Below are 56360 nucleotides of genomic sequence, written 5' to 3'. Positions count from 1 at the left end.
TTGTAACTTCAGCTCGTCCATCAAATGAATGGACGAGGTAAACAGCCCTTTTTTTTCATCCAGTGGGATAAGTTGACGCTGTTCAATCGCGACATCAATCGCTTCACGTACCTGGGCTATCATGCCCGCGCGGGCTTCTAGACCACCTAACGATTTAGCCAACACTTGGCTGTAAGTCATACTAAGCTGCTTATCACTGAGTAACGCGATCGCATCGGTGACGGCACGTGTAATATCGGGTTGGATCTCCCGTGACGTCGAACCTGCTTCCCCTTTGGCAAGGCGTTGCTCGGCTTCAGCGTAAAACGTTTTACGCGCTTCAGAACCAAAGCCATTTTTATCCAAGCGGTCAAACCAGTCGGTTAATAACTCACTTTTTTCAGGGGTTGTTTTGGCCTGACGGGTATCGAGGGCCGCGACATCACGGGATTTGAGTGAGGCTTCATGCCCCACCGCATCCATGATTTGGTAATGCCGCTGAGAAAAAGGCACAACAGGCACCCCTACGATTTCCCATAACCCATTTTTTCCCGTTTCATGGGTTTGCATGCCAAAGCTTTCGACTCGCTCACGTAGAGCATGGCGGTAGATTTGGCCAAGTGATACTTGTAATGCATAAACGGCTTCGCTGAAGCCACTTTTTTGTTGTGTATCACTGGATAAGGTACGCCACTCGCCATTGTGTTCGGTCATGTTCATCACAAGGGCATGCGTATGAACTAAGGGGTCGTGCTCGCGAGACGTATCATGGTTAAATGCGGCAATAACCAAATTTTGGGTCATTTCCAGCGAGGTTTTGCCGTCAACCATCACCCGCGTTGACGCGAGGCTCTCCACCTCTTTCAGGGCGACCTCGACGGCATGATTGTGCGCGTCAATCATGCGCTTATCACCCAGCACGAGTCCTAATACAGAAACACTTTTCGGTGCCGAAAACGTTAAGTCTTGCCCTTCACGGTGGACGTTTTTACCGTTTTCCATGCGCTCAAGACTTTGACCATTGGGTAAACGCCCCTCCAGGATCTCCCCCAGTTGGTCTTTCGTGACTTCGCCTTCTAATCCGAGCGATTTAGCGCCTTCACCCATCCAGCGCGCTTCAAGGTTACCGAGGAAATAATAATTATCTTCATGGGTATAATAATTTGCCGCATTATTCGCGATAGGTGCAACAGTCAGCATCACCACATCTCCGGTTCATCATGAGTATCATTACGGTTAGTCTGTTTCGAATGTGAAATATCGGAATGGCCTAAAATTTCCTTTTCTTCTTGCCGCATGCGTGTATAGCTGTCATACAGGTCTTGGGAGTTTTCCTCTGGTTCAATAACTGGTCCCAAAACTTCACCTGTTTCTGTATTCACCTTGACGTTATCAATGATGACCTCTTGCCCGCCTTGGGATTCCGGTGGATTGCCAGATGCTGCGGTTTCCGAAGTTATCGGAGTGGAGTTTTGTGTGACTGACTTCGGTGTGAGTTCAACGATAGACTGAGGTTGAGCAACGTCTGTAATGGTGTTGTTTTGTGTGGTCTCAACAGGCGTTTCAATCGGCTGACCGCTTATCAAGCTATCAATGACCTGATTGACGCCGTCAGGGAGTGTACCCATTTTTAATCGCTCGTTAATTTCAGCTTCAATCTCTTGGTCTAAGCTGTCATTAATCGCACGAGCGGTGAATTCGGCCGCAACAGGTTTGATTTTTTCATAGCGCATCGCATGTTTCACAACAGGATATTGACCCGGTAACGTGATATAACACGTTAAATCTGGTAACGATTGCACATCGGAGTAGTTAACTAAGTCACTGTCTTCTTGCTGCTTATTAAACGAAACCCCGTCACGTACCGTCTCTTTACCGTAACTGTATTGCTCACTGAAGCGTTTGATCCGCTCTTGCCCGAGTTGGTCACGTACCCACTTAGCGACACTTTCATCGGGTGACCGAAAGAATAAGCGCGTATTAAGCAAATCCATCAAACCATCAGCTTTATCACGACCATAAATGACATCTAATTGAGGTTTATTTTGAAAACCAAGCGCAAAACACCCACCAAATTTTCGGCCTTCTGATACCACTAACGGTAACTCGGGCAGTTGATGTAACTGAGCCATTTCATCGTAAACAAACCAAATACGTCGCTCGGGATTTTCCCCCATCTCTAATAAACAGTTAGCGGCTTGGGCTAACCACATGGAAATTAACGGTTTTAAGGATTCATGCTGGCGAGCATTACTTGTTACCCAGAGCCAACCATGTCGCTGTTTAGGCTCATTAACGGTTTTCATCCACTCACGTATGGAAAAAGGTTCCTTACCATTACGTTCTATACCTTGAAGATATCGCAAAGATTTAACATAGTTAGTCAGAACCCCTCGGATTGAAATGGCCGTTTTTTCCACTTTCTCTTCCATCAAGTTACTGGCTTCAGTACCTGCGACATAAGTTCGCAATGTTTTTAAATCAATCGCTAAAAGCGTCCGCAACAACTTGTTATAACTGCGTTTCGGGTCAGAACTGAGTTTATTGGCTACAGCCGTAAAGATGGTGCGCGCCGATCCTGTCCAAAAGGGATCTTCCGACGTACTTTGGGGAATAAGCGTATTCGCCATGCTGTCAAAATCGGGTGTCGTGAGACATTCCCGCCACAAATCCCAATTTTCACAACGTTCGTCTAATGGATTGAGCAATTTATCGATGTTTTCGTTGTAGTGCTTTTTGACCAGAGAACACCCCTTATCGAACACAATCACCATATCGCCCCGCTGACGTAATTGAATAAGCAGCTTATTGATTGCATTCGATTTCCCTGACCCAGGTGTGCCATGGAACAACATATTTTGAACTTCACTGTTGAGTTTCAATGGGAGCCCATCAAACGTGATCGGAGAGGCTTCACGGCGTGAATGGAGCATATTACGGACTAGCTTAATATCTTCCGTGAGTGTACGGCCACCAATGACATCGTCTTTGGCTTGACGCTGACCTAAACGGTGCAAAAAACGGTAAATAACAAAGGCGAGAATGCCGACAAACACGGAGGCCCACACAAATGAGAGCCAGAGTTCTTGCAGAAAGATGTCACCTGCATACATCATGTAGGGATCTTTTAAAATATTGGCCGACGTAAATCGAAAGAGTTGGCCATCAAAATGCACATCATAAAGCGGCGGAACTCGATATAAGGCTTTCTCGCCCGCAGACGTGAAATACAGCCACCAATACAGACCGCCATTTTTAATTTCTTGTAGAGGGACTTTTAAATAAAAAATTAAGGGTAATAAAATTAAATAAAAATTCACGAGCCAAAAAGAAATCCGTTTATTTACCTGCATGAACATGCCGAGCATATAGCTAAAGACTTGTCCACCCTGCGTAATATGCTTGGTTGAACTCATAATAAGATCACTCTGTCAAATAAAGAGAATATAGAGAGACGTACTCCCTACATATGAGATGAAAAATGAAAGGAATTATTTTTTAATGCTGAGTGATTTTTCTAACGCTTTGATTTTATCATGTGTCACAACAGCACAAAATGTAATCGCATATTCACGATCTCGACCATTCAGAAAAGCGGGTAAATTCAATTTCGGTAAAAACCGTTTTAATTTAATCAGTTCTTCAGCTATTTGGCGACTAGCTGATTCCGAGACTTGGTGGTAACTTAAATAAATGGGTAGATTTTGTTCGGTTGTATTATTGGGATATTTATCACCGACAATATAATCACTGCATTCTAAAATAAAATCAGTGTATTTGGGGATATATGTATCATCATTTTTTAATGTTGATGAGAAAGAAGTATGGGTAAATAAAAATAATAACAATGCGATCCCCACTTTATTCAGTGTTGATTTGTTCATGATAACCTCAAATTAGAATTCGATATAAAACGTAGGTAGGGTTAATTTAAAAACGTAATTATCTTAGGCGAGAACACTCTTGGCGCTCTATACAACTAACACAATGTTGCACACCGGTTAAGGCTATTCTGCGTGCAAGCGGAATACTCTCACCGCACTCGATACAAAATTTTGCACTTTGTCCGTGATACTGTGTACGTTGACTCAGCCTTAAAGACAGCAAAAACTCGCTCTCAGCTTGAGAGACATCAATTTCATCCGCCATTGGAAACCTCTTGAAACGAGAGGGACTATTCTCCTGAAAAATTTATTATTTAGGGGAATAGTCCGTTAACAAACGAAGTGCGTTAGGAATATTAGTTATTTACAAGGAAATTTTTCTTTTAATGCCAATAACGCTACAACAGCTATGGGTTCATCATCATTAACATTATTTATATTTAAATATTCATTTACATACTCTTGTAGTATATTCCGGTTGAATGAAAAATTAGGAGGTGGACAGTAAAAATTCTTTATTTTCTGAATGGTTACTTCCTTTTCATTATTAGCAATTTTTAATGCCCCCCCCGTAAAGAGAATTCCATCCAATAAACCATCAAAATATGCTGAAATTAATAACGATTCTTTTTCGTTATTTTCATATTTTTTAAGCTCAGTATAATTACCTACCGTCCAGGAACTACTCGAATAAGAGTTAAATGTTATAAATAAAAAAAATAAATAAATAATTTTTTTGTTAAACCATTTTATCATAATCATATGTACCATATACATTTCCATGTGAATCAAAAATATTATCTATCATTGGAAGTCCTGATGCAGGATTAACAAATGAGATATCATATTGAATCAATTGATTATTTGAAATATTAGAAGAATCATAGCCACTATAACTTTCAATCTGAAAATTTATATTTTCAAATAAGCTATCTCTTACTACAAAAAATTGATTATTAAAATTTAACCCTTCAAATTTGTCGCTCACACAGTTATTTTCTAAAACACTTTGACCATTCAAATTAGTGACCAAGCTTAATTTATCATAAAACCTGATTTTTTGTTTATTGCATTCACTCCATTTACGCCAAATAAAAACAAACCTAAAAACAAAAATATATTAGAAACCAAAATCAAATTTAAAATAATTTGCAACTCGTTCTCTCTCTCATTAATAATCACACTACATGCCACTAAGCCAATCAAAAACAATAAAGCCATTATATTTAAGTACCTAGTAATGCTTAAACCTTTAAATTTAAAACATTTATAGTACCTATATGTATACCCTAATGAAATAAATGTTAATAGCATAGTAATCAAGAAACATACTCCGCTATCAGCAATTACTATTTTTGTATGATTAGCAAAAACCACAATGCTAATAGAGAGTATTAAACAGTGAATAATAATTATTAATCTTCCAAGATTTATCATTTCACCTCCAATTTAATCACTATTCTTTTTATAATACTTTTCTGGACTCATAAAACCATTAGAGTCAGGTGTTTTTTCCACACGTCGAGTATCGGTAATTAGTCCTGCATCCATGTGTTTTTCCTTTTCTTTCTCCATTTTAACTTCATGCTCTTGTATTTTTTCTTGGTGGTTTAATTTGAGTTCATCATGACGTTGTTGAATTCCCACCGAACCTTGGTTTATTTCTCCTTTAACTGTACCAATTTCATCTTGATATTCCTTTTCTTTTTCGGTGACTTTTTGAGCAGTGTCATGTTTTATTCCTTCATTTTGACTGAGCCGATTAACATTTTGAACATGGCCATCATATTCAGCCATTAAACTCTCTCCTGAAGGGATATTTCCAGATGATGCCGTTTTATCCATGGCTACTACACTCGCCCGATTTTGAGCGTAATCATTTTTAACATTTGGAAGCAATCGATCATTAATAAAATCTTTTGCCAACGCTTCACGTTCTCTTGCAATCGACAAATCACTCGTATTACTTAAAATAGCATCAGCGCGACTTGGCACGGCTTGACGCACATAGTTGGCAAACTCTTGGTCTAAGTTACTGTCAATTTGTGCACTGTTATTCGTCACATAGCTGGCCATATCACTGTACTCTTGGCTCTCCGTCGTGCTGCGAGAATACTGCTCATATTGATTTTTAGCTGTATTCAGCGTTGCACTGAGCTGACTGATTTCCGAGCTGGCTTCATTATCGTGACGATTAGTCCCGTCGGACAATTTACTGCTATTGAGTAACTCGATCCCCTCATTAAAATCTCTTGTAGCCTGTGCACTCTGTTCATTTCGTGCATCTTGATGCCTTGCGTCTCGCTCTTGTGTGCTGGTTTGCCTGCTATCCGTATCCCTTGTATTACCATCAACATAGCCTCCCCCGCCAATACCTGCAATAGAAAAACCACCCTCAGCTTTCGCACCGAGTGTTTTAGACTTATCAAAACTGTTACTTAATAGCTTTGATAGAGCCTCTTCTTGTGAACTATTCTCCATTTTAGCAACTGAATTTACGGCATTCTGAATTTTTCTGTAACCTTCGCTCTGATTGCTGCTTATCCCCTTGTCCGTCATGGATGAAACAGTTGCGCTATTGCCGAAGTTTTTACTAAATTGAGCTAATTGATTGGTTGCCACATTGACCGAACTTTGGAATGCACTCATGGCTTGCGCAGCTGTTGTTTGTGCATTCCGCGCACTTTGCTGTAGCGAGCTCACCATCGCCTCACTGCCTTTAATGGAAACAGGTAAGCGTGACATTGCACCACTGGTATCCATGATTTCTTGGCCACCACTGGTCACCGTGTTCGTTGCACCGCTAGCGAGCTGGCGAGACATTTGTCCATCACGGAAACTCGAGTTGGTATCCCACTTATTGCCCGCTACATTATCCGTTTGCATATTATTAAACGCCCACGTTCCATCTGCAGCTTGTGATGAACTTGCCGAAGCCGAACTGTTAATGGCCGTACCAAGATAGTTCCCCGCTTGTGCAACAGCGGGCCCTAACCCTTTCACTATCGCCATGGCAATAAAGGGAATAGACAACGTTAGCCAACCCGCAATTAGCCCAATATCACTGTGAATTTGCTGAATATGCGCCTGGTTCGCTAGGTTGAAATCCAATCCATTGGTTTGCCCACGCAAATAAAAACTCGTTGCATGATTGAGTATGGCGAACATCGGTGCCCAGGATTGCAGATAAATAATGGACATGATGTAGTTAAATAACATGCGCGTCGTCAGCGCATGAACGGTCATCAGCAAGATAAAAATGGGAAATAACGCCACAATTAACGAAAACAGAATGGTATACAACAACGGCGTAAAATTGGTCGCCACCGTTGTTGATGTGGCCCATGAAAGCCGCATTTTGTTATACGATGATGTGGAGGCTAAATTCACTAAACTGGCCGTATCACCACTTTGTGCACTGTATCCAGCAATCCCTTGTTTAAGGGCATTCATTACCACGGAACTTCGCATTAACTGACTGGCAGTTTCACTGCCTGAGTAGTAATAACTGTAACTGTCCCCAAGCATGGCGGTAAACAACACATTCGCATCAGGACGACCACCAAAGATACGCTTGACGGTATATACCCACGTTTCCCCACCTGTTTCCGTATCGACACCAATCGCGGGCATTAGTACGCGTTTAGCTAAGTCTTCACATGTCCAAAACCCCGCGGGTTTAGCTTTTTTATTTCCCTCGGGAACCATGACTCCGCGTAAAGGACTCGGTTTCTGGAAAACCAGGAGGTAGGGGTCTCGGGTATTCATCAGTTCTTGAAAGGAATATTTGTGATTAATCAGAATATCCCCGATGACACAGTTTTTGGTGTACAAACTCATTAATTCAGCAATATCGCCATCCGTCGACATGATATCACTGAGATTCCCCACCAAATTTGCCCCAAATAACATGCCCGTTTTACTGTAACTCAATGAGTCTGGCATATGGAAAATCGACTCATACAGCTCCGTTAAACTCGTACCAATCGAACTAATCATATGCGCAGGGGCAGCTAACCCGAGGGGGACATTATCGACTAAATAGACACCGAGAGGGTCAGTTCGGTCAATGATTTGCACAGAACGCTTAGGCCCAAGGAGCACACTGGAAACCAAAATAATGTAAGCGGCAAACTTAATAACCTCCTTCGGGTCATGCCCTCGCAGATACACCACAAAAAAGGAGGCAGCGGAAATCAGCAACGCAATGCGGAACATGGATTCCCACGATGAAGAGCCCACAATCGCTGCTACGCCATTGAAGACCTGCATTAGGTATTCACCACCGCCTAAAACATACACCGTATCGATAGACGCCATCTTCATCACCCTCCCTGATTTGATTTTTGTTCTGGGGTAAACATATTGAAATGATAATTACGCTGGTAACGCTCTTGTAATTGACTGGACGTCTGCTGACGCAAATAACTCATCTGCCGCTCCATTTCCATCAACACATTGGCTTTCACTTCAACTTGACGTTGTAAGTCTTCCAATTGACGGCTGGCCTCGGCAACGTTTTTACGCAAAACATCCAACGGTTGTTCAGGAAAGTTACGGTTTCCCAAGGCAATTTTGGCTTGGTCAATCAACTCAAGTAGGTATTGGAGTAAAATGTCATACGCAATGTAATCTGACAGCGCGGGCAAGATGGACACATTGATATTGAGCTGCATTGGGTCAACCAAATACTTCAAAATAGGCACCGACGTACTTTGAATAAATCCTTTCTCACCCAGAGTTAAAGCAATGTCATCTTTCAATTTGCTTTGAATTTGCTGAATGATTTTTTTGACTAAAGAATTCAAGCCATTGTCTTTACTGATGGTGATGGTTTTCTTCTTCAGCTGGAGACAGCCATTAACGGATACACACCCTTCGATACTGATAGTGCCGCCGTACATTAATGCTTTAATTAACTCCTGACGGTTTACTTTAGGAACGGTCGTGGTCACATCGCCATTGTCTTTACCAAAAATTAATGTGCCAGTGAGGTTCATAATCAGCTCTTTGAGCTCGTTATCCCCATCCAACATTTTGTTGCTGTTAAGCACTTCCCACATGAGATTTTTATTTTGAATGATTTGGTCTTTCATGTTTTCAGGGGCACGGTTAAACGCATCATTCATTTTTCCCCCGACAGTACAACCCTGGCGAGATGCCGCCCAATCTGCAAACATATTGGTTTGCCCTGCAATATCTTGGCAGATTTTTTGCGACTGTACGGTGTTAGTTGGCCATAAGCCGCCCACAATACCTTGCGCAGCTTGGCAGGAAGAGATATTCATACTGTTAATACCGGAAATCATGTCTTGTAAGAAATCTTTGGCAGATTTCAGTTCGGGCACCGTGGTTTGCAACGCCAAGTCAAAGAAATAACCGGTGGAGTTTTGCATTAATTGTTTCACAAACTGCTGAAGCTGCTCACCGTTGATATAAGAGAATGACCCCAAATACGCATCAATCCCCCCACACCCTGCATTGATATTGGGCGGGGTAAATGAAGCGATTTGCAGTTGTTTAACTTGATTGCGAATAAATAAGTTGCCGCCCGTGGCATAGCCTGCGGCTTGCCCTTCCCATGCGCGGGCTTCAGTCGCATTCCCTTCAAAACCCAATTTATTGAAGAAGTTATTCATATCGCCATTCACATTGGCAACTGCCACCGTGTGGCTGAATAACGCCGAGCACATGGCAGCAATGAGTCCTTTACGCATTGGAGCCTCCGCATTGAATATCAACATGCCGACACATCACATAGGCAGGGTTTATCGCACTATTCTGGTAAGGAATAGGGTTAATTAAATCATTCATTGTGGTAAACCTTATTGAGTGCCATCACCCGCAAACTATTGCGTGTCGGCATTAAATTTAAACGTGAGATTAAAGGGATATAACGAACGAAATGGCTTTATTCGATTGAAGAATGAAAACCAAAACTAGATTAGTTGAATGTTTTCAATAACAGATCAATCAGCGGGTCAATGATGTGATAATCTCGCTTTTTCATTTCGCCAACTTCTTTTTAAGGCGATATACCCCAAACTCGAGATAACAAAGATTCAATATTGTGATGACCAGGATCGTCATGTGTTTGATTGCCATTCCCCAAAAACAATACGGAACAACATACATGACCACATTCCAAAGATCTTTAAACCTTAATAGTTCATCCGGAACGTCGGCTTTATCAGAAAATACAAACATAAACTGCCACTGCATCAATATCCATAACGCAACTCCCGCCGCGAGATACCCAATCAAATTGAGAAAACTGTCATAGTTGCGTTCGGCAATGATTTTTTGGTCTGCAGTGGCTTCCTCTATTTGTGTTTTAATTCTATTTTTCTTTGCTACCTCTTCCTGTAGTGGTGCTTTCATTTCTGGAATATTCACTGTATTTGAATGAGATTGCGTCATATTTTTACTCTCTGCGTTGTATTATTAGGAACAAAGAATACCCTCTATCCCTTTATTGTGTTGCTAACATCAAGTTACTGTTAACACGATTCATCACATCTTGCATATCGGTCAGCCCTTGCAAAAGGGGATAAGTGCGTAGCGTATTCACGTCCACCAAAAAAACCGTGGGCGTGATGACTTGTAACCCTGTTCCAAAAAAAGACTGCACTACCTCAGGCGGCGCGGGAATGGCATTCGGAAAAGCCATATCCCCTTTCCCATCGAGCGTATACGGGAATACACTTAATCCCGTTTGTGCAGATAACAACGCAAGTTGTGGGTCAAATTGATGACAATACGGACAACTCGACTGCATAAAGAGAACCAACGTATAATCATTCAAATTCACCACGTTGCCATTGGGTAACGAATACGGTTTCACTGGCGGTTTTGCGGGAATAACAGTTTCAGGCTCGGATGCTTCAGTGCCAATGTGAGATTGAGAGTTGGCCTCCATTTTATGGGACTCTAACGCGGCAATTTCATCCATCACACTTGCCTGAGCCGCACTGAAACTAAACAGCAAAAAGGAAAAAAGTAACGCTCTCATGGATGTTTCTCCTTATTTCCGCCGCCCTGAAAAGCTTGCCAGGCACGAACAGCCGCATACAAAAATCCGGCCACACCAACTGCGACACCGACGGCAAAGATAAAGACCGTCCCCATATCTTGTACCCATTGAAGGGTTAACAGTAAATCGTCAGTGATACTGGCTTTACGCACCTTCAGTAACACTTCAATCAAGCCCCAAAACACCACGGCCGCTATCATGAGCGCAATGCCGACATACAATAACGCATTCTCAATTAATCGAGCTTTTAAGGTTCTTTCCATCATTTTATTCTCAATAGTTCGGGGTAAAATCGGTCGCAATATCTAAAAAGCGACGTTCTAGCGCATCTTGCGTCATAAAACCGTAGGCCAACGGCTGGTAAGATTCGTTTTTCGGGTCAACCAAGAACAGGGCAGGAAAATGGGTGATTTGCATTTTTGCCACTTGCCCGTTGTCTGGCTTGGTGTTCGGCAATTGCTGGCTACGCTGACCATCCACCGATATAGGGATAAGCACAACCCCGTGTTGTTCAGCAAACTGCGCCACCACACTGGCTAACTGGTTATCCAACGGCTCACCGCCACGATAGAAGAAAAACAATCCGTACTGAGAGGCTAACTGCGAAATAGCCTGTTTTTCTTTATTACGTACTGTGGATAGCTGCTGAGGCACCGTGCTGTTATAAAAGGAATGCTCTAAGTTGTAATCAAGTGCAGGATGTAGCAGCAAGGCTTTTTGCACAGAGCGCTCAAACTTTCCAGATTGATTGAGCCAATACCGCTGAAGTGCCACGAATTTCGCGGCATTCTCAGGGGTTGGTTGCATAATCGCCGTGTCTAACGCTTCTGCGGTTAGCTTTTGCATGACCTTTTTTTGTAAGGTCGGTGATAACGTCGAAAGCGGAATTTGCTCTGGCTCTGGCGGCTCCTCATCCTCTTCAGGCTGCGGTTCGTTATACCAGTGCCAACCAACGATAGGTTCATCCACATACGTTCGCGTTTCTGCTTGTTCGCTATGGTTGGCTAACACGCTTCCTGGTATCGCCAAACTGACAAGCGATATTAATACAATCTGTTTCATCCTAGCCCTCCCTGACCTTGTAGGCCATTGGCGATTTGATTTTTCACGCGGTCAATCAATTCTTGGTCAGCCGGAATATCGGTGCCGGACTCCAAATCAGAATAGAAATCCGCAAAGTTCAGTCGGTCAAAGTTAATGGACTGCAACTCATCGACGGTGATACCGCGACAGTCACTGTTTTTGGCGCTACCAAAACCAATCCGTAACTGCCCGCCACGCCCTTGCTCTTGCACGATTTTGGCCAATTTACTGTCAAACACGCAGTAGGCTTCTTTCTTCTGAAGACACACCCCGAGGACTTTATTTGAGCAATATGAACCGACATAAATGGTGAGATTGCGACTTTTGGCTTTACCGAGGGCTTTTTCTTCACTGTCACAGTGCGCTAAGCCAACATCGTTACCCCAGCCACCACTTTTGCAACAATTACTGAAACCCATTGCCGCTTTACGACAGGTGGTGCGCTTACCCGTAAACGCCTTCACATTGACATCATTAAGCTCCGCCACATCTTCTCCTGCGGCGGCTACTGCGGCTAACGCCGACACCGCTTTTTGGAAACTGTTCGCCTTGTCATTCTTAATTTGGTCGCACTCTCCGCTGGCACAAATCAGCTCTGTCCCGCAAAGCTGGGCGGTGCCACTTAAGCCCTTCTGGCATGAAAAGGTCGCCTGCTCTCGAAGACAAGAGCCGCTCACGGACTCCTGACACACCGTGCCAACTAACGTACAGGCTTTATTACTCATATATTGTTGGCAACTGCCGTTATCCGCGCTTTGTGAGACATAGGTGTCTTTATATGCCCAACAATCACTGTACAAGGTGAAACTTTTTCCCCCATACGTGACGGTCTTCGGCCCGCCTTTCTCCGTACACTGCGTTGCTATCTTCACCTCTTCGGATTTATCAAAGGGACACACTTCCGTCCAAATGATTTCGGGGTTGGCTTCCACATCATCGTATTCATACGTGAAGGTGACATTCACGTTAAAGCCGCCTCTATAATTGTTGCCATAGTATTTCGAAGTTTTGGTTAATAAGAACTTTTGCCCTAACGTCACCTCCTGATTGACCGCAAATGACGTGTGAATTTTTCCCACACCGTCATGGGTATAGTAACTACAGTGTTCATTCTCCCCGCCCGAGCAGTGACTCGACGCATAGGGTAACTTCACTATCGTGACCGGAAAGGTTTTTCCAAAAAACTGCATTTTTTCGTCTATTGAACTTCGACATGTCTGCGCACTGTCTCGTTCATCACAGTAATTGTAATTGTGGGGAATAAGCACTTGGTCAGAATCTAGTGACACCGAAATGAGCTTGCCCGCATCAGGCGAGGCAAAATCATGCCGATAGGCCGCGGGGCGCGCTTGCCTATTCAACTCTAGCCATACGGTTTTCGTCACTTTACGGGTCTTTTTCACGATTTTGGCATTGAGTTCAATTCGTGCGGTTCGCGTGCAAGCTAATTCCACCGCGGGTGTACGCTCACATTGATGACTGGTAAACTCCGTTTTATCGAGTGCCACTTCTTGGCAGAGCCCCGTGTCTCCACCCGTGATATCTTCGGCTTTATCCCGCATATCCAGCCCTCCTTTAATAAAGGGGGCATCCAAATCCAGCTTATCTTCTGGCTTATTTTTAATCACCTCCATGGTCAGCTGTCCCGCCTCATTACTGTGCAAGGCTTTGCTCCCCGCCTGCTCTAACCCACCACTTCCGCCCGACGTCACCCCGCCGTAATAGCCGCTTTCTGACGGGTTAGCGGTATAATTCGGGATAATGTCGGCAGGGTTCGTATTCTTTATGGTGTCAGTTCCTTTGTTTTTTATGCCGCTGGCAAATTCCGACCCCGCGTTATAATCCGAGTTCGCCAAACTAAGTGACAAAAAACCAATTCCACACACCGCAATTAATAACCGTTTCATTGCCGCGCCCTCGATGCCAACCAGTCACGGGCAACCTGATAACAATCGCCACTATTGGCAATCCGCTCAATGGCCGAGACCAAACGAATATTGCCGTACATCACATCAAAGCCTTGTTCACAGCGCACGACCAGTGCGGGCACTTGTGTAATGCCGTATTGGGCAAAGGTTTTTGGGTCGATTTGTACGCCCCCTTCCCCGCTATCTTTGGTTAATTCAAATACCGCCGTGGCGGTTTTGCGAAAGTCATTGTCAATCAAGCCATTAATCAAGGTGGGGATACCAAGCTGCGTGGCTTCAGGCACCATCTGTTTGAGCCCCGCTTCGGGAATAGAAAACGACACAAAGTAGACAAAGGGGCTTTCCTGCTCAGTTTGTGCTTTAGCCGCATCCGCGGCGTGTTGCTGCGCTTGCTGCTGTTTGGCCAATAAATTATCAATCCAGGCTTTATCCTTGGCGGAGATTTCAGGGGGCTTAACCCCCTCAGGCGGCAAGGACTGTTCGAGCAAGGCCGCGCTTTGGTCACGCAGCTGCTCTAAAAACTGTTGGTCATCCGTTAAGGCATAACCAACTGGCGCAAGCACCAAGCTTACGAATAAGAAGAAAACGGATTTCATGAAAGTACCTCGTGTTAGAGGAAAACGCAGTTACGTTTACGCCAGATGAGATAACCGAAGTTTTTATGACTGTTGGGTGAGGCGTGCCCCGTTTGCCAGCGCATCACCGAGCGACCAAAGGGATGACATTGCCCTGTATCCGGGTACATATTGACCATCTGATAGCGATAGCGGTCTTTCGGGATAATCGGGGACGGGTAGGTGTAACACACCTCCTGATTTTTCCCGACACTGTTCATCACCAAACCTTGCCGATGTAACTTAAACGCCATGCGCTCAGAAAGTAGAACCGAAGACGCTTGGGGGCTGAATTCATTACTGGTATACCCCGTAAACGGATACATACTGCCTTGAGAACCCGCACACCAAAAAAGCGCATTTAAGGGCTTACTGCCAATACTGGCAATCGCATCGGCGGCACACGCCCCTTGAGCAATGGGATTGGCAAATACAAACGCTTCAGGGGCAATAATCGACGACAACGAACTGTCGTTCCATAAAGGGTCTAACTCGGACAAATAAGCAATATCCATATCCCCTCGCTCTAAACAGCCTGCCGAAGTGATGATATTGAGCCAATAGGTCAGCGGGTATTTGTACCAATGCACATGGTAGAACGCCCCTTGGGTCGCGGGGTCATCCTGTGTGCCTTTACCCGCACCCATCTTGCCAACATTGATATTAAAGCCCCCTAAATTCACCATGCAATACGGTGAACGGGTCACATCCGTCAGGGCAAATGGCTCCCAATAGCCAATGGCGAGACCAATGCGATATAAAATCCCCATCGGGCAAATCTGGATAGGACTGGACGGGTTTTCTGTATCCGGCGCCACACCTGGAAATACAGGCACATTGCCAATGGTCATCGGGAACAAACAATCCCAGCAAATATCGGTGATCGGGTTAACAAAATTTCCCTCACATAACGCATCGGCTTTGGCTGGCGTTGTCACTGTTACATAACCCAGTACACACACACTCAATAGCCAACGGGTAAATTTATTCATCGCCCCTCCTGCATCGCGGCTGAGACGATTTTGAGTTTTTCACCTTCTTGTGTCACCTCTGCCGGAATGTACTGAAGCCCGAGTTGACGACTTAAACTGCCCCCTTGGTCAAAGAACACACGGGTATTCAGCGCCTGCGTGGCCTCCTTGATATTGCCGTTGGTTAATATGACTTTGTAGCGCAAGGTGGCGGGTTGCTGCGCATTCATCCACGCGATTTGGCGCGGATCATCCGCATCTAAAAAATACAGGGTTTGCCCGAGTGCCACGTGACTCAGCGGGTTTATTTTGTCGCCTTGACGGGCAAACATCACACCATTGTGGTCAGCATAATCCCCTTGAACCGTAAACGTCGGGTCGTACCACAGCGTATGTGCTTCCGTATCGGGACTGAGCCAATCCACAGGCGGTGGACGCAGGGTATTTTCAATCACACGATCTTTAAAATCTTGCTGCATCTGCGCAATTTCCCCTGTACCCTCCATTTGTTTTAACCGCCCCTGGATAAAGTCCAACATGCTTTGCTCTTGAACGGGATTGACATCCCCCCATACACCGAGATCTTTGGCAGTAACAAGGCAGGGTAAACAGAACAATACCGCTAACGTAGACTGTCGAATTCGCTTCATCTACCCTCCCTTATTGCGCCATTTTGTCGGCGATCGCGGCTTGAATATCGACCGTGATATCTTCTGCGCCCATCACCACCGCAGGCGTGACTAAAATCAGGGCCTGATGCGTCTGTTGGTACTCCGATAAACTGTCACTGAGCGCCATTTGAAAACGGTGAGTGGCATCGGCGATTTGTTGCTCACTGAGCGGAGTTTCCGCATTAAACTGCATGGCCATTTGTTGTTGATATTGGTTAACCGTGCCCGTCATATCGAAAGTAACGGTAACAGGGGCAAGCCAACGCACCACGAACACCGAAATACTGAAGCTGAGTACCACCGCAATCACCATAAAAAAACTCATGGCCTTCAAGCAGGCTTTACGCCGACGGCTCGTGCCCCGTGCGGGCGTTTTTTGCGTGTTATCGACTAATGTCGTGTTTGACTCTGCCATTGGGATAAGGCCTCCATTTCTCTTGGGAATTTTTGTTGGGCTAACGCCAATAACGTGGCTTGCTGGGAAAGTCCCTGTGCTGCGGCATTTTCACGGAACTGGTAGTCTTTACCATCGGTGGAAAACAAAGTGCGACTGATGGGATCAATCAACAAGCGGTGATAAGACACTTGTCCTGCCACCCGTAACATAAAGGCACTGAAGTGCGCCTCTTTTGCCGAGGGGAAACCTTCCACAACGGTGCGTTCCAACACGTTGAACTGATCGGGGTTTTTCTGGTTATATTTACGGAACGCCTCCAAATTTTGGCGCAAGATAATTTTGTACGACGAATTACTCCATGCGGCTTTCGCGGCCACACTCGCATCCTCACCATCGAAATCCTCAATCCCTTGAGAAATAGTAATGTAGGCACCGCGGTACTTACGGGCAGTACGATAGCCCCCTTCAATAAAGTTACCGACAAAACTGTTTTCACTGTCGAGCAGTTTCCAACCTTCATCGATGATGGCCGCCTTTTTTATGTCCCGTGGCGATAGATACATGCGCTGTTCAATAAAGATCATCATGGAAAACATGACGGCAGCTAATAAGTCAGGTTTATTTTGTAGGCCGCCCATTTCCAGTACGGTAAACCGCACATTGTCATTAAGGGCAGGATTAGGGCTATTGAAATACTCCCCGTACAATCCTTTGGTGGTGTATTTCTGTAAGGAAACAACGATCTCGTGCATCTTATTGCGCACAGAGTCAGCGTCTTCAAAAACGCCATGCTCGAGTTGCCACGTTAAGTATTCTGAAATGTCATCGATCAGAACCTCATTACCCTGACGTTTGCTCGGTGCCGCCCCCTCCCACACGTCTTGAACCGCATTCAACAAGATAGATTTAGAGGTGTCATCCATGTCCCCTGACGGATTGGCCAGCACCAATAGCAAGTCGCGAATGCTCTCTGCCGCTTCTTTAATATTGACGACACCCGCAAACGGATTGAATTTAAGGTCGCGCGCATCAACGTAGACGCCCCCGACACTTTCACACAACCCTTTGTAGGATTCGCCCATATCCAAGACATAGGCCCAACCGCCACTATCGAGAATTTGTCGGATAATGGCTTGCACTAAGAAGGACTTACCGCCCCCCGAGGTGCCACACACCCCCATGTTGTAGTTATCGTTTCCCAGCCCCGAATCATCATCAAAGATATCGAGATAAGACAACTGGTTACGATATGAGGGGATAGGTAACCCACTACGACAAATGCGGTTATCAGCAACCACGGGTAACAAGTTGGCCACGTTAAAAGCATTAGCTCGCAGTGTGCCATTCGAGCGTTTCATATCGCCCCACAAGCCCTCTTGCATCACAAACGGAAACAACGCCATGTAATTACGCAATTGCATAAAACTCGGGGGGGATAGGGTCAACCCATTGCTATTAAAGGTATTCATGAGCGCCATTTCAGCATTCAGGGCTTTATCGTCATCATCTTCACAAAATAACGTAATACCATAACTGTATCGTGCGAGCGCCGATTGCCCTTTACTCAGCTGTTCTCGGATCTCGGTCCACTCTTTTGCCTGTTGCTTCACACCTGGCACCCAACTGGAGAACTTGGATTCTGCACGTTTATTAAAGGTGGCTGATTTGGTCATCGATTCGTTTTGGGTTCGGACTAAATCTTCGACTTCCAACGTCAACGTAATGGCAAACGGGCATGACACGGAAGCGGCAGGGTCGAGTAAATTGCTGAGATTATCGCCCCCTTGCCAGAGTGCAAACCGCTGCGGATTTTTGGCAAGACTGTAGTTAAGTATCCGCGTATGTGATTTTTTGCCCTTTTCATCTATTAAGCTCTGATGCATGGCTTCGGGTTTCAACTCCATAACGAACGAACGGTCAACACACTGCGCGTTGAGTTCTTCATACGGTTCGATTTCATCGGAGGGCTCGGCAATATTGTGATGGCGAAAATTCACCATTTCCCGCACCAACTTGATTAAGCCTTTATCATCCAATCGCTCCGAACCGATACTGGCGCCGAGGAGGGATTGCTGCACCACACTCAAGGTTTGATTCAAGTTTTGCAGCGTCAACGCATCCGCCCGTTTAACCGGTTCGGCATAGATGACAAACAGGCGATAGTTCCGCAATGTTAATGGCAAACCTTGCTTGTTGGCTAAACCATTCATCGCCCCGTTTTCATAGTAAGCGCGGGTAATGGCATTGAATTTTGATGCCAACTCCCCATCCCAGCTAAAGTCCCTAAGACCGTAATCCAACATGCCACTAATACATTTACTGCCGAGCAACAAAAAGGTGAGTGGCGTTTTACGTGGCAGTTTGTTGCGCAGGAAATAATCCAGTGCATCGACAATTTTATCGTTCGCACCAATCAAGGGGGCACATTCCAACACGAAGCCCGCTGTTTCTTTGTTAATAAAAAGCCCTGAATCAGCATCATAATAACGGTAGGGTAAGACGCTACTAAAGGAGGGATAGTCCATCTCTTCCAGTGCTTCATGGGCTTTGCGTGCCCCATCAGGTTGTTTCCAGTTAGAGAGGAGTCCTTTGAATAAACTCTCCATAAACGGGGATTCACCCGCATCTTTTGCATGGGGATTGCCGAGTTGCTTCAATTTTTGCAAGAAGCCACGTTTTTGGGTCATTGTAACTGCTCCTTCCACTGGCCCTCTTTCACAACAAAGGAGACGACGGCTGGTTGATAAAAGTTTTGCTCTTCATCAATCCACGGGGCTATCCATAACCGCGCGGTACTCGCGGGAAGTCGAACTGGGGGCGCCATACCAATATCGCCCCAACCCGACCACGTTTGGGTTGGCTGTGAAATGGGAGGTAATGAATTAGCCGGAACCGATTTTTTTATGGGCGCGGATGTTGTTTCAAATGCCCCCAACGCGTTCACTGTCTGTGAGGAAGCGCGATTATCCTGCACCACAGTCCGAACTGTTTGAGCCGGAGACGCAGTTGTTACAACAGGTATGGTAGGTGTTGCCAACGGCGCTAACCGCGGCAACTCAACTCGCTTTTGGGATGTGCCCTCCCCATTAGAAGGATGGTTCCACGTGATATTTTGCTGTGCTGCCTTTTGATTGGCTTCTTCCATCGTCATACAGCTGTCTTGCGCCGTGGCATTGCAATCAAAGGAATCTTTCATGCCCGCAGTACAACCAGCGAGCAGGGTTAATACGCCTAGAATGAGGAGCTTTTTCATAATTAAACCTTTTTGAATACGAAGTGGGTAAAAAGAAGAGAACGACAAGAAATATCGAATAAAAAACGTGAGTTAACTGAATTTAATGGCGAGTCCTACGGAAAAGAAAAACACATAAACACTAAGACATTTGATGATAAATAGGACCATTTTCTTGCGTGAAGGAAATCCGACTTTCCCTGAAATAAAGCTGGCTTTTCTATCGTCACCAATCATCAATACGACGATAATTGCACTGACGGAAACCAATATAGAAATATAGGGAATATCCCTGAATGACAAAGTAAAATAATCAACTAGGCATCCCATGAGGTTAATGACAACGATGCACAAATTAACTATCACAAAACAACGCATCACTTTAAATTGAAACAGTCGTTCCTCGAGGCTAGCCATAACACCCTCCAATGAAACAAAGTTAATTAACGGATAATCATGTACTTTTTGAGACAAATGAGTTTCTAGCAATTGTAGGAATTTGAATTTAAACGAAAGACGTTACTTGATGATTTTATACCAAAGTCTAAACCCGTGAAATTTAACACCACCAAGGCTTCCAATAGTTGGAGGGATCTCATATTCCAAGGATTCGATATTAATGATATCGGTTATATTATTTTCATTTAGCCATTGGTTCATTTCATCATTCATTAGCCGTCGATCACGCCTAACGCTTTTTAAATTAGAAATAATAACCCCATCTATCGTAAAATCTTTAAACTGTATATCCATTATTAATCCTGTTCATAATTTGAGAAAACGAACCCGAGGGTTGAAATAAATTCAATCCCTCTCTTCGCTTTGTGTATAAGTGCGAAACGCCTCTACAGAATGCCAAATCGCATAGGCAACGTCATCTTCAACCACCACAATGCCTTGATGAGCACAGCCTGCACAGGTAATTTTATCTTTTTCAAATAGGAAGTCTTCTGAGCCAAACTCTGTTTCGACAATACTATTTTCACTACCACAAACCACACAACGCCCCAACCAGTTAATCTTTAATTTGCGTTTCATAATCATTTCAATGACTAGCTAAAGATTCTTTCTGTTTAATAAATTCCGAATAACGGTAGGCACTCATTTCTATATATCCGTTTTCGCAGGACAACTTATATTTTTCATTATTAATTTCAACACGGTATTCTGGACAGGTTTTTAAAAAGGCCTTTCCTTCATCCATACTTTTCACATTAGCCACATAACCAATGAGTAGCGCTACGCCAAAACCAACAATTAAACCAAATATAAAATTACTGATAAACACCTCAAATTAGATTTATTTTTCACTTATACTCTCTTGGTAGACCTTAATCCCATAATCGTAATCTTCTTTAGAGACTTCAATTTGCATTTTTTCATCACCCAAGTAATAAATAACTTCCCCATCTCGTTCTATTGATTTGAAAATTTCAAGCTTTGAATATCGCTCACCATTTGGAATGTATTTTTCACGTACATCGCGGTTTGCCGAATAAACAAGCCAACCCAAAAAATCACCATATAAAAGAAAAGCCAAATATAGTTTATCTCCATAATCACATTACCTTTTTTTAAACTTTAAAAAACTATTAATCTCATTTTTTACTTATCAATATTATTTTTAATTTTTGCTATTAGTGCGATGAGTTTCGATTTTTCCGCATACCACTGACAATAAGAATGACCAAATCTTTCGATAAAACTGAGCGTATAAATACAGCACCGATAAAGCCTATACAAATGGTTAATAATATTATATCCATTCTGCCTCTTTATTTTATCACGCTGATATTATCTTTATCTGGAGTACGGGTATTTTCCTTATCATTGCTTAACTGGTAGGCTTCAATGGCTTCTTTGTAATCACTCACAGTGACATTTTCAATCACATCACCGCACTTGAGCTTATTGGTGTTTGACTGAAATAATCCATTATCGTTATTAGTTTCAATGAGTTGACATTTTGTTGAGTAATATTCACCTTTACTCACAACCTCTGACTTATCTTCTTCATTTAATATTGCAGCCCCGAAAATCACTGCAGCGATAAGTAAAATCATCAACGCAAATACAGATGTCGCTTCACTCGCTTTACTTGTCGCAACAATGATTAACCCTAAACATAAAATGACAACCACGAAGACAATGAATATTGTACTTAACATCACTAGCTTCCTTATCCCGTTATTTTATGGCTTCAAAATTACGATTATCGACAACACGAGGCACTTCTTTGTTAAGGATCTTGAGAAGTAACACCGAACGAGCCTCCCCGTCAGGTTCACTGTAAATCGCGCGCACACCTTGGAAGATACCGTCATAAATGACCACTTCATCCCCTTTTTGCGGTAACTGCTCACTCACCTCTTTCATAAAATTCGGCACCATCAGAGTCGCAATGATTTCATCGGGCACCACCACAGGCAATTTGCCAAAGCGTACAAAGTAGCTCACACCCCGCGTTGAGTTAATGGTCGAAAAATGGATCACTTCATAATCGAATTTCACAAACAAGTAGTTTGGAAACAGGGGTTCCATCACTTTGCGTCTCCGATTTCGCACCATTTTCTCCGCCTCATAACGCGGGGAAAAACTATTCACCCCTTGGCGTTCAAGATGTTCAATCGCTCGTAAATCTTGCCCTGTTTTGCAATACAATAAATACCATTTATCCATCTGTTTATTCACTTTTGTTGAGAGTCGTTATTTAAGATTTGAGTCACCCAGGTACTCAAACCGGTATAGATTGCGAGAAAAAGCAATCCATCCCAACTGATGTCGGCACACACCAATATCACCGCAGGTGAACTGATGAGCCCCATAAGAAGGACCGCTTTTAATCGCGTTTTAGTGTTGTTTTTTGTGGGTAGAGTTAACATAACTGCTCCTTAAGATTGCCCTGGTGTTGGCGATAAGGAGGCGTGAAAGACGTTATTGTTGTGTTGGGTATTGCGGGTAATTTGTGGATGGCACCGCATCCCCGAGTGAAATTTCTTGTAACGCTTGTTTCGTCACCGTAATGCCTTGATTGAGCGTTTGCTGAACAGGTTCGGCCACGGCATCCTTACTTTTCTTTTTGCGCATCTGTTCAATAAATTCCAATTGGAAGCCTTCTTGGAAAACGACAGTGATTTCAATTCCAGCACCAATCGGGATCACCGGATGATATTGTTCCGCACGTTTAATGAAGTATTCCGACAACATTTTTCCGGATTGTTGAACACCGCCACCGACTCCGCCTCGCATCACATCTGCCATCGTGGTCGTGCTACTAGCACCGATACCAACGGTTTCACTCCCCACTTTGGAAAAACCTGAGCCGACCGCTTCGATAAACCCGCCGCCAAAGGCATAACCGACTAACTCACCATTTCGAATGACCGGTTCTCCCTTAATCCCATTTTTCCCCATAAAGGAAACATGACCTTTAAAGGGCATATCAATCGTATGGCCAAACAGTTTACAAGACAGACGATCTGTACGAACGAGTCCGCGTTCACTGGAAATATCGCCATACACGCCCGCCGTCACCGCACACCCACTTAAGTCATACTCTTCATTGTTCGGCATAATCAGTTTACCCGTTAAGCGAAACTGCATAGGTGATGGATTACTGTTCCCCGTGACAGAAGCATTGGCATCCGCGCCTTCAATCACCATCGCTTTGGCAAAACTCCCTGACGGGATATAGGGTAAAGCGGGTAAGTTGTTATCCACCTTGTCCTCTTCATACTCGATAGTCATCGAATGCAAGCCTTGCTTTAATGCTGGATTTACATTGATTTGAGGTTGCCCGACGGGGTATTGCCCGCCTTGATAAAATGCTGTTGGCGGCGGGATAATCGGCTGGCTGGCTTGACCATTGGGTGTCGGTGTCGTGCCAACAGGCAGCGTTTGAGGTTGAGGTAAGGTATTGTCGCCATGGATCAACCCATTACTCACCTCATTCAGCTGGTCTTGCAACGTCGTTAAGTCTTTATCTTGTTGCTCAATTTTGTCGCGATACGCTTTATTTTCCTGCTCTAAACGTTCGATTCGGGCGTTCACGCTTTTCATCTGCTTGTCCACTTGTGATGCGGTGGATTGCAAATCCGCCATAGCCGCTTGCCCGACTTTACGGTCAAAGGTGGAAGAGACAACCCCCGTCATGTTCGGAACAGGCTTTTGTACCGTTTGTTTGGTCTTGGGTTTTGAGGGTTTGCTGAACCACCATGCAACCCCACCAATGGCACTGGCTCCTAACGCGACCATTAAAAAAACCACGAGTTGTTTACGACGCGTTTTCACATTTAAATTAGCCATGCGTCACCTCATTACTCACCGTTAACCACACGGTTGCGGTCGCACCCGGTAACACCTGTTCGCTATACGGCGAAATCAATACTGCCCTTACCCCCTGAGCATTAAACAATCGCTCAGTGATCGGTTTAGCGTTGGCCGTGGTATTACGCACCGCCAGTTTGTATACCCGAACTTCGCCGCCATTCCACATTTCATCCGTAGACACCACATACCCCGACGGTAATGACAAGGTTGGCGTAACGGTGACAGGTGCTTTAGCAAAACCTTGCGGGACTTCGCCGTTGAGTAATGCTTTATGCAGTCCAATCAGCATTTGGGGATAAGGTAACGAACGTTCCCACTGTTTGGCGGCTGGACGTTTCGCAGGGACTGACGACACCAACTGCAACACGCGACCATCCCGTTTTTGCGGAACCGCCACTACTGACACGGTCAAACCGCCTGCGGTACGGACATAAAAGGTAAACGGTTTGGTTTGCGTGGTCATCAATACTACCCCGCCACTGAGCTGCCCTGTTGCCCCTTTTTGGTTGCCATTGATAAACATGCCTTGCGCACTATCAATCGCGACAATCCGGTCGCCTGGCACCACCAACATATTTGGCTCACTGTTACTAAAGGCCACACGCACTTGCGAATCAGGTGAAACAGGAATTTGTACAGGTAAAGTTGCAGCGGGCTCCGCTAAACTGAAGGCAGAAAAGAGGCCCAAACTCAGGGCCAATAACGCCAGTTGACTTAACTTACTTTTTTTTCTTTTCATCGACTTGTACCTCAAAGCCCCCTATTGTCGTGAGCCCATTTGCGTACTTCAGAGTTAATCGTAACGTCACCCGTTCAGGTAGCGATTTACGGTTGCCAATCCACGTTTGAATATCACCGTGAATATCGACAATGCCAGAATTGGGATACACATCCATTCCGGACAAATAAAAGGCACTGGTGACATTGTTTTCAATGATTTGTTTCGCTTCTTCAGCCAAAATCTCTTGCATCTGCGGTCGCTGACTATTATCAAAAAATCGTAATAAGGCTTTGTGATTAGCTTTAACCGATTCTGGTGATACGTTGTAACGTAAGAAAATCAACGACTGTGCGGTTTGTTCGAGGTAGTTGGCATCCGCATGCGAACGACTTAGGGTAAACGGGGTTTCAAAGAACTGCGGGATATAGGTCATTTCACGGCTATCAATTAAAGTGGCAATATTCGACCACGCCAGAATATTCCCTGTAATGCTTCCTCCTAATAAGCAAACTAATATAATGAAAATGAGTGATGTGAATTTGTGGGCAGATTTGGCTGCGCTCAGTTTCACCGTGACCTCCTGTTATTTTAACCAGAGCCTGAACGCGGAGTCGGGAAGTCGTTTGTACATTCCCTGAAAACAGAAGGAAGGCAAATACCAGTAACACGCATTAATCAGCCAATCTGTTCCCCTCCCTTTTTTGAAATACCTCAGTGCAAACCAGAGCAAAGCGCCAACGACAACCCCTGCAATATATTGCTTGTCCATGACTCCCCAACATAACGGGAGGGCAATGGCACAGGTTTCATCGAGCGGTAAGCCGATTGGACGACTTTGCTCCGTCAGCGTCTGAGGAAAGATGAATCGCTTAGCGCGCTCTTCTTCCATTACGCTGTTCCTTCAATACCAATAACGTCTCTTATGGTGTCACGCCTGGTGCACGGGCACGGATAATGGCAAAGATAATACCGGTGATCACAAAGAACACAGGGATTAACACGAATGTCGCTGGGTTGTGATTACGTAAATACATTAAGAAGACCAGTACCACTTCCGCTAACATGAAGTAATAAATCAGGGTTGAATCTTCCCCGAAGCTCGCTTCGGCATCTTCACGACCCGCAGCCATTAAGTCATCTGCCGCCATCGCCCCTTTAGAGACTAAAAATGCCATCATCGGTAAACCAATTAAACGAAATAAGATTTTCCCAAGTTTAAAGTTCACTGCATCAATAGCACGTTTAAATAATCCCTTCTTACGTGCTGGGGTATTTTCAATAGTAAGTTGTGACATAGCTATTTCCTTGTTAATAGTTGTTTCATTATTTTCAAAATAAACTCTTAAAGAGTATTTAATGACAATTGAGCCTTTAGCTCGCTTTATTCCCGACTTAATTAATGAATCAATAACACTTAATATAAGTAAGAAACAAAGCGTGATAAAAGTATTCTAAATTGAATGCGCTACCGCCCCAGCCCGACAAATCCATTTTTAAATGGCAAAGTCTACCCGCTGTCTTTTTATTTAACAGTTTATATAATAACGAAATTAAATTAGGCTGAGATTATTTCCCAATAATTTTCATCTATTTTATCAATGTGTTTTAAACTATGAGCAAGACGTATTCTAATTTCTTCTCTTTTAGTTCTTCCTGATAATTCAGTTGCCTTAACCAACCATTCCTCTGCCACTAAACTAATATCCACACTAATTTTTTTATGTTTATTTGCATTCATATCCTTACCCATCCCTTTGGACTGAATTTATATTACACAAATAAAAATCAATGTCTTGGGACAGCTGTCCCAAATAAAGGGGGGTGATTGTGATAGCATTCACAAAAACAACCCCAAAAAGATAATAACTTCAAATATTAATGATAATAAAGTTTATTAAACTATATTTATCTAAATTAAAATCTTTTCATCTTTCCCTAAGCTAAAGTTGATAAGTTCGACTGTATTTTTATCAACATAGTTGCACCAACCATATTTACGAGCGACGACACGAAGATTTTTTTGATTTAAAACCCCAGAATTGGTATAGAACTTACCTAATGAATTTTCGACCTGTTTTTTATTTAATTGGCTAAATTCAGCAATCCACCTAATAGATTTCCCTGTTAAATAAAACCAAATAATATGCCATGATATTTTTTCCTCTTTTTTGGCAACGTTATTCAACGTTAATGAAAGAGGATTAATATTATAATAGTTATCAATTGGGAATCCATCATCAACAAAAAAATCATCGATAACATTAATTGAGTTCAAAATAGACTCATAACTAAATAAATCACTAAATTTTTTGAAACTTGTTATTGTATAATTATTGTTATTAAACTTTATTAGTTTAATACTGACGTAAAAAAGATAATATAAATCTGCCTTGATCTTATATGCAAAAAAAACAAACTTATTTCTTTTTTGAGTGAGGACCGATTTTTCCAAAGCTTCTAATTTCTTCAGTTTGGGAAAATCATTTAAAAAGACAGGAGAATGTGATGGAATGTTAACCATTTTACAGAAACTATCACTAACTTGAGTGATATTATGTTTCTCATTACGGATATAAAAGAGACTTTTATCATTAAATTGATGAATGATATCAAAAATTGCTTGAGATCCACTTTGCGGATCAATATTATTGAAGGTAGTCATTTAACCGTCCTTAACTGTGGGGTTATTTGATTAGCCCAATAATCGAGTTGCTGCTCGATTATTGGGTGATTCTATTTAATTCAAATATACCATATTAGCAATAATTGAATCAATTAATATATTTTCATTCTGCTAAATAAATATGATTTTCACTCTCTATTAGATTAGATATATCAAAATATAAGTAAATTTTTTTGTTCATCAATTTTCTCAAAAAAAATTTCTACTTCTCTAATCGCTTTCAGGAAAATATTCATCTAACATGGATTTTGTTCTATTTTTAAAATCTTCAATATATTCTCGATAGTTGTATCGATTGTCTTCTTTGATTTCTGTTAAATCAAACATCATCTTGAATAAAATCTGTATACACTGCCGTGATTTAGTTACTTCTTCTAATATTTGTTTTTTATAACGTTCCTCTAGGGATAAACCATCATCCCCTTCTTTGTCTTTCTCTAAATTTTCAACAACCCGCAATCCGATATCCAGTAGCTCAGAGCCAACACTGGAAATGTTTGCATCAGCGCCATCCGCTTTTCGTTTATCCACAATATTACGAATTCCATCTAATGTTTTTTGCTTCATATATATATGTTGACGTGGCATTCTTTTATTTCCTTAGTTTTTACTAGCCGCTATTTGTGGGCTGTGGTCAATTAACATACAGCCCACAAATAGCCCACATAATACAATCATAAAAAATAAATCACATATAAACAGTATATTACAATAGCCCACCATTAGCCCACTATTTTTAGGTGAAAAATTTATTTATTTGATATCATTAACAAAACACACAAAGTGCATCCCTTTAGCCCATTTATAGACGCTATTAGTGGGCTATCAATGGGCTTTGCATGATTATTTTTAAAAATTTAACTTATTTATTTTTAATTAACACCATGATTTAAAAATAAATTCTTGCAAAATGAAATTTTGCGTGGGGTGTGATATCTTTCTTTCAGAGGAGCGTATTTATTGCTCCTCCTTTATTTTGGCTTGCATTTAAATAGTGCTTTATTTTTTAATAAAAATGGGCGATTCTGAGTTAAAGAAATTCGTTATTTAATGGATTTTTATATGCGAATGATCTGTATTCTCATTGCGTTAGTTTTTTCGCCTTTTTCATTTTCGTTCGATTGCTATGATAAAGCAGGAAAAGATTATAAAATTGACCCTGATTTATTACGCGCGGTTGCGTTTCGTGAAAGCTCATTCCAACCTAATGCAATTAATCAAGCGTCAACCACTCGATACGCTATCGGGTTAATGCAAATTCATTCGCAAAACTTTAATGAATTAGCGCAGTATGGCATTACCGAAAATCATTTAAGGCAAGACCCATGCATGAATATTTATACGGGGGCATTTTATTTGGCAAAGTTTATTCGAATACAAGGGGATATCTGGAAAGGGGTTGGCGCATATAATGCAGGATTAAAAAAATCCGAGGTTCAAGAGAAAAAAAGAAATCAATACGCACTTGAGGTCTATCACATTTATCTCAAGATTAAACAAAATAACTAAATTTAACCCTTTCATTTTCTCTTTTTAACATTATAATCAATTTCAATATTAAGTAATGCATGTGGCTTAGTATTAAACGAGAAACGCGCCTTTTGGCGCGTTTTCTTTAATAACTCGTTTTCCTTAGAACGCGATTAATTTCTCCGCCGATGCCATCATTTCCAATAATATGTTCGCGTCCAATTTTATATAGCTTACCTTGATGATAATTTTCAACCGTCATTAGCGTGGTATCAAAATCATAAGACTCGCCATATTTTTCAATCAATGATTTGATTGCCAATTCGATTATTTCATCACTGTAATGACGATTCGTAAAAACATAATCGGCACCACCATAAACTATATTAAATGGTGAACTTTCATTGTAAGAATAATCAGTATAGCAATCGAACCGTGACGTTTTATATTTTTTAACAATCGAGTCGACTTCATCCACTGTTGGGCCATCTGTCCATGATACATAATAAGAACTGTAATATTGTTTACGAACTGAAAATTTAGTTTTTGGAAAATGTTTTTTTAATTCAGCACGGATATTTTTACCGACTATTTTTACTTTATTGTCTAAATTATCGGTTATCTGAGTTAAGTATGAATATTGACTATTGTTTTTTTGAAATTCGACACCTTGATTAAATTCAGTTAGCTTTTTTTCTTCCTCGGCTTTTTCCGTTTGTTCGAATTCTTCTGACTGTTTAATTAATGATTCAATTGTTTCACTATCAACAAATTCATTTTTAACTTCCCACTGGATCCCCCCTCTTAGAATAGATTCCGGTAAGCGATTCGATTTATCACCATTGTAAAATACAATATCAAATTCTGCATTTCCCCCACTCACCATAACATTACATAGATTCGTCACTGTATCTGGTTTTTGTTCTCCATGAATTTGGGTGATCACGCCCAAACCATGATTATATAAGTTCGTATAAACAACCTGCCCGACTGATAATAATGTTTGCTGTTCCATAATTTTTATCTCTTTAATTAATGAAGGTTAATTAAGCGCAAGCTAGAGACTTGCGCAGGATTTAATTAATCAATCGCATTCAATATCTTTGTTTGTGATTCAGGGGGTAATGTGAAAATAAAATCCCGTAATTGGTGAAAATAAGCAGAAATACGTGCACATTCTTCCGTGTGCCCTTTTTCATAAGTGACGAATGAAAAATGACTTAACATCATTAAGGTAACAATGATCCCCGCTTCTTGGGCGCTAACATCGTCCATAAAGCCGTTTGGTGAGGTGAGCATATAGCCTTTTGTCGGTTGCAAATAAAAACCGTTATTCGACAACGTATAAAAATCCCAATAGCCGCCGTTATAGGCTACGGCGTTCCGAGTCATCCAGTGATAGATTGCATTTTCAAAGGCAATACAGTACCGCCCTAATTTTGAAGGTAAAAATTTTAAACGAGCTTGAGCATTCTTCACCTCAATAGCCGTGATAACGATTTGGTCTTTTCCATTTCTTTCGTTAGATTCTTGAGCTGCAAGGTTTTGTTGTTGCGTCATTTTAGTGCCTCCTTTGGGTTAATGATTTCTTTCGTTGAGTTCCTTCGCTGCAAAGGGCGTGCATAGACGAAACGAGGAAGGAAGCAAGGGCGGAGGCAAAATTGTTGGTAAGCGCAGCGACAAGAATTATGCTGGAGTGCACTTTACGCTTGCTGGATGACGAGTTGAGTCTATGTTTAAGCCCGAGCGGAGGGGCTTGGCGAAAGATTAACAACACAGTGGCTGAAAATGACGCAACCGCGACTTGCGGCGAGAGAATCGAACCGCAAGGCGTCCTTTGAGCTTAACAACGTTAAGCGGTTTATCAGGGGCAGCTCCCGCAGGGAGCTTGCATCCCTGTCCTTTGCGCCACGCGTCAGCGTAAAAAGGCGCAGGGGTTGACGTTGTCGGATTGAGCCTGGCTCGATGCCAGGATTAAGCCGATGCGCAAAAAAGGGGAATAAATCCCCTTGAAATAACGTGAATTAGGCTGTTAAAAAGGATTTAAAGCGAAATGAATTTAACATTAACATCGGGGTATATAGCGTTTGACGAACGTCCAGCGTTAAACTGTTACCAATATTCACAATGGCGGGTATCCCCAATAATGCCAGTTGGACGTAGCACATTCGGGCGGCAACCTCATCAATATCGGTACACACTGCGATCATGCGCATTTGCGGATTAACGCCTTGTTGTAACACAGAATTGGCACAGGCAATCACCATTCCGCCCGCCCCGCACGTTGGCTCGGACACGCTGATATAGCCATTTTTTTCAATTATCGTGCTGCAATCACCGATGATAAGATTTGCCATTAGCTGGCTGATATGAAATGGGGTAAAAAATTGCCCCCATGCCCCTTCACCTAACTCAAGGGACATAAACACCGCACCTAAAAAATCGGTGGCTTGCTGGTCTAAGGCGTTAACACAAAGGGCTAATAGTTTCGAAAACGCATCCAAATCAGCGCTTTCATAACGCGCAATCACCTTAAAATAGGTTTGTTCCAATTCTTCGCATTTTTTTACACTGTTTTCTAATGAAATCACGGCAACATGAATAAAATCCCGAAACACATCTAAACGACTGTGATAACGTGCCGTTTGATTAAATAATTGAATAAACTCGGTGTGAAAATCGCGCTTTGACTTGGTGTGAACCATTGTTAGGGTTGCTTTTTCGACTGTTTTGTCTGTCTTTGTGTCTATCTTATTAGGTGAGCCTGAAATGATAGGACTGGGGGTTTTTACAGGTTGGCTTAAATCTACATCAAAAAAACTCAATTGTGACATATCGACGCTCCAAAACTGCCCCTGAAAAGGGGCAGTGAGTTAACTTAAATCCACGATTTACGCAGTTCCAAACAACGCAAGAGTTGCCCTAAACAATGGTTATTCATTGCAGGGATGCGAACGGGCTGTTTGCGTTTAAGCTGTTTGTCGATATGTCGCGCCATTGCCCGATAGGTAGGCTCAATATCACTAATCGCGATATCGTGACGCATGACCCGACGTTTTGACGCGACGGGCATTTTGGGCTTTACAGGATTGGCAGCGTATGCCATGATTGTTGAGTTCATCGGAGTTTCTCCTTTGAGTTGATGATTGCCTTGAGTTCTTTCGCAAAAATTTCATCAAGGCACGGATTAAGCAGGCGAAAGCCTGCTTTTTTCATTGTTGCGCCAGTAATCCAGCACAACGCACACGCGAAATAATTTGCGCATGGGATAACGTTAATACATCCCGAAACGTAAAATAACGTCCGTCCACTTTGACAAAAATGTCAGTCACGTTCCCCATGACCATTTCTTGCAACTTAAATGATTCTGTATTGTTATTGCCTTGCCAATCCAACGGGGGCATAACGGATAACGCATCCATAAATTGCATTAAGGTGATTTCTGTCGGGGCAGTTTTAGCCGCTTGTTCACGCCCTACCCAATACATTAATTCTGCGCTTTGGGTTTCTTGGTAACTGTCTGTTTCGTATTGCTCTAATGCGTGATACATACTCTTTCTCCTTTTATGATTTAGTGGTTGGTTCAATATCGAACAGGCTCGATATTGAATAGCGCGTTAATGTTTCGCGCTATTCAATAGGTCGCTTTAACGGTATTGGCGAACCTGTTTTTTAAACGGTTTAAGGTGATTGGCGCTTTCAATTTCGGGGTAAGTTAAATCAGCGTTTTTTGTTCCATCGGTTAAGACATAGTGGTAATTCATGTTCATTTTTTCCGCGAATTTCGTTTTTTTCAGAAAAGTGAAGAATTCGGCAATGGAGTTAAAGTGATAAACTTCATCCGCTTGCCCTGTCACATTTTTCTTATAGGTTTCTGCAATAAAAACTCGATAATTCATGTTGATACTCCTTGTTTTTGGCTTTTAACTCATCTTTCTGGAGGTTTTGGCGTGGCGGTGTTGACGTTCACCGATGGCCTCGTAGTTCTCTTTGAAAGTGTTAATTCATCTTACTGTCAGTTCAGTCGCGGCAAGGGCGTGCATAGCTGAGACGAGGAAGGAAGCAAGGGCGGAAGCAAAATTGTTGGAAAGCGCAGCGACAAGAATTTTGCTGGAGTGCACTTTACGCTTGCTGGATGACGAGTTGAGGCTATGTTTAAGCCCTAGCGAATGGGCTGATAGTAAGAAAATAACCGTCGTGTGAGGAGGTAATCGGCCGACACGCAACGCGTGGCGTCCTTAACGGCCGTGCGAAGCTCGAAATGCCGTGCAGTTAGGTTTCGCTTGCTATCAGAAGGACAGAGACGCTTGCGGCTCTGCGGAAACCCATTCGTAAAACGAATGGCGTTGGAGTGCAGGCGACAGCTCGAAGAAATCGAGCTGCCGTAGGAACCCATAAGACGTGACTTTATTTTTTTGATGAATGAGCTTCAATTCAAACTTATGATTAAAATTCTGTATCTCATTGTTTTACGAATATAAACCTACTGTACTTAATCGCCACCTCAATGAAACCACATTATTTTTATATCAAAATCCACTATTTTCACACTTAGCGGCTAACTTGCGATCACCCGTATTCAAGAGATCAAGGGCTGGTCGGGGTTACCCGAACAGCCCTTGACTATTCTTACTCTTCAAAGACTTTTAACGCGCGATGACACAGTTCAATATGGACGTTTTCAAACTCACACTACCCATCTTAAAAGATCACAAGACACGTGGCTAAAAATGCTCCGTTAATATCCTGACTGACGGGATAATAATAGGTCTCATACCCTTCTCTGGACACCGTTTTGTAATAACCTACGTTGATATCTTCACAGGCTAACCACGTGACGCGGTCACTCTCAGCGATTTCATTCGCGGCAATCGCTGAATTAATGACGGTTTCTTTCGTGTGCTCACCCCGCATCATTAACACCAAACTGTCTTCAGTTTCGAGTAACACCACATTCCATTCATTCATCGTCAACGCCCTTTAAACGGGTTAATTTATTGGGAATAGTATAATTATCCAGTAATTGCTCACCATATGATCGGGTATCGATATCCTCATTGAAATCTAAGAGAGCCGACCACAACGGTGCAAAATCAAGGTATTTTCTCAAGTTTAAATTGTTAAATCGCGTCGTCCAGTTTACAAGCAATTCAATCAAATCATACTCTTCAATCCCATCATGATTAAACCGGTTGTACCACGATTTAAACTCACTGGGGGTAATAAAGGCTAACTCAATTTCGGCTTGAGCTAGTCGATTTTGATACCGTTGCTCGGCTTTAATTTGCGCTTTTTGTCGGGCACGGCTCACGACATGCACTTGAGACTGAATTTTTCGCCCCTGCCGTTCGCAGTCGCGGTAATCCAGCTCAGGAAAAAAATCTCGGACATGATGATCACACAGCGGCAACGGACAAATATAACCACGTGACTGAATAAACGTATCAAGGGCGGCAAGATAGCGATTTTTTGATGGCATTTCACGTTTATCTTCAAAGGCTAATACCAACGTAGAGTGCAAGTCTTTTGCGGTTATTGCCCCTTTATTCCCCGTAAAAAATCGAATTAACGCACACGCATACGGATACCGTTTTTGATATTGTCCTTTTTGCATTTTATCTTCGACAAAGAGGATGGCTTTTGCAGCGGCATATTGACGGTCATTAAAGGGAACAAGGGCTAAATGGTTTGGAATGGTTGTCATGATTATTCACACTGCCCTTTCGGGCAGTGTCTCCCATCTTATTATTGCGCGTTATCGGAGTGGTGAGTGTCGGCTTTTACATCGAGAAAACAGCTAGGCAGCCAATGTGTGTCTTTGAGGGTATTTTCAGCTAATTCCGCGGCCTCCCCTTTCTTTATTTTGACGGCTTCAAGGGCTTTATCTGATGCGCCTGCCTCTGCTAAACAATCACTGATTTGGTCTTTACTGATGCGCCCAAAGAAGTTGGCTTTGGTTGGCTGCCACCACTGGCGGAAATCGAAGGCAATCGCGTGTTCAATGGGGCGCAGGGCTTTAGCTAACGTGTTATCGTGCGGAGCATGATGGTTTACTTCACTTAAAGTTTGCGCGGAACAAAACGCCAGTAATGCGACTAGATCCGCTTGCTCCCATGACAACAACCATGAGAAATCCGCTTGCCACCCATCGGGGAGACGGGCAGACCATGACTCAAATTGCGTATTGAGTAATTGCAATGCTTCACTGTCTTGGGCAGTCGGGGCATTTTTGAGTAACTCCTCCTGAGAGAGCGAGAATTTAATGTTAAATGCAGTTTTGGCATACGGTGAACCAAACACCTGAATACACGCACCGTGAACCAAAATCGCCAGTGCCACGATCGGATGCTGAGTCAGTGCTGCTTGAACTGCCAAGGTGCGCTCAGAAGAGAGACTTTTGCACAAGGCTGCACTGTAGGTAGAAACCGTCTCAACTTGAGTCGTTGATTGCTCACTCACACTTTCAGTTTTGCTTTCCTCTTCACTGCACTGTGGCTCTTGCTGTGCTAAGTCAATGACGCCACGGATGACACACGGTTCTCCATCACGGTCAAGGTAGACCACTACGCCTTTTGTTGCTTTTCCATCGGCTGTCCACGCTTGATTTTTGGTACGGTCTTTAATGCCTTCAATTTGATTTTCGCAATCATTCACGGCTTGCCAAAGGTCGATTTGCTCATGATATTCCTCTGCATTTAATGCTTGCTCCCGTAAATCTGCTTCACAAGCACGCAATTCAGCCAGTAAATCCGCAAATTCAGGGGGAATGACCACCTCGGACACATGACTAAGAGACAAAGTTTCCCCGTCATTACCGTAAAAGCTCGGACGCTCTAAACGGGCAATACCGAACTGCCAGCCCTCAATATCCGCTAACAGTTCTGCACAGACAGTGAGTTTATCGAGTGCCAATTTTTCTAATAGTGGGGCGTTTTCAATAAATCCTGCTTCGGTAAAGAGGTCAATTTCAAGGGTTCCTCCTGCTTGCTCGTAGGCATCCAACCCAACAAACTTCACCAGTCGATTATTTTCGACGGGGGTTTTGGTTTCTTCAACCGCTTCACGTAAGTAACGTGGCTCTTTTTTCCACCCAATGGCATTGTTCCATACCATGACTTGGCGGTCGTGGTCAGGGATTCCAGCTAACGCTTGTAGTTGATCTAAGGTGATATTGTCCGCATCCAATTCAGCTAATAGCTCGGGAGCCATATTGGCCAAGCGTAGGCATTTTTTCACGTGGTGAGTGCTGAATCCCAATAAGTCACCAATTTCAGACGCATTCTTACCTGTTTTTTGTAGCTCGATAAAAGCATGAAGTTGGTCGGCTGGATGCATGGCTTCACGTTGGCTGTTCTCCGTCAGGGAAATAATCAGCGCATCGGACTCCGAGACCACTTTGACAGGCACAGGGAAACTCGAGGCTAAATGCCCTTTTGTCACTAACTGTTGTAACGCCAGTAAACGACGTTGACCCGCTGCTACGCCGTAGACGTCATTGTCCATCGGGTAAACCACCAAGTTTTGTAATACGCCCACCGCTTGAATACTGTCTGCCAGTTCTGACAAGGCTTTTGCATCGATTGGGCGTTTACGGACATTGAGTTCACTCTGTACTAATGCCGATAACGGCAACACATGTGCTTCCATGCTGTCTAATGCCTGATAAATCGCGTCGGCCTGTGCGGATTTTGTGCCTTTTTTTGCTTTACGTTGTTTTGGGTTAATGATAGTTTCTAATGTAGACATAATTGATACCTCTATTGTTTTTAATGTGTCTTTGCTAAGAGAGTGACAAGGCTCTCTTAGCACCTAAGATGCCTGAATGAGTTCAGGACGCAGATAGTACATGTTGTTTAAATTGTCACTAAAGCCAATCGGATAGCCCTCTTTCATAAAAACACTCTTAGAATCGAATGCATCACTGTGCAGTGTGATTTCTTCATCGTATAACTCAGGTGAAATATCCCCCTCGAACAAATCCAACAGACGAGTTAATGGCGCGATGTAATGCAATAAATCCTCTTTCTGGTCATGAGTCAGTGGGGTTTTACCCCTTCTTTCGTTAGATTCTGGAGCTGCAAGGTTTTGATGTGATGACATTTTTGAATCCTCCACCGTGTTAATGATTTCTTTCGTTGAGTTCCTCCGCTGCAAAGGCCGTACATAGCCGAGACGAGGAAGGAAGCAAGGGCGGAGACAAAATTGTTGGAAAGCGCAGCGACAAGAATTTTGGTGGAGTACACTTTACGCTTGCTGTATGACGAGACGATGCTATGTTTAGGCCAAGCGGTGGGGCACAACGAACGATTAACGACACAGGCGATGAAAATGGCAGCACCCGACTTGCAGCGAGAGAAGCGAACGGCAAGTCGCCATTAGCGCTTAGCGCAGCTAAGCAGTGAACCAGGGGCGGTCCCGCAGGGAGCTGCACCCCTGCCCTTTGCGCCACGTTGAAAACGTTAAAAGGCGCAGTGGTTGACGTTAAGCCCGTTATCCACATTGTCCACATGAGGTGAACCAGTGAGGACAGCCTTCAAAAGCTGGCCTCACGAAAGTGTACGGGGAACCTGCACCGATTGTGTGTCAAAGTGGGTAACGGGTGTTCGAATTAAGCTTGGCTCAATGCCTGGCTTAATTCTTAGGGGATGCGTGAAGGAAAGATAGCTAAAGGAACATTATTCGCATGGCACTTCGAGCAACGGGCGACCAACACAATAAGCGATATACACGGTTCCTTGCTCATCTGTCGATCTTGCGCAATCATAACCAAGTTTATGAGCTAGAATGCCTTGATATTGTTGAATAGCCCAGGATGCTTCACCATCATCATCATAAGAATGGCTGTAATTAAAATCATTGTCCCACACGCTAATAGACTCATCTAATAATTGTGCTATCACATCATCATCAACGTCTAATAGTCCTAAGTCTTTTCTCACTTGTTGAAAGACTTCTTGCACTGCCTTTTCATCAACGTCGTGTCGATAAAAAAATGACTTAGTATCAATGATATTATCGACTTCGATATTGTATTGATAATTACAAGCCGATAGATTGTATTCGTTTCCCTCATTACCAAAGCACAGACAGCCTTTTAAAAAGCGTACATCCATGTCCTTTGTTACCTCAGTAATTTTATTGAAGCTCGCATGAGTGATGATCATCAAAAATTTCCTTACAATGAGATTGTCGGGTTTCTAACACCACAAGCAGCAGCATATTTGATAATATTTCTGATACTCGCGTTATCGACATTGGATTCCATGCGCGTGACTGTAGAGGGATTAACACCCAGTTTTTTGGCTAATTCCGCTTTAGTCAAACCTGCATTTGTGCGCCATTCTGTCAGTAGAGCTTGGAGTTTTTCTTTTTGTAGTTCTTCCTCATAAGCGGCTTTATATTCTGGGTTTTTCATCCATTCATTGTGCAATTCATTATGCGTTTTCATTATTCAGTATCTCCTGTAGTCTCGCTTTAGCTATCTCAAACTCTGTTTTTGGCGTTTTTTGAGATTTTTTTATAAAAATCCGCAACATGTAAATCGTTTTTCCTTTATGGTATACCCAAATTCCTCGTGCAATATCATTCCCCATTGTTCTGAGTTCAAATAGCCCATCCCCTAGGGGTTTTGTGTCGGGCTCTCTTAATATATGTGGATTGATTTCCATTTTTTGTACAATACGGTCATACTTAACCTTTATCTTAATCGGTAAGTCATTAGCTTCTTTTTCTGCTTCTTCGTGGTATCTGACAGTATACATTTCCAACCCCCTATATATTGCATTGTACTGCAATTTGCATTTTAATGCAATTTTTAAGGTGTAAAAAAAGCCACTTTAATTTTCGTGGCTTCATTACTCATTGGGTATTTTTCAGCGTATTAGTTTTGGCATCCATGACAACTTGATTTAAGTAATCCGCCATTTTTTGGCTTTCACCTTCGCTGTAGTTTGGCCATGGTACAAAAGGCTTACTTGAGAGGCCATTTAAAACAAAAAACTCAGGGCAGCGCCATTTTAGGGGGTGACGTTCTCCCTCGATGAAATTAACGAATACTAATGGTTTGGCCTTACTATCAACGAGTTAAGTTTAGACAATTCAACTATACGCAGATTTATCACAATAACAGTCCCAAAAAAACGGCCAAAGCACTTAAATAGTGTGGCTCATTCTGAAAGAATGAGGCCCTAATCTGAATTAATTTTGCGGGCATTATCCCCATTTTCAGGGGATAACTGCCACTTTTAGTGGGGATAATTACTGTAATTGTCTGATTATTCAATCAAACAATTGAGTGGGCGTTTTTTAATCACACTAACACTTTGCAATGGGAATATCTGAAAATTTTGTTGTCCATTGGGGAGATAAAAACTGCTGCTTCATTTTCCATGGCATTACCTGGGACTGGATACCTTGGCCCGCAAACCAAATGGTTCCTTTATCTTGGTTGATTAGGTCGATAGTATGCATTAACGCTTCACTGTTTTTATACGATTGATGGTTTTCAAATAAATTCAGTTGTACTTGCCCTGAAGGGGAAAATTCACTGAGCATAATGCCGCTTTTACTGTACTTCACATTAGGCTGCCACAATCTTTCTAGCAAAGTTACTGCTGCGTGTATGATATCCCGGCTATCTTGAGTAGGATAAACCAGTGCCTGTGTTTCATGTCCATGATAAAACGGTTGTTGAGTAGCAAAGTAACTACTTTCAACCCATAAAGACACCATCCTGCAATACTGCTTTTCTTCGCGTAATTTTTCGGCAGCTCGTTCAGCAAATGCACAGACAGATTCACGTAATAAATGATAGTCCGTAATTTTGTCACCAAAGGAACGTGAGCAAATGATTTGTTTTTTAGGTGGGGCAATTTCTTCAAGCTGAAGACACGATTCTCCATTCAGCTCTCTTACTGTCCTTTCGAGTACCACGGAATACAGTTTGCGTGCTTCATGGGTAGGTAAACGGCTTAAATCTAGTGCCGTTTTAATCCCGCATTGGTTAAGCTTCAGTGCCAGTTTTCGCCCTATTCCCCACACATCACCTACGGCCGTCAATGCCATGAGTTTTTTTTGTCGGCTGGGACAACTAAGGTCAACAACACCCTCGGTTTTTTTCCATGTTTTAGCGGCATGGTTAGCGAGCTTAGCCAACGTTTTTGTGGTTGAAATCCCAACCCCAACAGGTAAATGCGCGCGCTTCAAAACTTCATCTTTGAGTTTATGGCCAAGTTCATGCCAGGAATAAATCCCCTCCATTCCTGATAAATTACAGAAACACTCGTCTATGCTGTAAACCTCAACTTGGGGCACTAAACTCGAAACTACTGTGACAAACCGATTACTAAAATCGGCATACAAGGGATAATTTGAAGAAAATACAGCGATTTGCTTTTGTTTGATTATCGACTTAATTTCAAAATACGGTGCCCCCATGCGGATATAGGGTTTAGCAGATGCCGAACGCGCAATAACACATCCGTCGTTATTTGAAAGACAAATAATCGGTCTACCTTTCAGGTCGGGCCGGAATACGGTTTCGCAAGAGGCATACATAGAGTTGACATCGATAAGCGCAAACATGTTATTTACCGACAAGTATGCACCGCATAACGAACGATACCGAAGATTTGGATATCCATATCTTCAGTGATTAATAGTGTTTCAAATGCTTGATTGGCAGGAATGAGCGCCCGCACAGGATGTATTTGTAAGTATTTACAAGTGAACTCCCCGTTATACTCTGCGACAACGATATCCCCCTGTTTTGGGGTGAGATGGCTTTCTACTACAAGTAAGTCGCCATCGAGTACCCCTGCTTCTTTCATCGAATTTCCTGATGCACGAAGAAAATAAGTACTTTCAGGATATCGAATTAATTCAGCATCGAGGGATAGCCTGCGCTCAATGTGATCTTGTGCAGGACTGGGAAAACCGCAGGCAATCAAACTTTCAAAAATAGGAATTTGCATAGCACACCAAATACTGTATAAATAAACAGTATTAATATACTGCATATTTTCACACTACACAAATATCCCGAGTACTCTTTTTATACTAGTTTTGATAACTTGTTTTTTACTTTCACTAAAGGCTGATTAGCTTTTATCTCTGTAATACTGCTGTCTTCTTTCAACGTTGAATTAACGCCAAGCGCTTTGATGACAGACTGAATTTCAGCCTGTGATGGTTTCCAACCCGTCGTTTGAGAGACTAACATAACAAGCTGTTCTGCCGTCAATGCCTCGTTAAAGAGTGTGGCCAACAACGCAGGTAATCGTGCATCGAGGTGTTGTAATGCCGCGCCACAGATAAATGCATGGCGGAAAAACTCCCCCCTAGCTGAACGTGGTATCGATTCAATAATCTCTAATGCCTGTTTATCAGCTGGGTTTTCGGGATGAAGGTATAACGTAAATTTTTTCCGCTCAAGACTCATCGAGTTAATCCTCTTTAAAATAGGCTATGGCTTCAACTAATGCCGTTTGTGGCGAGTCTAACAGTGTAATTTTATCATTTATAAGACGCCATGCTTTTCGGATTGCGGGTTCAATTAAAGGAGCCCCGCCGCCAACCAGATAAATGCGATTTACGTTTTTAAACTGGCTGAGTTCATCGACGACACGTTCTCCTAATTGTTTTATTGCAGAATCAATGGTTTCTAATACTAATGGAATTTTCGACTCATCATTCACAATTTGACGCACAAACTGGTCGTTGTGACGTTGCTTTATTAACTCATCCGCAACCAGCGCACTGGTATCACTGGACGCCATTTTCAATGCACTCAGCGCAGCTTGAGTGACCATTGAAACACCAATTTCAGAATTACCATGAATGGCACTCACCCCATCAAACTGACCCACAATCACGCCCACATCCAGTGTTGTTCCCCCCAAATCAATTACCAGTGACTTTTCAAACTCACCCACATTATCATTAACTAATTGGGTTAACACGGCAGGTAAAGATTCAGGCATCACCTCGACGTCTTTAATCGTAAAGGTTATTCCTTTATTCAGTTTTACAGGGCGTAGAACATTTTCAATCTTTCGCTGAATATTTAACTCATTCTTTTGGCAATCTGCCGTATAGAACTCACTGATAGGTAAAGTGACAACCAGATCGACATCTTGAGGTTCAAGCTCACTACTTAAAAGTGCATGGTGGATAGCAAGGACATTCGCATCTGTATACTGATACTCAATATGAGTCGTTCTAATTGCCTGCTCACTGACCTCGTCATAAGTGAACTTTTGACCATCTAATTCATAGTTAAACGTCCCCTTTCCACCTAACCCTTCAATTTTCCAACCTTTTTTAAATGAATTCGTTGATAATTTAGTTTGAAGTGCCTGTTTGTCAAACCATGCCAGCTTCACATTTGTGGAACCATCGTCGCAATATAATTTCATACATCCCCACTTATGACTCAATTTGAGTATTAATTGCAATTTTTAATTACTCAATTTGAGGATTTAATAAAGATAATTACAAGTTAAAACTCACATTGAGTATCTTATAATAAAATAAACCAAAAATCTATCTGCAATCATAATGCAACCTATCATCTATCTACCTACAAGCTATCAGCAACCTACCTACAAGCTATCAGCAAACTAGCAGCAAGATTTTAAGCTTATATTATTGCAGCAAACTAGCTGCAATAACGTCTAATAACCTTTCTTTTCTTTGTAAGCGTTGAGCGATTCCTCTAACACCTCAACAAGTAACAATCCTTCTCGTTCAGCTATTTCACGAATTTCTTTGTCAAACTCAATAGTTACACGCGTTGCAAAAGCAAGTGTTCGATTCGTTTTTCGTGCTGATCGTCCATCTCTTCTAATATAATGATTATCAGCAACAGTAGTCTCATTTGTTATTGACTGAGATCCTTGTGGTAATGGAGCAATCTCAGGAGCAGATAAACCTGGAGCAGTTTCCTCTGAAGATGGAGGAGTTCCCAGTCTAGATTTCCCTCGTTTTAGTTTAGAAACATCAACCATGTTATTCTCCTATCTTATTAATTAAAGATTGAATCAATTCATCCGCACGTGTATTAAGTCCTTTATATCTAGTTTCTGAAATAGTTAGCCCTGCATTTTGAGCCTGCCTATATGCAGGTTTTTCCAAAAGACAGCCATTAAGAACTTCATAGCCTGCATCCTTGATATATTCTCTTGCATCACTTTCCTCTGCATCAGTTCCAATTCTGCTCAATGAAAAGATCAACTTTGAACGAGGGATACCATCTTTGACCAATCCATTAAATACTTTGACCGCAGGAATTAAATCGTCTAGTGATGCTCCTGTTGGTTGAACAACCAGATCGGCAACTTTTGCTATTTCTAATGTACCTTTACTGGCCCTGGCTGGTCCGTCAATAATTAATAAATCATATGATTCTGTTGTTGAAAGAGCTTGAGCTGCGGTTGAAAAAACTTCCACAGAAGCAGCAGGGGGTAATCCAGCAGATAACCGCCTTCTATGCCAATCAGCTGAAGTTGCTTGCTCTGTATCTAAATCAGCTAGTTTAGTTTTCAACCCTCCCATTGTTGCTTCACGAGCTAATGCCCTTGCTTCAGTACTTTTCCCTACACCACCTTTCTGAGAAATAAACGCTACTATCCACGCCATATAACCTCCGTAGTATTTTAAATACATAATAGATAGATAGCTGCAATCTTGCAACTATCTAAAAGAAAGCTAGCTTATTTATTACATTCATTATAGACAACTACAAGATTGCTTCATGCTGAAAGATAGATAGCTGCAATCATATAGCCAGCTATTAAAAAGTTAACTTAATATATCCTTTATGGATACCTATATGATTGCTGCATGCTATAAGCTAGCTAACTGCTAGTTATAAAGATATATTTAATTGAAGCTATTAGTTAAATTCTAATGTTTGTGTTGTATTGTTTGCTATATCATTTGAGTATAACTATATGAAAGGTATGAGTGTAGATCGAGAAACGTATCATTTTACTTATGTGCTTTAACTAAATGATAAGGTATCGTTGAACCCACTTATAAAAGATAAAGCTTAAATTATAGTCTAAGCATCAATGTCATAGGGCTAATAGGGGATGCAGTAAAACCATAGTATTCATAAAATTGTTTTGCTTTATCATTTAAGGCATGAACGAGTAACGCACGAACCCCAGTATTTTCAGCAACAGCTCTAACTCTAATAACAGCATCCTGTAATAACGAAGCACCTAGTTTTCTTCCCTGAGCACGTAAATCGATTGCTAATCTTCCAAGAACAATAACTGGAATTGGCTCAGGCATATTTCGACGAACACGTCCTGTAGCTTCATTATGTGAAATTGCTCCAGTCGCTAATGCATAATAACCCCAAACATGTTGATATGAATCTGCAATAACAAAGGTTCGACTGGCTCCATTCAAATGGTTAGATAGAGCCCGACGCTTTAGCCAATCATCTAAAGATGATTCACCACAAAAAAAATCATCCAGTCTATGAGATGATGATAATGGTTTAGGAGCTGATAGTTGCAGATTCACTATATTTCCTTCCATGGTGTTTCTATTGACATTAAACGATCTAGACCAGGGTTACTATTAACTGGAGCATCAAGTAATAAATTAAATTGCTGAAATTTTTCATTATCTAATTGAAAAAAAACTTGGTCTAGTAATATTGCTTGCGCTCTTTCACAAGCGACTTCAAGCATAAAATCAGATCGGTTCTTACCAAGAAGACTAGCAGCTTCATCGATTAAGTCTCGTTGTTCAGGTAAAGCCCGAAGATTAATTGCAGCATTACGCATGACAGTAACTCCTATATACACATACACAATAGATATACAATATCCTGACGTATATCTATTGTCAACACATTCACATATTGCATATAGGTATACTCCAATGACATAAGATAAAAATCATCAATTCACTACCAATGATATAACCTATATGCGATACTTTTAATGAGATAACTTAAATGCGATAGATTGGTGAAAATATGTTCATACGTGCTTACCTCAGAGCCTCTTCTGAAGATCAGTATGCAGATAGAGCAAAAAATATGCTGAATGACTTTGTTGAAGCACGAGGAGGAAAAATTGCGAATTATTATCGCGAGCATATTAGCGGCACAAAATTAGAACGCCCTGAACTTTCTCGTCTACTCAGTGATAGTCAACAAGGTGATATCTTATTAGTTGAACAAATTGATAGGCTCACTCGATTAAATAATGCCGATTGGCTAAAACTGAAAAAACAAATAGAGCAACATGAGTTACGGATTGTCAGCCTTGATATTCCTACATCTTGGCAAGCCTTAAATAGCCATGATCCCACACAAAATGATCCCATCACACAAGCAGTACTTTCTGCTATTAATACTATGTTGATTGATTTGATGGCGACCATGTCACACAAAGATTGGATCAGTCGCCGCGAACGACAAAAACAAGGTATCGAACGCGCCCAGACTTTAGGTAAATACAAAGGAAAGCAGGCGGATAAAGAGCGTCATGAGAAAGTGATTTACTACCGAAAAACAAAAGGACTCAGTATTCGTGAAACCGCAGATGCCACAGGCTATAGTTGCTCACAAGTCTGTCGAATTCAGCTGCGTTATCAACAAAAATAATCGGTATTCTATTTAGAGAGGAAAAACGTATGGCGATATCAACAGAACAACTCCTCGGACTATTACGTCGAGGATATACAATCACCACATTTTATCGTTTATCCACAAAGGCCGCCTTTCAATCCTCGGTTCGCATACCCCAAGGTTATCTTTTGCTATCACAAAATGGAGGAGAAGAATGCGTTTTAACGCATATCGAATTCCAATCGATTAAACACTTACTCACCGAACACGATATATGGGAAGAAATCATTGGTTCAACACTGTATGGCGGAAGTCGTTGGTCTTTAAAAATAATAGAAGGTTAATCTGTTACGCTCGTTGTGAGCATTTAGCGGCTGTAATGGCAATAATGCTTACCCGTCATTTTTATAACACATTCAGGTAAAATCACTGCCCACTCCCCCTTAATTTTATTCTACTATTAGACACGATAGGTTGACCTATTTAATAATAAGTGGAACCATATCAAGTTCCTTGATTTTACCACTAATAATTAAACCATCAAATTTTGAATATTTTAGCCTTTAGTGTACTAATCATTTATAGAATGATAAATTTTCTGGTATTATTTTAGATTACTCATATAATATTTATATAGAAAGTTATATAATACCCCTTATCATATTAGGCATTTACCACTATATTTATCCCACGCTAATATTTATGACCTTGTATGGAGCATCGTTAGTTAAAATGAAATTATTTCATATCATTACTGGTCTGTTTTTATTTATTTTCGGATTTATATTTGGGTTATCTATTTCATATAAACATAATACAGATTTAATTGAAACGTCGAAAAGAACAGTGTTAGGCTACCTAAATAACCCTAAGTTAGAGTCATTTAAAGATGTAATATATTATAAAAATAAAATATCTCATAATGGGGGCGAAGTCGGTTATGTCTGCGGTTTAGTCTCAGATCACAATGATCTTCACCATAAAATGAAATCTAAGAAATTTATTGTAAAAACATACAGTAAGCCAGACGGTACAATTAATATATCTATACCGATGATTGAAGGTATGGACGAGTTTGACTATCAAGGTGGGATCGAAAAATTATGGGATCGCAATTGTACCACCAGTAATGGCGAGCCAACCTCATCAAACTTAAAATAGTTATTTTTTCTTTCGCTACTCTCATAGGTCTGTTATAAATAGTGCCCCAGATATTATTCTCCTAACACCATGAAACTATTAACGTTAACTACACATTAAACAACCAACTTATATAAGTAAATCCCCCTCAGTTCAGACTCAACTCTAGTGCTTAACTATCACGTATTTTTATCAACGCATGATCGGATTCAACGCAGTCACCACAATTTTAATTTGTTATTACTCACATTTCAGCGCAACTAGTCAGCGTTTAAAGTATTCGAAGATGTTCTTCAATGTAACATTTCATCCCCTATTTGATAAATTAATAGGCGATATGCCAGGGGAAAGTAATGGATATTGAACGCATCATTCTATTGTTAAAAATGATGTCGAAAGTAAAGCGACTTATCTTTAATTTTCACATAGGTTTTATGTGCATTTTCAAAATAAAACTACACGAATAGACCGATACTTTTTCAGCTTATTATGAAAAATGATCACGTATTCAATGAATCAACGATAAAAAGCGGGGCATAACTCACGGGTATTGAATCATGCCACTGTAAACATTAGAGGTAGTGGTGAGTTGTTTCTATTTAAAAATCCATTAGGCAATATGGATCTTACGCCCAAAATTCAAAGTGGGGGATACTATTGCAAAGTTTAATTATTTATAATAAATAAAACACTAGGTTCGCTATATATTGAATTTTAAGTCAGAGGACTCTATATGGTTGTGGGATTATCCTCAGGAAAACTTTTCAACAGTCTCCCTCATTAGTCACCTTCAAGCATAATAAAATCGGTACCAACACAGTTCGCCAATACCGACCATTATCCTTTTATCACTGCATTTGGAGCTCAGACTATTCCACCTTAATGTATATTCTGATTAACCACCACGTTACATCATACTGCTTCGCCAGAAATTAACGGCCTTGTTTGAAAGACTCCGCCACCTCAGCTCCGCGCCTCAAGGATTTTAATACACTCACATCAAAATCAACGGTGGACTCCAGTAGAGTCACCGAAGAAAATACAGCCTTTAAACAACTGAATACATTTAATAAAAAGCACTCACAACTGTTACGTGTGAAGAGTAAGCACCACCACGAATATCTGAACCTTTAAGGGTTGAGCGTAATTTGACCGAACCAGTCACTCCTGTTACTTTTACATTTGCGCCGCCACTACTGGGACAATCATTTCCAGATAAAAAGCACAGCTCAGAAGTAAGTCCTTCTCCCATATCAATCGCAACACCAGAGTTAATAGGGGTTGCATCTAACAAAGAAAATGAAACTGTTGCAGACTTATTGCATTGATAATCGATAGTAATATCTCGCTGTGCCCCACTAACGTCAATCGAATTAATAACACCATAATCCAATGTTAGCGGAACATTAATATTACAAGCTGCAGGTTGAGGTGGCACTGTTGAGCCAGGAGCTGTGTTACATCCTAATGACTGGTTATCAACATAAATACACAAACGTGTTACTGGATTGCCTGTACCTAGAACCGATTTATAGTTCCAGTTTGTACCATACCCATGCTTAATCCCTAAATCCATCATAGCCTCACGACAATTACTAAACGTCGCTCTAAATTCAGCAAGAAATCCCCTAACACCGTTGCTTGAGGTTATGCTGGCTGAGCTCTGGGTAAAACCAACTAAGCTACCGGTTCCATAATAAGCCCCAACAGTGTTACTAACAGTAATTTTTATCTGGCAAGATGAGCTTTTATCGTAAATAGCTCCAGGTTCAAAACCAATAACCAAAGGATAACCTTGCCTAATCCCACCATTTACTATTCTACCGCACGCTGGATTATTTGCCCAAGGCGGGCCACCAGAGGGATAGGATGAGCACCAATCATTCAGCTCATATGTAGGCATTGAATAACAAAAAACATTTCCTGCCCATTCACCACAAGGCCAACCATTATTAGCGTTATTATGACTACCGTTTTGCCATGTTCTTCCTTCACTGCCATACAATGATACATTAGAAGTTATTGTCGCTGAATACGATAAGAGTGGAGTTAGAAATAATGATAGAATAATTAATATTCTCATAGTGAATCCCTTTATAGTCATATTGCTATATGAGCTTATTCATAGACTAAAGTATATGTCAGTGTTGCTGTAAAAAAACCTGGAGTCATTGAGGCAATAGTCGCCCCTTCCACCGCTTGTAAATACGACCTTATCCGAATAGTCATCTCCCCATTCGTTATCGGCACAACGGGTTCCACTTGCGCATTGTTTATCAGCAGTGCTACCCCACTAGGGGTTTCGAGCCCGACGGCAACCCCACTCGCCTGACTCCCCGCGTCCACGTTTAACAACCCATTGGTCGTTATCGAAGCACCGCTAAATTTCGCCGATATCGTGTTTCCAAGCGACGAATCACAGTCCGTCAAGTGAAACAAAATGTCTTCCTTGCTGTAGCGACGTTGCCCCTCCACCAAATCCTTCGAATTAATATTGCCGCCAAAATCAATCCCAAAATTCTCATAAAGCGGGTCAACCGTACACGGCAAGGCAATTAGCGTCCCACTATACTCAATATCATTACTATTCGCGGCTTGCACACCCAACGAAAACAGACTGGCCAATGATAGGGAGATAGCACTGAGAGTCATCCTGGCTTTTCGACTGTATCTGCTTTTTGATTGTGTTATCATGGGTAGTTCATCTCCACGCTGGCCGTTGCCGTAAAGTCCCCTTCGTACAACGTCGCCGAAGGATCAGCATCCTTAACTGGTACCGCGTACAATGGCAACGATTCCGTCCCGTTATCCGACATAGTTATCGGGGTGCCACTGTTCGGAGGTATCACTATCCCTTCGTGATACAGTCGAACGCCTAGGCCCGACTGGCTCGCTTGTAACGCCTTATTATCAAACGGCGCCTGCATACCGCGGTATTGCAGATACAAGGCCACCGCGTTCCCCAGTCCTTCCCCGCAACTAAGGGTTAATGTAAAATCTTGTTGATAGTTCACCCCATCAATTTTGGTGATCCCCACTTCCCCAAAAGGCACTTTAATCGGCTGATCGGGACCATCCGGCCCAGCGACATCACACGGTGGATTTTGAATTAAATTGGCGGTAAAGTTCACTTCCACCGCATACGTCGCCAGCGGTACCAGGCTGCTTAACCATAATGCCATCGCGGATATCTTGATTTGTCGGTTCATCATCATTGATACTCCACACTCAACGTGGCGGACGCGGCCATCTGACCGTCATTAATTCCCCCAGTACCACTGCCAACCGGGATCACACTGAGGGCAGGTTTCGTGTTATAATTAAAATTACGCCACGTTGCCAAATTCAGGTTACTATTATCCGCCATAAGCCGTAATCCCAAATTGGGATCTGAGGTGGACAACACATTACCCGCTTGCCCCCCCATCTGCGGGCCATCAAATTTCAGCTTCAAGGCTGGATTACTTGCCGCATCTTCACAATCGAGTGTGTAGGGAATATCAGTTTTTCCGTAATCAACCCCATTAATATTCTTGATAATCAAATCGCCCATATTCACCGTGATGGGTTGGCCGATACCACCATCCCCGTAGATGTCGCAGGTTTTCTCCACCACGGTGACCTTCACAGTTAAGGTATAGGTTTCTGCCAGAACAACCGTGGAAAATAGTATCAGGTTGCTCAGCAGTAAACTTGTTGCCAGCGCTTTCGGGGGGCGACATAAACGTTGACGTCGTAGTATTGTCATGATGATGGCCACTCCTACTCGTACAACATTTCAAAGGCGATCAGTGCCGAATACGCCCCCGGCACAAGCTGGCCTGTTCTTACCGGCGTAACGTAATAGGTCAACTGACTCTGCCCTGAGGGCAACAAGTGCGGTTCACTGTCTTGTCCCATCGGTAATAACGTACCACCCGGCGTCGTCACGGCTAATCCCAATCCTTGTACCCCCGTCACTCGGATAAAGTCTGGATTAAACGGTATTGTCGGTGCCACAAAACGAATTTTTACGGCCGGCTGCGTCGAGCTCCACGCTGTCATCCCTGTTTGAATATTTTGAAGTCGACTCGCCGTTTCTAAGCAATCTTCCAGTTCAATCTGAAACGGGATGGGCACCCCTTTACCATTGTGCTGCAAGGTCCCGGTATCTAAGTTTCCCATCTCCACCGTTTGGTAACTCGAAGTCATCGCCAAATGACACGGGCTTTCTGTCAAAGACCCTTTGACATACACCACCCCGTGCTGCCCATCCACGTTCCAGTTATCGACGGGGCGATAAATATTGTTGTTATTGTCCGCCAGGCTCGGCGCACTGACGATAGTGCTCAACACCGCCGCAAGCAGGCAGTGACGAAACTCGCATTTTTTTTGTTGGTCAGCCATCTGACTCTCCTTTTTGTCGATAACATCAGCCCCTGAATACTGCTGCTGATGCCGCCTTATTCGCTTTTATTATTGGGCACGACGTCACACGCTGTACTCTGACAACGGAACGTCAACGTCGGACGTCCTCCAAAATCATTGATGTACGTCAGCACTGGACTGTTCCCCAATTGACTAGCATTGACCCCAAGCGTATCTTGACCAAACGGTGAGACCATCACCGGTGTAAACTCCTTGCCGTTCGATGATTTTGCGTTGGCGGTCGCGTTAATAATCGTCACGTAATACGGCGTCGGATTTTTCACCACGTACTGGTCACCTTGCTTTTCCAAAGTCAATTTTTCTTGCCACGGTGCACCATTTTTCTCCGGGACTATCGCTTTCGGACGATAAAACAGTTTCACTCGCGTCTGTAAGGCAATTTGCAAGGTGTTCGGCTTATCACTTTTTGGCGGAATTTCCCGTAAGTTAAAATAAAACAGTGATTCACGATCTTGCGGCAAGTTACTGATTGCTGGCAGCGCCTCGATTTTCACCTGACTCGATTTGCCGGGCTCCAAGCGTTGAACTGGCGGTAACACCACCAACGGCGACTGGATTTTTTGCCCTTCGATGTTTTCAATCCACCCTTGTGCTAAATAGGGCAGTTGTTTATTGTTGTTCGAGATATTCAGCGAAATCGATTTTTGGCTTCCATCAAAAATGACACGGGTTCGATCCATGGACACCGCCCCATAAGCGGTACTGCTTAATATCGTAAGACCGATAAGACTTGAGACAACACGCGATACCATTTTTAATTGCATGGTCATTTACCTTTATCCAATGGGAAGGATACTCTATCCCCTAAAATCCAATCCGAATATAGTCCACACCGTCTTCGTGCGGGCCGTTTTTATGTTGATGATTTACCGCTTACGTCAGCACGCACTGTCGGTGTACACGGCAACAACATAGCCTCTTGCAAAGAGCCTAACGCCGTTGGGAAGCGTACTTCACACGCTTTGCTTTCCCCCCACGTCACCGTCATTGCATCCTCTACGTTAATACCGCTGATATAGGCACTGCCCGCATCCCCGACAATCCCTGTATTTTGACCCTTGCCGTTTTGTACTTGTGCCCCAAACGGGGGGAAGCTACCATCCGGTAAACGCAACACCGTCATCGCTTTTTGTCCCGAGACCACTGCAAAGTGACGGTAACCCACCGCCCCTTCCGTTAAGGTCGCTTGGACCACGGATTGCTGTGCATCCACATTATCTGGCAACGCATTCAAATCAATCTGCGCCTTACTGCGGTAATAACTGTTCACATCCCCCACCACTGCTTTACCAAACGCGTTCGAGATAATTGGGGCGCCAAACCCTTTAATCGGTACACCAGCAACCCCATCGGTGTCGACTAGCATCCGCGTCCCGCCTGGGGTATTAATACGATGTAACCCGCCCCCTTCCGTCGTGAGCGTTACGCCGCCACTGGCAGAAAGCCCAAACGCACTGTATTGGTTATGCATGTAACTGGCATTGGCGGTAAGACGCGCTACATCCGACTGATGGGTAATAAACGCACTGCCCGTTCCGCCTTTTTTGCTACTACCCGCACTGAGTTGGTACGTTGTCCGATCATCAATGCGGTCGTAGTAGGTCGCACGATTAGTCGTGTCATACCGGCTGCTGTTTAAGGAATAGCCCACATTGGCCCCGTTACTGAGCGGAAATGAGGTCGATAGAAACACACTGTCATCTTTGACGCCGTTGTACTCGCTGCGGTTAGCGGACAGATTAATGCTGACATTTTTAAGTGGGCCAATGTCCAGGTACTTCGACAGCATGATGCTGTAGTAATCATTGTCCGGTTGATCCCAATACGTTTGATGGTTGTAGTTCAGGTACAGAGACATCCCAAGATCTGCAAAGTTTTTATTGAGCGACACGGTATACAGCTCTTTGCTGCCCCCATAACGCTCCCCTGTTTTTAACGCATTCAAGAAATCGGACATCGACATAAAATCACGCTCTGAAAAGCGATAGCCCGCAAACTGAATGGTACTGTCAATCGCTTCAAAGCGTTTCGAGTAGTTAATGCGGTATGAGCCCCCACTAACACTACTTTGTCCTGGCAAACGGGCAAAGGACTGCGTCACATCAAAGGACAATGCACCAAAGGCCAATAAATCACGTCCAACACCCAATGAGACCGCATTATAGTTTTGGCTGTTCAGGCTCCCCCCAAACAATGACCACCCGTTATTAACACCCCACGAAAACTCTCCCGTTACAAAGCTGTCACCTTCACTGTGACGCTGGTAATTAGTCGGTTGGCCTAACGCTAACTTGTATTGAATTTGCCCGGGACGGGTCAAGTACGGTAAGCTTGCCGTGTCCACCTGAAACTCTTGGGTGGAACCGTCTTGCTCTTTAACCACCACATCCAACTTACCGCTAACCGCATCACTCAAATCTTGAATACGAAATGGCCCTGGAGCAACTTGTGTCTCGTACAACACACGTCCTTGTTGACTCACGGTTACCGTGGCATTGGTTTTAGCAATCCCCGTCACTTCCGGAGCATACCCCCGCAGATTGGGTGGCAACATATTCAAATCCGAGCGTATGCTTGCCCCAATAAATCGGAACGAGTCAAACATGTTGGACACGAGGTAATCTTCTCCGATAATCAGTTTAGCCGCTAAGTTCGGCAGCGCACGGTACGCGTAGAAGCGGTTCCAATCAAACTCCTTATTGGTCGCATCGCCCGACCCCGTGTTGTGGTTTAATCGCCCCTGCCAGTCAGCACGAAAGCGCCACGCTCCTAAGTTCACGCCGACGACCCCGTTACCATTTAACGCATAACTGTCACGCCCACCGTTGTATGAGTTATTGGCATTACTGTTGACGTTATAATCGAGCATTAATGCCGGAATTCCCTCATCCCAGCGTGACGGCGGGTCCCAATTGGGGGCGGTATACTCCAGATAAGCTTGTGGAATGCTGACGTACAAAGATGATGTCGCTAAATCGCCACGCACTTGCATACCCGGTACGCTGTCCACCAATAAACACTCACCGTCATGCCACCACACCAAATCGCTTTGTACAGAAGGAATGAGCGCCAATTGACTCACCACTGCCGGTGGCAGGCAAGCTTCACTCCCCTCCGGGTCGTTCATTGGCGGATAAAACGGCACAGACACTTCACCCAGCTGTTCGTCGTTGGCTTTTAAGGTAAAGGAATAAGTGCCTGGCATGATATAGCCGGCACGGGAAAATTGATTCAGGTCAATGTTAGTTTTGTCTTCTAAATCAAGCACATCAGTATTAAATTCAAACGCCTCGGCCGCAAGAACTGGCACAGAGAGCCCGTATAAGGATAAGGCAATCATCAGACTCAGGCCGCGAAGACGAAAAAATGTTGGTTGTGTTGAAGACATAAATAACATCCCTAAAAGTCAAGTTCAGGAAAAAAGAAACGTAAAAAATGACGCATTTTTAGTAATAATCGAGCTTAAAGCGCAAGGCCCCCTGATACTCTCCAGGCCGTAGCGGACGTGTGTCAGACACCAACTGTAATCCGTAATGCAACACGGAATTTCCTGATACAATGGCTTGTTTTGGGGGCGATTGTCCTGGGTAAATTGGCTGTCCTTGTGCATCTTGCAGTGCCAAAGCCACCCCCCGCGCATCACCGGAGACCAAGAACCACTCGCCATCGACCGGACCGTCAAAAGTGACTGAAAACTTTTGCCAAGCCTCTCCCGCATATGGGGTTAGGGTGCAACCAATCAAGGCAATTGAAAAAGGACGAACGGGCCCCCGTCCTTGCTGGCGAAGCGTGCCAATAGGCAACATTCCCATATCCACCGTCTGTTCATAGGAGCCAGTGTCAATAGCACACGCCGAATCGACAATACTGCCGCTCATGCCAATACGCCCCCAAAGTGATAATAGCTCAGCCTGCACAGGCGATATCAATACGCTCTGAGCTAACATGAACAACGCGCTTACTGAAATGATCCTCATACTCCCGTTTCCCCTTCTTTCCAAAATCCCCCTTAGCCCACATAGACGCCAAGGGGAAATATCACGGAATGACACTCATCGTGAGCTGTGCGATTAGTTGTATGCTAATGTAAAATTAGTTACGGCTTGGAAGTTACCTGGAACTGGGGTAGTACCTTGAAAACCTTGTAATGCCGCTTGGAATTTCAGTGTGTTATTGCCTTCGACGTAGTTTTGTGTATTACCGCTGTTCACATTGATTTGCGAGCCAGACGCATTCATGATTTTTACAGCAGCCCCGGAAGCATCACCGGTGATTTGCAATAAACCCGTGGTCGCCCCACCATTCAACGCTTCAGTCCCATTAAAAGTCACGGTAACTTGGTTGTCGTTTTCGAGGTTGCAGCCTTCTAACTCAATAGTGAATGGTTGAGAAGATGATGCGCCGCCATTTTCTAAAGTGATATTAGATACTTGGCCTAATGGCACTTCTTGATTCTCTTCGCCTGGTGCTATTGAACATGGCGCTTCGATGATAGACCCCGTAAACGTGACAGTACCACTACCTGCGTCAACCGCTAAAGCTGAAGTACTCATTGCGCCAGAAATTAGAGTTGCAAAAATAACTTTTTTCATATTTACCTCAATACAGAAAATGGAAATAAATGGCTTTATTAAGATTTAATTAAATAAAATCACATCTTAATAAAAATTAAATATAATTAAAAAACTTACTTTCAATAATGAAAGCAAATAAAAACCCATCATTATCATAATGAATCTTTTTTTATTTCACTAAGTTAAATAAAAACCAATTGAGAATAAAATCAAACAACCATTAAGAATAACTTTCCGTTTTCGTTAAAAAGCACGATTCGTTTGAATAATTAATTAATGGAAAAAACAGTAATTGATATTCAGCATATACTTTTGGCACTTCATTTTTTAATATTAGTGATACATCATAAAAAAATTGATCTAACGGCTCATTTAATTGATTTAATAAATATACCAACGCATCAACATCCATTTTGCAAACCCCTCGTTCATAACGAGAGACTTGCTGTTGCGAGACCCCTAGCTTTTTTGCAATATCGTCTCCTCTCAAGCCTCGTGCTTTACGAATTAAACAAAGTTGGCGCCCTATCGCCTGTGTAAGATATTGCCTAGAGGATACCTGAGAAAAAACACTTGCTTTATTCCCTTCCATTTTACTACCTTTTTTATAAATGTTGCGCTAAACCATAACT

General features: G+C 42.7%; 71 protein-coding genes (1 of these 71 running past the window's edge). 5 read left to right on the top strand and 66 right to left on the bottom strand.

Annotation, left to right across the window (positions count from 1 at the left end; genetic code table 11):
* The 35 genes from traI to PR767_RS19050 all read right to left on the bottom strand — a co-directional run.
* Positions 1 to 1179: the 5' end (the start) of a conjugative transfer relaxase/helicase TraI gene (gene traI, locus PR767_RS19220; RefSeq protein WP_272520815.1), read on the bottom strand. Its footprint begins 3948 nt before the window's first position; only the first 1179 of its 5127 coding nucleotides appear in the window; it begins with the start codon at positions 1177 to 1179; its stop codon lies beyond the left edge, outside the window.
* Positions 1179 to 3395: a type IV conjugative transfer system coupling protein TraD gene (gene traD / locus PR767_RS19215; RefSeq protein WP_272520814.1), complete on the bottom strand. Its 2217-nt coding sequence runs from the start codon at positions 3393 to 3395 to the stop codon at positions 1179 to 1181. Before traD ends, traI begins: the two co-directional genes overlap by 1 nt.
* Positions 3396 to 3470: 75 nt before the next feature.
* Positions 3471 to 3863 carry a hypothetical protein gene (locus tag PR767_RS19210; protein WP_272520813.1) on the bottom strand — a complete coding sequence of 131 codons (393 nt, stop codon included), beginning with the start codon at positions 3861 to 3863 and terminating at the stop codon, positions 3471 to 3473.
* A gap of 58 nt (positions 3864 to 3921) precedes the next feature.
* Positions 3922 to 4128, bottom strand: coding sequence for a TraR/DksA C4-type zinc finger protein (locus tag PR767_RS19205; RefSeq protein WP_272520812.1), 207 nt, complete (start codon positions 4126 to 4128; stop codon positions 3922 to 3924).
* 95 nt (positions 4129 to 4223) lie between these two features.
* Positions 4224 to 4634, bottom strand: coding sequence for a hypothetical protein (locus PR767_RS19200; protein WP_272520811.1), 411 nt, complete (start codon positions 4632 to 4634; stop codon positions 4224 to 4226).
* Positions 4603 to 4851, bottom strand: coding sequence for a hypothetical protein (locus PR767_RS19195; protein WP_272520810.1), 249 nt, complete (start codon positions 4849 to 4851; stop codon positions 4603 to 4605). Before PR767_RS19195 ends, PR767_RS19200 begins: the two co-directional genes overlap by 32 nt.
* Positions 4852 to 4898: 47 nt before the next feature.
* Positions 4899 to 5300 carry a hypothetical protein gene (locus PR767_RS19190; protein ID WP_272520809.1) on the bottom strand — a complete coding sequence of 134 codons (402 nt, stop codon included), beginning with the start codon at positions 5298 to 5300 and terminating at the stop codon, positions 4899 to 4901.
* A 12-nt stretch (positions 5301 to 5312) separates the two neighbouring features.
* On the bottom strand, positions 5313 to 8189 hold the full coding sequence (gene traG, locus PR767_RS19185) for a conjugal transfer mating-pair stabilization protein TraG (protein ID WP_272520808.1): 2877 nt from the start codon (positions 8187 to 8189) through the stop codon (positions 5313 to 5315).
* Positions 8189 to 9580, bottom strand: a complete 1392-nt coding sequence (gene traH, locus PR767_RS19180; protein ID WP_272520807.1) for a conjugal transfer pilus assembly protein TraH — start codon at positions 9578 to 9580, stop codon at positions 8189 to 8191. The genes traG and traH overlap by 1 nt, the downstream gene beginning before the upstream one ends.
* Before the next feature lie 289 nt (positions 9581 to 9869).
* Positions 9870 to 10283 (bottom strand): hypothetical protein, encoded by a 414-nt coding sequence (locus PR767_RS19175; RefSeq protein ID WP_272520806.1) that lies wholly within the window; start codon positions 10281 to 10283, stop codon positions 9870 to 9872.
* A gap of 52 nt (positions 10284 to 10335) precedes the next feature.
* Positions 10336 to 10875 (bottom strand): type-F conjugative transfer system pilin assembly thiol-disulfide isomerase TrbB, encoded by a 540-nt coding sequence (gene trbB / locus PR767_RS19170; RefSeq protein ID WP_272520805.1) that lies wholly within the window; start codon positions 10873 to 10875, stop codon positions 10336 to 10338.
* Complete coding sequence (locus tag PR767_RS19165; protein ID WP_110592959.1) at positions 10872 to 11162, bottom strand: hypothetical protein; 291 nt, start codon at positions 11160 to 11162, stop codon at positions 10872 to 10874. Before PR767_RS19165 ends, trbB begins: the two co-directional genes overlap by 4 nt.
* Positions 11163 to 11169: 7 nt before the next feature.
* A complete protein-coding gene (gene traF, locus PR767_RS19160; protein ID WP_272520804.1) occupies positions 11170 to 11958 on the bottom strand; it encodes a type-F conjugative transfer system pilin assembly protein TraF in 789 nt (262 codons plus the stop codon).
* Positions 11955 to 13886, bottom strand: coding sequence for a type-F conjugative transfer system mating-pair stabilization protein TraN (gene traN / locus PR767_RS19155; protein ID WP_272520803.1), 1932 nt, complete (start codon positions 13884 to 13886; stop codon positions 11955 to 11957). The genes traF and traN overlap by 4 nt, the downstream gene beginning before the upstream one ends.
* Positions 13883 to 14503, bottom strand: coding sequence for a type-F conjugative transfer system pilin assembly protein TrbC (gene trbC, locus PR767_RS19150; RefSeq protein WP_272520802.1), 621 nt, complete (start codon positions 14501 to 14503; stop codon positions 13883 to 13885). The genes traN and trbC overlap by 4 nt, the downstream gene beginning before the upstream one ends.
* Positions 14504 to 14517: 14 nt before the next feature.
* Complete coding sequence (gene traU / locus PR767_RS19145) at positions 14518 to 15513, bottom strand: conjugal transfer pilus assembly protein TraU (protein WP_272520801.1); 996 nt, start codon at positions 15511 to 15513, stop codon at positions 14518 to 14520.
* The gene (gene traW, locus PR767_RS19140; RefSeq protein WP_272520800.1) at positions 15510 to 16142 is read right to left on the bottom strand and encodes a type-F conjugative transfer system protein TraW; all 633 of its coding nucleotides are present in this window, start codon (positions 16140 to 16142) and stop codon (positions 15510 to 15512) included. The genes traU and traW overlap by 4 nt, the downstream gene beginning before the upstream one ends.
* Positions 16143 to 16152: 10 nt before the next feature.
* Entirely contained in the window at positions 16153 to 16488 is a 336-nt protein-coding gene (gene trbI, locus PR767_RS19135; RefSeq protein ID WP_272520818.1) for a type-F conjugative transfer system protein TrbI, read from the bottom strand.
* 65 nt (positions 16489 to 16553) lie between these two features.
* Positions 16554 to 19247 carry a type IV secretion system protein TraC gene (gene traC / locus PR767_RS19130; RefSeq protein ID WP_272520799.1) on the bottom strand — a complete coding sequence of 898 codons (2694 nt, stop codon included), beginning with the start codon at positions 19245 to 19247 and terminating at the stop codon, positions 16554 to 16556.
* On the bottom strand, positions 19244 to 19813 hold the full coding sequence (traV, locus tag PR767_RS19125; protein WP_272520798.1) for a type IV conjugative transfer system lipoprotein TraV: 570 nt from the start codon (positions 19811 to 19813) through the stop codon (positions 19244 to 19246). Before traV ends, traC begins: the two co-directional genes overlap by 4 nt.
* Positions 19814 to 19885: 72 nt before the next feature.
* Positions 19886 to 20209 (bottom strand): hypothetical protein, encoded by a 324-nt coding sequence (locus tag PR767_RS19120; protein WP_272520797.1) that lies wholly within the window; start codon positions 20207 to 20209, stop codon positions 19886 to 19888.
* A gap of 102 nt (positions 20210 to 20311) precedes the next feature.
* Positions 20312 to 20545 (bottom strand): hypothetical protein, encoded by a 234-nt coding sequence (locus tag PR767_RS19115; RefSeq protein ID WP_071548962.1) that lies wholly within the window; start codon positions 20543 to 20545, stop codon positions 20312 to 20314.
* Positions 20546 to 20596: 51 nt separating this feature from the next.
* The gene (locus PR767_RS19110; RefSeq protein ID WP_181375473.1) at positions 20597 to 20830 is read right to left on the bottom strand and encodes a hypothetical protein; all 234 of its coding nucleotides are present in this window, start codon (positions 20828 to 20830) and stop codon (positions 20597 to 20599) included.
* A 7-nt stretch (positions 20831 to 20837) separates the two neighbouring features.
* Positions 20838 to 21080, bottom strand: coding sequence for a hypothetical protein (locus PR767_RS19105; RefSeq protein WP_272520796.1), 243 nt, complete (start codon positions 21078 to 21080; stop codon positions 20838 to 20840).
* Positions 21081 to 21092: 12 nt separating this feature from the next.
* Positions 21093 to 21332, bottom strand: coding sequence for a hypothetical protein (locus PR767_RS19100; protein WP_272520795.1), 240 nt, complete (start codon positions 21330 to 21332; stop codon positions 21093 to 21095).
* A gap of 235 nt (positions 21333 to 21567) precedes the next feature.
* Positions 21568 to 21960 carry a hypothetical protein gene (locus tag PR767_RS19095; protein WP_272520794.1) on the bottom strand — a complete coding sequence of 131 codons (393 nt, stop codon included), beginning with the start codon at positions 21958 to 21960 and terminating at the stop codon, positions 21568 to 21570.
* A 19-nt stretch (positions 21961 to 21979) separates the two neighbouring features.
* Positions 21980 to 22471, bottom strand: coding sequence for a transcription/translation regulatory transformer protein RfaH (rfaH, locus tag PR767_RS19090; RefSeq protein WP_110592861.1), 492 nt, complete (start codon positions 22469 to 22471; stop codon positions 21980 to 21982).
* Positions 22472 to 22726: 255 nt separating this feature from the next.
* Entirely contained in the window at positions 22727 to 24097 is a 1371-nt protein-coding gene (gene traB, locus PR767_RS19085; RefSeq protein ID WP_272520793.1) for an F-type conjugal transfer pilus assembly protein TraB, read from the bottom strand.
* Complete coding sequence (traK, locus tag PR767_RS19080; protein WP_272520792.1) at positions 24090 to 24860, bottom strand: type-F conjugative transfer system secretin TraK; 771 nt, start codon at positions 24858 to 24860, stop codon at positions 24090 to 24092. Before traK ends, traB begins: the two co-directional genes overlap by 8 nt.
* Complete coding sequence (traE, locus tag PR767_RS19075; protein ID WP_094962780.1) at positions 24841 to 25413, bottom strand: type IV conjugative transfer system protein TraE; 573 nt, start codon at positions 25411 to 25413, stop codon at positions 24841 to 24843. The genes traK and traE overlap by 20 nt, the downstream gene beginning before the upstream one ends.
* Positions 25414 to 25425: 12 nt before the next feature.
* Complete coding sequence (gene traL / locus PR767_RS19070) at positions 25426 to 25731, bottom strand: type IV conjugative transfer system protein TraL (RefSeq protein ID WP_094962781.1); 306 nt, start codon at positions 25729 to 25731, stop codon at positions 25426 to 25428.
* A gap of 31 nt (positions 25732 to 25762) precedes the next feature.
* Positions 25763 to 26137, bottom strand: coding sequence for a type IV conjugative transfer system pilin TraA (locus tag PR767_RS19065; protein ID WP_272520791.1), 375 nt, complete (start codon positions 26135 to 26137; stop codon positions 25763 to 25765).
* A gap of 260 nt (positions 26138 to 26397) precedes the next feature.
* Complete coding sequence (locus PR767_RS19060; RefSeq protein ID WP_272520790.1) at positions 26398 to 26580, bottom strand: TraY domain-containing protein; 183 nt, start codon at positions 26578 to 26580, stop codon at positions 26398 to 26400.
* Positions 26581 to 26751: 171 nt separating this feature from the next.
* Positions 26752 to 27504 (bottom strand): hypothetical protein, encoded by a 753-nt coding sequence (locus tag PR767_RS19055; RefSeq protein ID WP_272520789.1) that lies wholly within the window; start codon positions 27502 to 27504, stop codon positions 26752 to 26754.
* Between the two features lie 231 nt (positions 27505 to 27735).
* Positions 27736 to 28113 carry a relaxosome protein TraM gene (locus tag PR767_RS19050; RefSeq protein WP_272520788.1) on the bottom strand — a complete coding sequence of 126 codons (378 nt, stop codon included), beginning with the start codon at positions 28111 to 28113 and terminating at the stop codon, positions 27736 to 27738.
* A gap of 474 nt (positions 28114 to 28587) precedes the next feature.
* On the opposite strand from PR767_RS19050, the gene PR767_RS19045 reads away from it, so the two are divergent.
* A complete protein-coding gene (locus tag PR767_RS19045; RefSeq protein ID WP_272520787.1) occupies positions 28588 to 29034 on the top strand; it encodes a transglycosylase SLT domain-containing protein in 447 nt (148 codons plus the stop codon).
* Positions 29035 to 29140: 106 nt separating this feature from the next.
* On the opposite strand, the gene PR767_RS19040 is transcribed toward PR767_RS19045, so the two are convergent.
* The 10 genes from PR767_RS19040 to PR767_RS18995 form a co-directional block, all read right to left on the bottom strand.
* On the bottom strand, positions 29141 to 30010 hold the full coding sequence (locus PR767_RS19040; protein ID WP_272520786.1) for an LPD29 domain-containing protein: 870 nt from the start codon (positions 30008 to 30010) through the stop codon (positions 29141 to 29143).
* Between the two features lie 65 nt (positions 30011 to 30075).
* Positions 30076 to 30555, bottom strand: coding sequence for an antirestriction protein (locus PR767_RS19035; protein WP_272520785.1), 480 nt, complete (start codon positions 30553 to 30555; stop codon positions 30076 to 30078).
* Positions 30556 to 31019: 464 nt separating this feature from the next.
* Positions 31020 to 31829: an N-6 DNA methylase gene (locus PR767_RS19030; RefSeq protein ID WP_272520784.1), complete on the bottom strand. Its 810-nt coding sequence runs from the start codon at positions 31827 to 31829 to the stop codon at positions 31020 to 31022.
* Positions 31830 to 31873: 44 nt separating this feature from the next.
* Positions 31874 to 32116, bottom strand: a complete 243-nt coding sequence (locus PR767_RS19025) for a hypothetical protein (RefSeq protein WP_109912981.1) — start codon at positions 32114 to 32116, stop codon at positions 31874 to 31876.
* 91 nt (positions 32117 to 32207) lie between these two features.
* On the bottom strand, positions 32208 to 32546 hold the full coding sequence (locus tag PR767_RS19020) for a hypothetical protein (RefSeq protein ID WP_272520783.1): 339 nt from the start codon (positions 32544 to 32546) through the stop codon (positions 32208 to 32210).
* A gap of 96 nt (positions 32547 to 32642) precedes the next feature.
* Complete coding sequence (locus tag PR767_RS19015) at positions 32643 to 32894, bottom strand: hypothetical protein (RefSeq protein ID WP_272520782.1); 252 nt, start codon at positions 32892 to 32894, stop codon at positions 32643 to 32645.
* Between the two features lie 802 nt (positions 32895 to 33696).
* The gene (locus PR767_RS19010) at positions 33697 to 33963 is read right to left on the bottom strand and encodes a hypothetical protein (protein WP_272520781.1); all 267 of its coding nucleotides are present in this window, start codon (positions 33961 to 33963) and stop codon (positions 33697 to 33699) included.
* Complete coding sequence (locus tag PR767_RS19005; RefSeq protein WP_272520780.1) at positions 33956 to 34699, bottom strand: plasmid SOS inhibition protein A; 744 nt, start codon at positions 34697 to 34699, stop codon at positions 33956 to 33958. Before PR767_RS19005 ends, PR767_RS19010 begins: the two co-directional genes overlap by 8 nt.
* 41 nt (positions 34700 to 34740) lie before the next feature.
* On the bottom strand, positions 34741 to 36741 hold the full coding sequence (locus PR767_RS19000) for a ParB/RepB/Spo0J family partition protein (protein ID WP_272520779.1): 2001 nt from the start codon (positions 36739 to 36741) through the stop codon (positions 34741 to 34743).
* Positions 36742 to 36804: 63 nt separating this feature from the next.
* The gene (locus tag PR767_RS18995; protein ID WP_272520778.1) at positions 36805 to 37095 is read right to left on the bottom strand and encodes a hypothetical protein; all 291 of its coding nucleotides are present in this window, start codon (positions 37093 to 37095) and stop codon (positions 36805 to 36807) included.
* Between the two features lie 102 nt (positions 37096 to 37197).
* On the opposite strand from PR767_RS18995, the gene PR767_RS18990 reads away from it, so the two are divergent.
* Positions 37198 to 37374, top strand: coding sequence for a hypothetical protein (locus PR767_RS18990; protein ID WP_272520776.1), 177 nt, complete (start codon positions 37198 to 37200; stop codon positions 37372 to 37374).
* Between the two features lie 296 nt (positions 37375 to 37670).
* Here PR767_RS18990 and PR767_RS18985 read toward each other — a convergent pair whose 3' ends face one another.
* From PR767_RS18985 to PR767_RS18935, 11 genes are all read right to left on the bottom strand, one after another.
* On the bottom strand, positions 37671 to 38108 hold the full coding sequence (locus PR767_RS18985) for a hypothetical protein (RefSeq protein WP_272520775.1): 438 nt from the start codon (positions 38106 to 38108) through the stop codon (positions 37671 to 37673).
* A gap of 62 nt (positions 38109 to 38170) precedes the next feature.
* Positions 38171 to 38443, bottom strand: coding sequence for a helix-turn-helix domain-containing protein (locus PR767_RS18980; protein WP_219249711.1), 273 nt, complete (start codon positions 38441 to 38443; stop codon positions 38171 to 38173).
* Positions 38430 to 38756 carry a type II toxin-antitoxin system RelE/ParE family toxin gene (locus PR767_RS18975; protein ID WP_272520774.1) on the bottom strand — a complete coding sequence of 109 codons (327 nt, stop codon included), beginning with the start codon at positions 38754 to 38756 and terminating at the stop codon, positions 38430 to 38432. Before PR767_RS18975 ends, PR767_RS18980 begins: the two co-directional genes overlap by 14 nt.
* Positions 38757 to 39309: 553 nt before the next feature.
* Positions 39310 to 40578 (bottom strand): translesion error-prone DNA polymerase V subunit UmuC, encoded by a 1269-nt coding sequence (gene umuC / locus PR767_RS18970; RefSeq protein ID WP_272520773.1) that lies wholly within the window; start codon positions 40576 to 40578, stop codon positions 39310 to 39312.
* A gap of 5 nt (positions 40579 to 40583) precedes the next feature.
* The gene (gene umuD, locus PR767_RS18965; RefSeq protein WP_272520772.1) at positions 40584 to 40967 is read right to left on the bottom strand and encodes a translesion error-prone DNA polymerase V autoproteolytic subunit; all 384 of its coding nucleotides are present in this window, start codon (positions 40965 to 40967) and stop codon (positions 40584 to 40586) included.
* 80 nt (positions 40968 to 41047) lie between these two features.
* Positions 41048 to 41434 carry a plasmid partitioning/stability family protein gene (locus tag PR767_RS18960; protein WP_272520771.1) on the bottom strand — a complete coding sequence of 129 codons (387 nt, stop codon included), beginning with the start codon at positions 41432 to 41434 and terminating at the stop codon, positions 41048 to 41050.
* A 4-nt stretch (positions 41435 to 41438) separates the two neighbouring features.
* On the bottom strand, positions 41439 to 42410 hold the full coding sequence (gene parM / locus PR767_RS18955; protein ID WP_272520770.1) for a plasmid segregation protein ParM domain-containing protein: 972 nt from the start codon (positions 42408 to 42410) through the stop codon (positions 41439 to 41441).
* A 258-nt stretch (positions 42411 to 42668) separates the two neighbouring features.
* On the bottom strand, positions 42669 to 43001 hold the full coding sequence (locus tag PR767_RS18950) for a hypothetical protein (protein ID WP_166685671.1): 333 nt from the start codon (positions 42999 to 43001) through the stop codon (positions 42669 to 42671).
* A gap of 1 nt (position 43002) precedes the next feature.
* The gene (locus PR767_RS18945) at positions 43003 to 43632 is read right to left on the bottom strand and encodes a ParA family protein (RefSeq protein ID WP_036967867.1); all 630 of its coding nucleotides are present in this window, start codon (positions 43630 to 43632) and stop codon (positions 43003 to 43005) included.
* 417 nt (positions 43633 to 44049) lie between these two features.
* Positions 44050 to 44529, bottom strand: coding sequence for a GNAT family N-acetyltransferase (locus PR767_RS18940; RefSeq protein WP_272520769.1), 480 nt, complete (start codon positions 44527 to 44529; stop codon positions 44050 to 44052).
* Positions 44529 to 44795 (bottom strand): type II toxin-antitoxin system TacA family antitoxin, encoded by a 267-nt coding sequence (locus tag PR767_RS18935; protein WP_123382784.1) that lies wholly within the window; start codon positions 44793 to 44795, stop codon positions 44529 to 44531. Before PR767_RS18935 ends, PR767_RS18940 begins: the two co-directional genes overlap by 1 nt.
* A gap of 194 nt (positions 44796 to 44989) precedes the next feature.
* Here PR767_RS18935 and PR767_RS18930 point away from each other — a divergent pair, with 194 nt between their 5' ends.
* From PR767_RS18930 to PR767_RS18920, 3 genes are all read left to right on the top strand, one after another.
* Positions 44990 to 45622, top strand: coding sequence for a recombinase family protein (locus PR767_RS18930; RefSeq protein ID WP_272520768.1), 633 nt, complete (start codon positions 44990 to 44992; stop codon positions 45620 to 45622).
* Positions 45623 to 45651: 29 nt separating this feature from the next.
* On the top strand, positions 45652 to 45930 hold the full coding sequence (locus PR767_RS18925; protein ID WP_272520767.1) for a cytoplasmic protein: 279 nt from the start codon (positions 45652 to 45654) through the stop codon (positions 45928 to 45930).
* 388 nt (positions 45931 to 46318) lie between these two features.
* Entirely contained in the window at positions 46319 to 46747 is a 429-nt protein-coding gene (locus PR767_RS18920) for a hypothetical protein (RefSeq protein ID WP_272520766.1), read from the top strand.
* Positions 46748 to 47792: 1045 nt separating this feature from the next.
* Here PR767_RS18920 and PR767_RS18915 read toward each other — a convergent pair.
* The 10 genes from PR767_RS18915 to PR767_RS18870 all read right to left on the bottom strand — a co-directional run bounded on the left by PR767_RS18915 (position 47793) and on the right by PR767_RS18870 (position 56320).
* The gene (locus tag PR767_RS18915; protein ID WP_272520765.1) at positions 47793 to 48809 is read right to left on the bottom strand and encodes a hypothetical protein; all 1017 of its coding nucleotides are present in this window, start codon (positions 48807 to 48809) and stop codon (positions 47793 to 47795) included.
* A gap of 35 nt (positions 48810 to 48844) precedes the next feature.
* Entirely contained in the window at positions 48845 to 49378 is a 534-nt protein-coding gene (locus PR767_RS18910) for a fimbrial protein (protein WP_272520817.1), read from the bottom strand.
* A 38-nt stretch (positions 49379 to 49416) separates the two neighbouring features.
* Positions 49417 to 49941 carry a fimbrial protein gene (locus PR767_RS18905; RefSeq protein ID WP_272520764.1) on the bottom strand — a complete coding sequence of 175 codons (525 nt, stop codon included), beginning with the start codon at positions 49939 to 49941 and terminating at the stop codon, positions 49417 to 49419.
* On the bottom strand, positions 49938 to 50474 hold the full coding sequence (locus tag PR767_RS18900; RefSeq protein ID WP_272520763.1) for a fimbrial protein: 537 nt from the start codon (positions 50472 to 50474) through the stop codon (positions 49938 to 49940). The genes PR767_RS18905 and PR767_RS18900 overlap by 4 nt, the downstream gene beginning before the upstream one ends.
* Positions 50475 to 50488: 14 nt before the next feature.
* Complete coding sequence (locus PR767_RS18895) at positions 50489 to 51112, bottom strand: fimbrial protein (RefSeq protein ID WP_272520762.1); 624 nt, start codon at positions 51110 to 51112, stop codon at positions 50489 to 50491.
* A 56-nt stretch (positions 51113 to 51168) separates the two neighbouring features.
* On the bottom strand, positions 51169 to 51924 hold the full coding sequence (locus PR767_RS18890) for a fimbria/pilus periplasmic chaperone (RefSeq protein WP_442959809.1): 756 nt from the start codon (positions 51922 to 51924) through the stop codon (positions 51169 to 51171).
* Between the two features lie 83 nt (positions 51925 to 52007).
* Positions 52008 to 54542, bottom strand: a complete 2535-nt coding sequence (locus PR767_RS18885; protein WP_272520760.1) for an outer membrane usher protein — start codon at positions 54540 to 54542, stop codon at positions 52008 to 52010.
* 58 nt (positions 54543 to 54600) lie between these two features.
* Complete coding sequence (locus PR767_RS18880) at positions 54601 to 55083, bottom strand: fimbrial protein (protein WP_272520759.1); 483 nt, start codon at positions 55081 to 55083, stop codon at positions 54601 to 54603.
* 141 nt (positions 55084 to 55224) lie between these two features.
* Positions 55225 to 55746, bottom strand: a complete 522-nt coding sequence (locus PR767_RS18875; RefSeq protein WP_272520758.1) for a fimbrial protein — start codon at positions 55744 to 55746, stop codon at positions 55225 to 55227.
* Between the two features lie 202 nt (positions 55747 to 55948).
* Positions 55949 to 56320, bottom strand: a complete 372-nt coding sequence (locus PR767_RS18870) for a helix-turn-helix domain-containing protein (protein ID WP_272520757.1) — start codon at positions 56318 to 56320, stop codon at positions 55949 to 55951.
* Positions 56321 to 56360 lie beyond the last annotated feature (40 nt).

It is taken from the genome of Providencia sp. PROV223, assembly GCF_028479245.1.
In the GTDB taxonomy this organism is placed as follows: Bacteria; Pseudomonadota; Gammaproteobacteria; order Enterobacterales; family Enterobacteriaceae; genus Providencia; species Providencia rettgeri.
Note: the sequence above shows the minus strand (reverse complement) of the source record. Positions and strands in the feature narration are given on the sequence as shown.

Excerpts from the sequence above, each read along its gene's own strand:
- traD (WP_272520814.1), bottom strand. The coding sequence starts at position 3,395 with ATGAGTTCAACCAAGCATATTACGCAGGGTGGACAAGTCTTTAGCTAT.
- PR767_RS19210 (WP_272520813.1), bottom strand. The coding sequence starts at position 3,863 with ATGAACAAATCAACACTGAATAAAGTGGGGATCGCATTGTTATTATTT.
- PR767_RS19205 (WP_272520812.1), bottom strand. The coding sequence starts at position 4,128 with ATGGCGGATGAAATTGATGTCTCTCAAGCTGAGAGCGAGTTTTTGCTG.
- PR767_RS19200 (WP_272520811.1), bottom strand. The coding sequence starts at position 4,634 with ATGGTACATATGATTATGATAAAATGGTTTAACAAAAAAATTATTTAT.
- PR767_RS19190 (WP_272520809.1), bottom strand. The coding sequence starts at position 5,300 with ATGATAAATCTTGGAAGATTAATAATTATTATTCACTGTTTAATACTC.
- traG (WP_272520808.1), bottom strand. The coding sequence starts at position 8,189 with ATGAAGATGGCGTCTATCGATACGGTGTATGTTTTAGGCGGTGGTGAA.
- traH (WP_272520807.1), bottom strand. The coding sequence starts at position 9,580 with ATGCGTAAAGGACTCATTGCTGCCATGTGCTCGGCGTTATTCAGCCAC.
- PR767_RS19175 (WP_272520806.1), bottom strand. The coding sequence starts at position 10,283 with ATGACGCAATCTCATTCAAATACAGTGAATATTCCAGAAATGAAAGCA.
- trbB (WP_272520805.1), bottom strand. The coding sequence starts at position 10,875 with ATGAGAGCGTTACTTTTTTCCTTTTTGCTGTTTAGTTTCAGTGCGGCT.
- PR767_RS19165 (WP_110592959.1), bottom strand. The coding sequence starts at position 11,162 with ATGATGGAAAGAACCTTAAAAGCTCGATTAATTGAGAATGCGTTATTG.
- traF (WP_272520804.1), bottom strand. The coding sequence starts at position 11,958 with ATGAAACAGATTGTATTAATATCGCTTGTCAGTTTGGCGATACCAGGA.
- traN (WP_272520803.1), bottom strand. The coding sequence starts at position 13,886 with ATGAAACGGTTATTAATTGCGGTGTGTGGAATTGGTTTTTTGTCACTT.
- trbC (WP_272520802.1), bottom strand. The coding sequence starts at position 14,503 with ATGAAATCCGTTTTCTTCTTATTCGTAAGCTTGGTGCTTGCGCCAGTT.
- traU (WP_272520801.1), bottom strand. The coding sequence starts at position 15,513 with ATGAATAAATTTACCCGTTGGCTATTGAGTGTGTGTGTACTGGGTTAT.
- traW (WP_272520800.1), bottom strand. The coding sequence starts at position 16,142 with ATGAAGCGAATTCGACAGTCTACGTTAGCGGTATTGTTCTGTTTACCC.
- trbI (WP_272520818.1), bottom strand. The coding sequence starts at position 16,488 with ATGAGTTTTTTTATGGTGATTGCGGTGGTACTCAGCTTCAGTATTTCG.
- traC (WP_272520799.1), bottom strand. The coding sequence starts at position 19,247 with ATGACCCAAAAACGTGGCTTCTTGCAAAAATTGAAGCAACTCGGCAAT.
- traV (WP_272520798.1), bottom strand. The coding sequence starts at position 19,813 with ATGAAAAAGCTCCTCATTCTAGGCGTATTAACCCTGCTCGCTGGTTGT.
- PR767_RS19120 (WP_272520797.1), bottom strand. The coding sequence starts at position 20,209 with ATGGCTAGCCTCGAGGAACGACTGTTTCAATTTAAAGTGATGCGTTGT.
- PR767_RS19115 (WP_071548962.1), bottom strand. The coding sequence starts at position 20,545 with ATGGATATACAGTTTAAAGATTTTACGATAGATGGGGTTATTATTTCT.
- PR767_RS19110 (WP_181375473.1), bottom strand. The coding sequence starts at position 20,830 with ATGAAACGCAAATTAAAGATTAACTGGTTGGGGCGTTGTGTGGTTTGT.
- PR767_RS19095 (WP_272520794.1), bottom strand. The coding sequence starts at position 21,960 with ATGTTAAGTACAATATTCATTGTCTTCGTGGTTGTCATTTTATGTTTA.
- rfaH (WP_110592861.1), bottom strand. The coding sequence starts at position 22,471 with ATGGATAAATGGTATTTATTGTATTGCAAAACAGGGCAAGATTTACGA.
- traB (WP_272520793.1), bottom strand. The coding sequence starts at position 24,097 with ATGGCTAATTTAAATGTGAAAACGCGTCGTAAACAACTCGTGGTTTTT.
- traK (WP_272520792.1), bottom strand. The coding sequence starts at position 24,860 with ATGAAAAGAAAAAAAAGTAAGTTAAGTCAACTGGCGTTATTGGCCCTG.
- traL (WP_094962781.1), bottom strand. The coding sequence starts at position 25,731 with ATGGAAGAAGAGCGCGCTAAGCGATTCATCTTTCCTCAGACGCTGACG.
- PR767_RS19065 (WP_272520791.1), bottom strand. The coding sequence starts at position 26,137 with ATGTCACAACTTACTATTGAAAATACCCCAGCACGTAAGAAGGGATTA.
- PR767_RS19060 (WP_272520790.1), bottom strand. The coding sequence starts at position 26,580 with ATGAATGCAAATAAACATAAAAAAATTAGTGTGGATATTAGTTTAGTG.
- PR767_RS19055 (WP_272520789.1), bottom strand. The coding sequence starts at position 27,504 with ATGACTACCTTCAATAATATTGATCCGCAAAGTGGATCTCAAGCAATT.
- PR767_RS19050 (WP_272520788.1), bottom strand. The coding sequence starts at position 28,113 with ATGCCACGTCAACATATATATATGAAGCAAAAAACATTAGATGGAATT.
- PR767_RS19045 (WP_272520787.1), top strand. The coding sequence starts at position 28,588 with ATGCGAATGATCTGTATTCTCATTGCGTTAGTTTTTTCGCCTTTTTCA.
- PR767_RS19040 (WP_272520786.1), bottom strand. The coding sequence starts at position 30,010 with ATGGAACAGCAAACATTATTATCAGTCGGGCAGGTTGTTTATACGAAC.
- PR767_RS19035 (WP_272520785.1), bottom strand. The coding sequence starts at position 30,555 with ATGACGCAACAACAAAACCTTGCAGCTCAAGAATCTAACGAAAGAAAT.
- PR767_RS19030 (WP_272520784.1), bottom strand. The coding sequence starts at position 31,829 with ATGTCACAATTGAGTTTTTTTGATGTAGATTTAAGCCAACCTGTAAAA.
- PR767_RS19025 (WP_109912981.1), bottom strand. The coding sequence starts at position 32,116 with ATGAACTCAACAATCATGGCATACGCTGCCAATCCTGTAAAGCCCAAA.
- PR767_RS19020 (WP_272520783.1), bottom strand. The coding sequence starts at position 32,546 with ATGTATCACGCATTAGAGCAATACGAAACAGACAGTTACCAAGAAACC.
- PR767_RS19015 (WP_272520782.1), bottom strand. The coding sequence starts at position 32,894 with ATGAATTATCGAGTTTTTATTGCAGAAACCTATAAGAAAAATGTGACA.
- PR767_RS19010 (WP_272520781.1), bottom strand. The coding sequence starts at position 33,963 with ATGAATGAATGGAATGTGGTGTTACTCGAAACTGAAGACAGTTTGGTG.
- PR767_RS19005 (WP_272520780.1), bottom strand. The coding sequence starts at position 34,699 with ATGACAACCATTCCAAACCATTTAGCCCTTGTTCCCTTTAATGACCGT.
- PR767_RS19000 (WP_272520779.1), bottom strand. The coding sequence starts at position 36,741 with ATGTCTACATTAGAAACTATCATTAACCCAAAACAACGTAAAGCAAAA.
- PR767_RS18995 (WP_272520778.1), bottom strand. The coding sequence starts at position 37,095 with ATGTCATCACATCAAAACCTTGCAGCTCCAGAATCTAACGAAAGAAGG.
- PR767_RS18985 (WP_272520775.1), bottom strand. The coding sequence starts at position 38,108 with ATGGATGTACGCTTTTTAAAAGGCTGTCTGTGCTTTGGTAATGAGGGA.
- PR767_RS18980 (WP_219249711.1), bottom strand. The coding sequence starts at position 38,443 with ATGAAAACGCATAATGAATTGCACAATGAATGGATGAAAAACCCAGAA.
- PR767_RS18975 (WP_272520774.1), bottom strand. The coding sequence starts at position 38,756 with ATGTATACTGTCAGATACCACGAAGAAGCAGAAAAAGAAGCTAATGAC.
- umuC (WP_272520773.1), bottom strand. The coding sequence starts at position 40,578 with ATGTTTGCGCTTATCGATGTCAACTCTATGTATGCCTCTTGCGAAACC.
- umuD (WP_272520772.1), bottom strand. The coding sequence starts at position 40,967 with ATGCAAATTCCTATTTTTGAAAGTTTGATTGCCTGCGGTTTTCCCAGT.
- PR767_RS18960 (WP_272520771.1), bottom strand. The coding sequence starts at position 41,434 with ATGAGTCTTGAGCGGAAAAAATTTACGTTATACCTTCATCCCGAAAAC.
- parM (WP_272520770.1), bottom strand. The coding sequence starts at position 42,410 with ATGAAATTATATTGCGACGATGGTTCCACAAATGTGAAGCTGGCATGG.
- PR767_RS18950 (WP_166685671.1), bottom strand. The coding sequence starts at position 43,001 with ATGGTTGATGTTTCTAAACTAAAACGAGGGAAATCTAGACTGGGAACT.
- PR767_RS18945 (WP_036967867.1), bottom strand. The coding sequence starts at position 43,632 with ATGGCGTGGATAGTAGCGTTTATTTCTCAGAAAGGTGGTGTAGGGAAA.
- PR767_RS18935 (WP_123382784.1), bottom strand. The coding sequence starts at position 44,795 with ATGCGTAATGCTGCAATTAATCTTCGGGCTTTACCTGAACAACGAGAC.
- PR767_RS18930 (WP_272520768.1), top strand. The coding sequence starts at position 44,990 with ATGTTCATACGTGCTTACCTCAGAGCCTCTTCTGAAGATCAGTATGCA.
- PR767_RS18925 (WP_272520767.1), top strand. The coding sequence starts at position 45,652 with ATGGCGATATCAACAGAACAACTCCTCGGACTATTACGTCGAGGATAT.
- PR767_RS18920 (WP_272520766.1), top strand. The coding sequence starts at position 46,319 with ATGAAATTATTTCATATCATTACTGGTCTGTTTTTATTTATTTTCGGA.
- PR767_RS18915 (WP_272520765.1), bottom strand. The coding sequence starts at position 48,809 with ATGAGAATATTAATTATTCTATCATTATTTCTAACTCCACTCTTATCG.
- PR767_RS18910 (WP_272520817.1), bottom strand. The coding sequence starts at position 49,378 with ATGACTCTCAGTGCTATCTCCCTATCATTGGCCAGTCTGTTTTCGTTG.
- PR767_RS18905 (WP_272520764.1), bottom strand. The coding sequence starts at position 49,941 with ATGATGATGAACCGACAAATCAAGATATCCGCGATGGCATTATGGTTA.
- PR767_RS18900 (WP_272520763.1), bottom strand. The coding sequence starts at position 50,474 with ATGACAATACTACGACGTCAACGTTTATGTCGCCCCCCGAAAGCGCTG.
- PR767_RS18895 (WP_272520762.1), bottom strand. The coding sequence starts at position 51,112 with ATGGCTGACCAACAAAAAAAATGCGAGTTTCGTCACTGCCTGCTTGCG.
- PR767_RS18890 (WP_442959809.1), bottom strand. The coding sequence starts at position 51,924 with ATGACCATGCAATTAAAAATGGTATCGCGTGTTGTCTCAAGTCTTATC.
- PR767_RS18885 (WP_272520760.1), bottom strand. The coding sequence starts at position 54,542 with ATGTCTTCAACACAACCAACATTTTTTCGTCTTCGCGGCCTGAGTCTG.
- PR767_RS18875 (WP_272520758.1), bottom strand. The coding sequence starts at position 55,746 with ATGAAAAAAGTTATTTTTGCAACTCTAATTTCTGGCGCAATGAGTACT.
- PR767_RS18870 (WP_272520757.1), bottom strand. The coding sequence starts at position 56,320 with ATGGAAGGGAATAAAGCAAGTGTTTTTTCTCAGGTATCCTCTAGGCAA.